This window comes from Catenulispora yoronensis, from assembly GCF_039531695.1.
Lineage (GTDB): Bacteria > Actinomycetota > Actinomycetes > Streptomycetales > Catenulisporaceae > Catenulispora > Catenulispora yoronensis.
The window spans coordinates 1-52,844 of the sequence record NZ_BAAAQN010000077.1; the positions used below are offsets into that span (position 1 = coordinate 1).

The following is a 52,844-nucleotide window of genomic DNA, read 5'->3' on the forward strand; positions in this document are numbered from 1 at the left end:
AACCGCCTCGTCGGGATCCTGCACGGCTGCCTGAAAACCGGCACCCTCTACGACGAAGCCACCGCCTGGACAAACCAGCACGAACCCATCACCACTTGACAGCCCTAACTCCAGGGATGTCTTTGATTTAGATCTTCCCCCCACCTCAAGCCGTCGAAAACTCCGCAATCACATCAGCCAGCACCTCCAACACCACCACCGCATCCGGCAGCGGCGTCCCCTCAACCGGCCAGTACACCCACCGCGCCGTCCGTCCCGACATGCTCACCGACGGTGGCACGAACACATAACTCCCCCGGTCGTGCCACCGCAGTCCCGGATGCTCCTCAAGCGTGTCCGGGCGGCAGTCCAGCGAGCTCGACCACCACTCATCATCATCATCGCCATCCCCATCACCCCCGTCGACGTCCGGCAGGGTGCGCGGTGCGACAAAAAACAGATACCTGCCCTCGACCTCCGCTACCGGGCCCGGGGCCATTCCCGCCACCAGAATCCGCTGAAGCGCGTCGACTCCTACGCGCTCCGGGACATCAAGTACCGAGTGGGTCTTACCGGTAGGCGTCACGTAGTTGGCCTCGGGATGTCGCACCCGCCATCGTGCGAGCTGCTCCAGATCCGTCCCGGCCTCCACCTGCCAGGCTCGTGACAACGGGTGCGCGGCCGGTGTGGGGCACCCGACCCGGTCGCAACTACAGCTCCCCCCACGTGGTGCGGCGGCCGGCACCACCGCGAATCCGGCGGTGACGACGCGCTCGAGCGGGTCTGGAATCCCGTCCGGGCGCGCGGCGGCTCGGGAAGCGCCGTGATCGCGCTTCCGATGTTTGGCAGGTCGCCAGCTCCTCGGCACCCAAGCCCCCTGACGTCGTCGAAGGCCCTACGCGGTAAGGGTCAGGATACCTTGTGGTAACCGCGGCTTTCGCCGGGGGTGCGGGCGACGCGCCGCATCGCGCCGGTACGGTGTGGCGGTGACCACACCAACAGAGGGGACCCCGACCTCAATACCAGCACCGCCAGCAGACGAATCCCTCACCGAAGCAACAGCCAAAGCGGCAGCCGAAGCAACAGCCCAAGCGGCAGCCAAAGCAACCGCGAAAGCGGCAGCTCCCCCCGCTCCTTCAGCTCCTTCAGCTCCCCCCACTCCTCCCCCTCCCCCCACCCACCGCCGCATCCCCCTCCCCGGCACCTTCAACGTCCGCGACGTAGGCGGCTACCCCGCCACCGGCGGCACCGTCCGCGCCCGCATCCTCCTCCGCGGCGACGCCCTCCACCGCCTCGACGACGAGGCCCGGGCCCTCCTCGCGGACCTCACCCTGCGCACCGTGGTCGACCTCCGTGAGGACTTCGAAGCCCGCCTGTCCCCCGACGCCCTCGACGGCACCGGCATAGCCGTCCTCCGCATGCCTGTGTTCCGCGTCACAGGGGACTCCTTCGGCAAGGCCCCCGAGGAACTCCAAAGCGTCTACGACCACATGGTCGACGAATGCGGACCGGCCCTCGCCGCCGCCGTCGCGCAGGTCGCCACCGCGGAGGCCCAGCCGATCCTCGTCCACTGCTCCGCCGGCAAGGACCGCACCGGCGTCGTGGTCGCGATGGTCCTGTCCCTGCTCGGCGTCGCCGACGACATCATCGCCGAGGACTACCACCTCACCAGCGCCTTCCTCGCCGAGGAGTTCACGCACGCCGTCGAGCAGCTCAAGGCAGCCACCGGCCTCGGCCAACGCCTCAACGGCCAGGCCCTGGCCTGCCCTCCCGAGCTGATCCTCGGCGCGCTGCAACGGATGCGGAACTCCCACGGCTCGATCGAGGGCTACCTCCTGGCCCACGGGCTCACCGACGCCCACATCACTGGGCTTCGCACGACCCTGATAGACCCGCTGCCCTAGCCTGGCCCGGCGCCCACAACGCCCACAACGCCCGCGACCTCGGCGACCTCGGCGATCCCGGCGGTCTCGGCAACCTCCCCAGCCCCCCGCGCCGCCCCGGCGCCCGCAACGATCGCGGGGCTCCGAATGCCCGACTACCTACCTGCCAACGGCAGGTCCGAACCCGAGCTCACCGCACTCGCCGAACGGCTCACCACCCGGAAATCACTTCAGAACGGCTCACCACCCGAAAATCACCTCAGTACGACACCGCCGACTGAATCGTCCCGACAACCTCGCCGAACCCAATACGCGCACCATTCGGCCCAGGCGCCACACCGCTGATCGCCACAGTGTCACCGTCGACCAGGAAGCTCCGAGTAGACCCGTCAGCCAGGGCCAGCGGCTCCGTACCGTTCCACGTCAGCTCGATCAGCGAGCCGCGCTGATCCGGCAGCGGCCCGGAGACGGTTCCAGAAGCGTAGAAGTCCCCAGTGCGCAGGCTCGCGCCATTGACGGTCATATGCGCCAACTGCTGAGCCGGAGTCCAATACAGCCCGGCGAACGGCGGACGGGAAACCGTGCTGCCGTTGAGCGTGATCTCCAAGGCAATGTCATAGCCCCAGGTCTCGCCCTGAAGATACGGCAGCGGAACCGGGTCCTGGTACGGCGGCGCGACCCGCGCGTCCTGGAGCGCGGCCAGCGGCACCACCCACGGGGACACCGAGGTGGCGAAGGACTTGCCCAGGAACGGGCCCAGCGGGACGTACTCCCAGGCCTGGATATCGCGGGCGGACCAGTCGTTGACCAGCACCACGCCGAAGACGTGCTCGGCGAACTCCTCGACCCGGACCGGGCGGCCCAGCGGCGACGGAGTACCGACGACGAAGCCGACCTCGGCCTCGATGTCCAGGCGGACGCTGGGGCCGAAGCGCGGCTCCTCGTCCGTGGGCGCCTTGCGCTGGCCCGAAGGCCGCAGGATCGGGGTGCCGGACGGCAGAACGGTGCCGGAGCGGCCGTGGTAGCCGATCGGCAGGTGCTTCCAGTTCGGCATCAGGGCCTCGCCGTCCGGGCGGAAGATCCGGCCCAGGTTGGTGGCGTGGTCCTCGGAGGAGTAGAAGTCCACGTAGTCGGCGACCTGGAAGGGCAGGTAGAGAACGACATCACCGAGCGGCACCAGGAACGGCTCGACCGCCGCGCGGTGCTTGGGGTCGGTGAACAGCTCGGTGAGCCGCTCCCGGACCGCGGCCCAGGCCGGGGCGCCGAGCGCCATGAACGGGTTCAGGGTGCCGATGGCGAAGTACGCGGCCGGCTCCTCGATGGTGCCGTCCAGCAGCCCGTTGAGGGCCAGGGCGCCGAGGCTGACGACGGAGTCGCCGAGCCGCGTGACCACGTGCGCCGGCCGCTCGCCGTGCGTCGCGACGCCGTAGGGCAGGTTCTCGATCGGGAAGTCGGACAGGGGCGGGATCTGAACCCAGGAGGGCTGTGTCATGGCAGTCCTTCTCGTCGCCGCGGTGCGGGCGGTGCGGGCGGTGCGGTGGCAGACGGTACGAAAGCAAGTAACGCAGGAAACGCAAGCAACGCAGGCAAAGCAAAACCAACTGGCACGAAGGCGCCAGAGCCGCCAAAACCGCTACCCCAGCGACCCCGGCAACAACCCCAACCCCACCAGATCCTCGATCGGCTCCTCAAAACTGCACGACCCGAACCCGTGGAACAGATCCCGCGTCCTGGCCGCGTCCTCCACAGTCAGTGCCTTGACCCGCTCGGCCAGCTCCGCGGCATCAGTGACAGCCAGCACGTCCTGCACCTCCTCGATCTCCGCCCCATCACTCGCCCGCGCCGCCGCGAGCAGCACGTTGACGAAGCCATGGTGCGTGAAACCGGTCGCCGGATCCGTGTGCCGAACCGCGTGATGCAGGCCGGCCGTGCACTTCAACCCGACCTCCAGATCCGCGCAGCCGACCAAGAACTCCGCGACCGCCAGCGGCGTCGGGAAAGCCTCGGCCGTCAGACCGCCGGTACGCAGCTTGGCGTGCAGCAGGTCTCGCCCGGTCAACGTGGGCAGCAGCGCGCGCAGGTCGGCCGTCGCGATCTCGACATAGGCCTCGACCCCGTACGGAAGCCGGTCCTCCAACTCGTCCAGCCGATCGCCGGGGTGCCGGATCTCGGCGGTCTCCAGGATCAGCCGGTCGTCGCCGTCGATCTCGTCGAAGGCGGCCAGCAGGCCGTCCAGGCCGGTGTCGGCGATCAGCCCGAGCCGCAGGTCCTCGTCCGCGTCGAGCAGCGGCTTGAGGTCCGGCAGCTTGGAGACCGGGCACAGGAAGCGGCCGAGCAGGCCGCTGTGGACGGACGCGTCGAGCACCAGGTGCGCCGGGACCGCGTCGGTGATGGGGGCGTCGCCGGGCGGGAACAGCGCGGCGTCGTCGATCAGCTCTGCCAGGAGGACGCCGAGGGCGCCGGGGTCGGCGGTTGACATGCTCGCCACGGTAGCCCATGGTCGAAGAGAGCGGACAGCGGCGTCCGATTATCGAACACCCGAGGAGGCGGAGCGATGCCTTTCTACCGCGCCGTGGGCGAGATCCCGCGCAAGCGCCACACCCAGTTCCGGCGTCCGGACGGGGCCCTCTACTCCGAGGAGCTGATGGGCGTCGAGGGCTTCTCTTCCGACTCCGCGCTGCTCTACCACCACGGACTGCCCACGGCGATCGTCGACTCGGCGGAGTGGGAGCCGCCGGGGCCGATCGAGTCGGCGGCGCCGAACCGGCCCCTGAAGCCGCGCCACTTCATGACCCACAAGCTCGACGGATCGGGCCTCGACGCTGTAACCGGACGGCACCTGCTGCTCGGCAACGGCGACGTCCGGCTGTCCTATGTCGCGGCCACCGAGGCCTCGCCGCTCTACCGGAACGCCATAGGCGACGAGTGCGTGTACGTCGAGTCCGGCTCCGGGGTCGTGGAGACGTCCTTCGGCGCGCTGGAGGTCGGGCAGGGCGACTACGTCATACTGCCGACCTCGACGATCCACCGCTGGGTGCCGTCGCCCGACGCCGCCGGGGAGCCGCTGCGCCTGTTCGTGATCGAGGCCACCGGCCATATCGGCCCGCCGAAGCGCTACCTGTCGGCGAAGGGCCAGTTCCTGGAGTCGTCACCGTACTGCGAGCGGGACCTGCGCTCGCCGTCGGAGCCGCTGCGGACCGCGGGCGAGGACGTCGAGGTCCTGGTGCGGCACCGGTCCGGCGGCACCAGGCTGACCTACGCGCACCACCCGTTCGACGTGGTCGGCTGGGACGGCTGCCTGTACCCGTACGCGTTCAACATCGCCGACTTCGAGCCGCTGACCGGCCGCGTGCACCAGCCGCCGCCGGTGCACCAGACGTTCGAGGGCCCGAACTTCGTGATCTGCTCGTTCGTACCGCGCAAGGTGGACTACCACCCGCTGTCGATCCCGGTCCCGTACAACCACCACAACGTCGACTCCGACGAGGTGCTGTTCTACACCGGCGGCAACTACGAGGCGCGCCGCGGCTCGGGCATCGGGCAGGGCTCGATCTCGCTGCATCCCTCGGGGCTGACCCACGGACCGCAGCCCGGCGCCGCGGAGCGGTCGATCGGCGTGGAGTTCTTCGACGAGCTCGCGGTGATGGTGGACACGTTCCGGCCGCTGGAGATCGGCGAGGGCGGGACCGCGTGCGAGGACCCGGCGTACGCGTGGACGTGGTCGGGACGGCACGCAGGCGCGTGACGCCCCATCCGTTCGGGTAGCGTCAGCGTGTGCTGAGAAGGAGTGTGGCGGCGGTGGGCCGCGTGGCCGGGCCGGCCCTGGGCCTCGGCCTGACGCTGGCCGTCGGTGCGGGCGTCGGTGTGGGCGTGGGCGTGGTCGGGCCGGCGGCCCCGGCCCGGGCGGCGGCCGTCGCCGGTCCGTGCCCCGACGCCCAGGCCGCGCTGCTGGCCTTCAACGCCTCGCGCGCCTGGTCGGTCGCGGGCACCAAGGGCCTGGGCGTCACCATCGGCGTCGTCGGCAGCCCGGACCGGGTCGCCGAGGCGGTGTGCGCGGCGCGGGCGCTGGCGCCGGAGGCCACGGTGCGGCCCGGGACGGCGTCCGGCGCGATCGTGGTCGTCGCCGACGCGTCCGTGGACCCGAACACGGTGGGCGGCGGCGCGCTCGCGGTAGCTGCCGCCGGGGACACCTCGGGGCCGATGCCGTCCCGGTCACCGGGGATCGTGAACGTCGCCGCCGCCGACGCCTCGGGCGCGCCGCTGAGCACGTCGTCCTACGGACCGCAGGTCACGATGGCGGCGTACGGCACCGACACGGCGACCGCCGCCGGGTACGTGGCCGCGCTGGCCGCGCTGCTCCGCGCCGACCACGGGAACTGGCCCGCGCGGCAGGTCGTGGCGCAGGAGGCGGGCTCGATCAACCCGGTGTCCGGCTATCCGCACACCGACCAGCTCGGATTCGGGATCATCCAGCCGGTGCAGGCGCTGAGCCTGCCGCCGGTGGATCCGGCGGCGCTGCCCGGGTTCGAGGCGATGTTCCCGGCGAACCAGCCGCCGCGCAGCGCGCCGGCCAGCCCGCGGTCGGCGTCGTCACCGGCTTCGCAGCCCTCGGACTCGGCCGGATCGGCCGGATCGGCGGGATCGGGCACGGCAACCGCGCCCTCCGGGGCGGGCTCGGGTTCGGCGACCGGAGCAGCAACGGCTCCAGCCGACGGATCGGCGACCGACGGATCCACCGCCGGCGCGCCGTCCGACTCCGGACTCGCGACCTCCGGCGGTCCGGCGATCCCGACCGACACGGCACAGCAGTGGCCCACCAATCCCTTGTCCACGGCCGGGACCGCGAACCTGGCCGGCAGCACAGGGGGCAAGGGCGGCGGGAGCAGTGGCGGTGTCAGCCCTGTGCTTTTCATCGGCCTGCTGGTGCTCGTCGGCGGTGGCGGCTATGTGCTCTGGCAGCGGAGGCGGCAGCCGCAGACCGCGCCGACGCCGCCGCCGTCCGAATGGGAAGCACCGAGCGGGCCACGGCATTCGGGATACAGCCCACCGGAGGAATGATCGTCGGCTAAGTTTGATGCCACTGTGAGGGCAGACGACGTGAACTTCAGTAAGCCCGGCGGCGACGAGCGCTTCCGGGGGGCATTCTCCGTCCCGGCCGTGTCGGAGCCGGAAGAACCACTGCAGGACCCGGTGCCGGAAGCGCCGCGCGAGTCGCCCGACGACTCCGCCACCCAGGTGATACCGCGCATCGTCGAGGAACCGCAGCCGGAGACCGCCCACGAGCAGGACCATGAGCAGGACCCCGAGCAGGACCCTGATCAGAACCCCGAACAGGACCCTGAGACCGCCGCCCCGGGCACCCGCACCGACGAGCGCGCCACCGCCCGCACCGACCGCCGGCTCCAGCGCAGGCTGCGTCTGCTGTCCGGGTTCGGCGAGGTCCTCATCACGTTCGGCGCGGTGCTGGCGCTGTACGTCGTCTACACGCTGTGGTGGACCAACGTCGAGGCGCACAAGGCCGCGTCGGCGGAGAGCAGCAAGATCCAGCAGCAGTTCCAGCAGCAGCTGAATCCGGGCGGCGGCGCGAACCCCTCCGGGCCGGCGCAGCCGCCGCCGACGACGTTCGCCCCCAGCGAGGGCTTCGGACTGATGACGATCCCGGCGATCGGGAAGGCCGACATCCCGATCATGGAGGGCACTGACAAGGAGAAGGTTCTCGACAAGGGCGCCGTCGGGCACTACACCACGCCGAAGACCGCGATGCCGTGGGACGCGACCGGGAACTTCGCCGTGGCCGCGCACCGGCGCACCTACGGCGAGCCGTTCCGGTACATCAACGAGCTCCAAGCCGGGGACCACGTGGTGGTCGAGACCTCGCACGGCTGGTTCGTCTACACGCTCGACAAGGAGCTGCCGCAGACCGATCCGGCCAACATCGGGACCATCGCGCCGGTGCCGAAGGGCGGGCCGTACACCAAGCCGGGGCGGTACCTCACGCTCACCACCTGCACCCCGGAGTGGGCCTCGACCTACCGGCTGATCTGGTGGGGGCACCTGGAGCGGGTGGACCCGCTGTCCGGGCCGCCGCCGGCCGAGTTGAAGGACCCCGACCGGAGGGCCTGACCTGCTCGATTCGGGAAAACACCGGGGTGGCCGTTACGATGGATCGAATCTTAGCGAACGCTGCGCGGGAACAGGTCACCTAACAGGCCGGTCGGAAACCGGCCTGATCGTATGTGACACAGAACTCAGTGGGTTCCGGGGAACTGCCATCTCCCGGGATCGCCACTTCAGGCGCGGCTATCGCCCATACCTGGTCGTCCAACACCGGGACCAGGCCGCCTTTGTGACCGTTCTGTGCAACCGCTGCGGCGCACGCCATGCGCTCGTACGCCCCTGAGGACGTGTCCGCACCTCGAGAGGGCTTCCTACAGCCATGTCCGAATTCACCCCTGAGAACGATCTCGCGCGCCTCGACGGCGTGGAGGAGTCGTTCACCGAGACGTCCGAGGCTGCGGGGATCTCCGACACCGCCTCCGTCGACCACGACACCATCACCACCGACCTCGAAGACATCGCCGTCGCCGAGTCCGACGCCGAATCCGACCTCGACGCCGACGGCTTCGACGACGAGGAAGACGACGAGGACGACGAGTTCTCCGACGAGAACGACGAGGCCGAGCCCGCCGACGACGACGCTGCCGACGACGCGTCCACCGACGCCGACCCGGTCGCCTTCACCGAGCTGGGCCTGCCCGAGGCGCTGGTGAAGAAGCTGGCCGAGAACGGCGTGCAGAACACCTTCCCGATCCAGGCCGCGACCATCCCGGACGCCCTGGCCGGCCGGCACGTGCTGGGCAAGGCCCGCACCGGCTCCGGCAAGACGCTGGCCTTCGGCCTGGCGGCGCTGGCCAACTTGAACGGCAAGCGGGCCCGCAAGGGCAAGCCGCTGGCCCTGGTCCTGGTCCCGACCCGGGAGCTGGCCATGCAGGTCACCGAGGCGCTGGAGCCCTACGGCTACGCCGTGGGTGCCGACATCGCCGCGGTCTACGGCGGCGCGCCGATGTACAAGCAGGTCTTCGCGCTGCGCCGCGGCGTCGAGATCCTGGTGGCCACCCCCGGCCGACTCACCGACCTGATCGAGCAGGAGGAGTGCGACCTGTCCGAGGTCGCGATCGCCATCCTGGACGAGGCCGACCAGATGGCCGACATGGGCTTCATGCCGATCGTCTCCGAGCTGCTGTCCCAGACCGACCCGGCCGGCCAGCGGCTGCTGTTCTCGGCCACCCTGGACGGCGCGGTGGACGAGCTGGTCCGCCAGTACATGACCGACCCGGTGCTGCACTCGGTGACCCCGGACGACGACGAGCCGACCCGCATGGACCACCACCTGCTGATCGTCGAGCCCACCGACAAGGCCCTGATCACCGCGGAGATCGCGGCCCGGCACACCCCGGGCGCCGACGACCGCCGCACCATCCTGTTCGCCCGCACCAAGCTGGGCGCCGACCGCATCGCGGAGAAGATCCGCGAGCACGGCGTCTCGGCCCTGGCCCTGCACGGCGGCATGACCCAGCGGGCCCGCACCAAGACCCTGGCCGACTTCAAGGAGGGCCGGGTCCCGGTCCTGGTCGCCACCGACGTCGCCGCCCGCGGCATCCACGTCGACGGCATCGACCTGGTCCTGCACGTCGACCCGGCCGGCGACCCCAAGGACTACCTGCACCGCGCCGGCCGCACCGCCCGGGCCGGCGAGAGCGGCACCGTGGTCACCCTGGTGCTGCCCAAGCAGCGCAAGAGCACGATGCGGCTGCTGGAGCAGGCCGGCGTCGAGGCGGAGCTGACCAAGGTCGCCCCGAGCTCGGAGACGCTGCGCGCGCTGACCGGCGGCCGTCCGGTGGCGGAGTACGTCGCCGAGGCCGACGCGTACCACTCGGCGCGGCGTGCCGCGCGCGACGCGCGGATGGCCGAGGGCGGCCGGGACGGGCACAGCCGCGACAACTTCCGCGGCGGCCGCGACGGCTTCCGCCGGGACCGGGGCTTCGGCGACCGGGACCGCGACCGCGGCTTCGGCGGCGACCGCGGCGGCTTCGACCGCAACCGCGGCGGCTACGGCGGCGAGCGCGGCGGCTACGGCGGCGAGCGCCGCTCGTTCGGCGACCGCGACGGCTTCAACGGCGAGCGCCGCTTCGACCGGAACCCGGCCGGGTCCCACGACCGCGGCTTCGACCGCGACCGGAACCGCGAGTTCGGCGGGGAGCGGTCCGGCGCGAGCCGGGGCTTCGGCGACCGGAACGACCGTAATGACCGCGGCGACCGGGGCGGCTTCAACGGCGCCAACCGGAGCTTCGGCGACCGCAACGACCGGGGCGACCGCAACGACCGTAGCGGCTTCAACGGCGAGCGCCGCTCGTTCGGCGACCGGGGTGACCGGGGCGGTGCCGGCGGCACTGGTGGCGCCGGCGGCGAGCGCGGCACCCAGAACCGCGGTGGCTTCGACCGCAACGCCGGTGGCGAGCGTCGTTCGTTCGGCGACCGCGACCGGGGCGGCTTCAACGGCGGCGACCGCGGTACCCAGAACCGTGGCGGCTTCGACCGCAACGCGGGTGGCGAGCGCCGTCCGTTCGGCGACCGCGACCGGGGTGACCGGGGCGGGGCCGGCGGCTTCGACCGCAACGCCGGCGGCGAGCGCCGCTCGTTCGGCGACCGCGACCGCAATGGTTCGCAGGACCGTGGCTTCGGCGGCGAACGTCGTCCGTTCAACGACCGGGGCGACCGCGGTGACCGCGGCGGCTTCGGCGGTGGCGAGCGTCGGTCCTACGGCGGCGGCGAGCGCGGCACCCAGAACCGCGGCGGCTTCGACCGCAACGCCGGTGGCGAGCGTCGTTCGTTCGGCGACCGCGACCGGGGCGGCTTCAACGGCGAGCGTCGCCCCTACGGCGACCGGGACCGCAACGGCTCCCAGAACCGCGGCTTCGACCGGGGTGGCGCGAGCGGTGGCGCGGGCGGCGAGCGTCGCTCGTTCGGCGACCGGGACCGCAACGCCGGCTCCTCCCGCCCCTACAACGACCGCAACGGCTCCCAGGACCGCCGTGGCTACGGCGACCGGGACACCACGCAGGAGCGCCCCGAGCGCACCGCGTTCGGCCGTCCGCGCGGTGGCTACAGCGGCGGCAACGACAGCCGTCCGCCGCGCGACCGCCGCTGGTAGTCCTGGGCGCTGTAAGGCACTGCTAGACCCGAAGGGGACCGCACAAAGGTGTGCGGTCCCCTTCGTCATGTCCTGTTGGTCAGGTCGCCGACCTCCGGGAAAGCCACAAGGGCCCCGCCCGAAGGCGGGACCCCTGCGACGTGTGACAGCGAACTGCTTCAGCGCACCTCAGTGGTGTCCGTGACCGGCCTCGATCTCCTTGTACTCCTCGACCGTCGTCTCGACGTGGTCGGAGAACATGGCCTTCGAGGCCTTCGCGCGCAGCTTCAGCGACCGGCCGCCCGGGCGCGGCACGCCGTTCTCGTCCGTGGCGGGGCCGAGTTCCAGCGGCTTCTGCACTTCGTGCGCGGTCAGGCGGAACCGCTCGCCGGCCGACAGCGGCTCGTGGACCTCGGAGAACTCGCCGTCCAGCGAGACCTTGATGATGCCGGTCTCGCGGCCGTGCAGGATCTTGTCCTTGTCCCGGCGCTGCAGGCCCAGCGCGATGCGCTTGGTGCTCCAGAAGGCGATGATCGGGCCCAGGAAGACCAGGACGCGGAAGGTCCAGGTCAGCGACTCCACCGAGAGGTGGAAGTGGGTCGCGATCAGGTCGTTGCCGCCGCCGAGCCACAGCACGCCGTAGAACGTGATGCCGGCGACGCCGACCGCGGTGCGGGTCGGGCGGTTGCGCGGGCGGTCCAGCAGGTGGTGCTCCCGCTTGTCGCCGGTGACCCACTGCTCGAAGAACGGCCACAGGGCCATGCCGGTGAACAGGATGCCCGGGACGATCAGCGACGGGATCAGCACGTTGAAGGACAGCGTGTGGCCCCAGATGTTCCACTCCCAGTTCGGCATCATGCGAAGGGAGCCTTCGAGGAAGCCGATGTACCAGTCCGGTTGGGAACCCGCGCTGATCTGGTCCGGTGTGTACGGTCCGTAGGCCCAGATCGGGTTGATCTGCACCAGGCCCGCCAGCAGGAAGACCACGCCGAAGATCACGAACATGAACCCGCCGGCCTTGGCGGTGTACACCGGCAGCAGCGGCAGGCCGACCACGTTCTCGTTGGTCTTGCCCGGCCCGGCCCACTGGGTGTGCTTCTGCACGAACACCAGGATCAGGTGCGCGGTGACCAGGCCGACGATCAGCGCCGGCACCAGCAGCACGTGGATGGTGAACAGCCGCGGGATGAAGTCGTGGCCGGGGAAGTCGCCGCCGAACAGGAAGTACGACAGGTACGTGCCGACGATCGGGATCGCCAGCACCACGCCGGAGGCGATGCGCAGTCCGGTGCCGGAGAGCAGGTCGTCCGGCAGCGAGTAGCCGGCGAAGCCCTCCAGCAGGCCCAGGATCATCAGCGTGAAGCCGATGAGCCAGTTGATCTCGCGCGGCTTGCGGAACGCGCCGGTGAAGAAGATGCGCAGCGAGTGCACCATGATCGCCATGATGAAGATCAGGGCGGCCCAGTGGTGCACCTGGCGCATCAGCAGCCCGGCGCGGACGTCGAACGAGATGTGCAGCGTCGAGGCGAAGGCCTCGGACATCGACACGCCGTTCAGCGGGTAGTACGAGCCGTGGTACTCGACCTCGGCCATGCTCGGCTTGAACCACAGCGTCAGGAACACGCCCGACAGCAGGATCAGGATGAACGAGAACAGCGCGATCTCGCCGAGCAGGAAGCTCCAGTGGTCCGGGAAGACCTTGCGGAGCAGGTTCTTGCTGCCCTTGTAGATGCTGAGCCGCTCGTCCGCCCAGCGCGACACCGGGTCGGTCTTGGTCTCTTCGCGGTCCTTGTCCCCGGTCACCGGGGCGGTCGTGGCGCTCATCCGCGCTCCCAGAAGCTCGGGCCCACCGGCTCGCGGAAGTCGCTGACCGCGACCAGCTCACCGTTCTCGTTGACGCGGATCGGCAGCTGCGGCAGCGAGCGCGCCGCCGGGCCGAAGATCACGCGGCCGTCGTCGGACAGGTCGAAGGTCGACTGGTGGCACGGGCAGAGCATGTGGTGCGTCTGCTGCTCGTACAGCGCGACCGGGCAGCCGACGTGGGTGCAGATCTTGGAGAACGCCATGATGCCGTCCACCGACCAGTCCCACTGCTTCTTCTTCTGCGCCTCGGAGCCCTTCAGCGCCTCCTGCGGAAGCCGCACGACCAGCACCGCGGCCTTGGCCAGCTGGTCGACGAACTCGTCCTTCTGCTCCGGGGAGTAGATCTGCTCCGGGTTCGCCATGGCCAGCGTGCCGACCGTGATGTCCTCGGCCTTCAGCGGCTGCTTGGTGTTGGGGTTCACCAGCTTCTGGCCCTCGGCCCACAGCGTCTTGCGCAGGTTGTCCTTGGGCATCGGCCCGAGGTCGCGCAGCAGCCAGACCGCCGGCAGCGGCAGCACCAGCATCGCGGTCAGCAGCGACCGGCGGATCAGCGGGTACTTGGTGAAGCCGGAGTCCGCGACGCCCTGCTTGAACTCCGAGACCGCGAACGCGGTGCTCTCGGGGTCCGACCGCATCGGGTGCCGCTCCTGGACCAGGTCCACGTCGGTCATCAGGGTCCGGGCCCAGTGGATCGCGCCGGCGCCCAGGGCCAGGAACGCGAAGCCCAGGCACAGGCCGAGCGCCAGGTTGTTGGCGTTGACCGTGCCCAGTCCGGTGATCCGGACGACCGCCGTGTTCGAGATCAGCGTGTAGCAGAACAGCGAGCCGACCAGGCCGGCGATGGCGATCAGGAACAGCAGGGCGACCTGGCGCTCGGCGCGCTTGGCAGCCCTGGGGTCCAGATCGGTGACCCGGGGCCGGTGCTCCGGCAGGCCCGGGTCCTGGAAGGGGTCGACCGCCGCGGCGTCCTTCGTCAAGGTGCCGTGGCCCGCCCCGCCGACACTTTCAGGCAGGTGGTCCGTTGACATGTCCCGATCACTCATTGTTCGTCGCGTCCTTCCCGGTCGTCGCCTCGAAGTGGGCGACGCGGGCGCGGGACGCCTTGGTGGTGTGCGCACCGATCCAGCAGGTGAACACGATCAGCAGGCCGAGCACGATGGTCCAGACGAACAGGCCTTCGGACACCGGGCCGATCGAGCCCAGGTCCAGACCGCCGGGGCTGCCGGCCTGCGAGCGGCTGTCCACCAGGTAGGCGATGATGTCCCGCTTGTCCTGCGGGGTCATCACCTTGTCGCCGAAGATCGGCATGTTCTGCGGGCCGGTGAGCATGGCCTCGTAGATGTGCTTCTCGGAGGTCTCGCGCAGCGACGGGGCGAACTTGCCGTCGGTCAGCGCGCCGCCGGCCCCGGCCACGTTGTGGCACTGCGAGCAGTTGGTGCGGAACAGCACGCCGCCGTTGGCGACGGAGGCCTTGTACTCCGCGCTGTTCGGGTCCGCGGGGGTGTACAGGTCGGGCGTCGGAACGTCCGGACCGGTGCCCAGGGAGCCGATGTAGGCCGCCATCGCGGCGATGTCGTCCGGGCTGTAGACCGGCGGCTTGGCGGCGACCTGCGGGCCGATCTGCATCGCGGGCATCCGGCCGGTGCCGACCTGGAAGTCGACTGCGGCCTGGCCGACTCCGATCAGCGACGGGCCCGAGCCCTGCACGCCCTGTCCCTGCAAGCCGTGGCAGGACGAGCAGGCGGACTGAAAGAGCTTCTGCCCCTTGGCGAGCTCGTCCGGCGTGGCGGTCGAGGACGACGCCTTCGCCTGGGTCGAGCCCAGGGTGGCGTAGGTCGCGCCGATGAGGCCCAGCGCGAGGAAGAGGACGACGAACGCGGCCAGCGGATGGCGTCGTCGTGCCGAGAGCGTGTTCACGACAGAGGATTCCTTACCGATTCCACTGGTCCGGGTCATTTCATGATGTAGATGACGAAGAACAGGCCGATCCACACCACGTCGACGAAGTGCCAGTAGTACGACACGACGATCGCGGAGGTGGCCTGGTCGTGGGTGAAGCGCTTGGCCAGGTAGGTCCGGCCCAGCACCAGCAGGAACGCGAGCAGGCCGCCGGTCACGTGCATGCCGTGGAAACCGGTGGTGAGGTAGAACACGGACGTCCAGGCGTTGGCCGAGATCGTCAGGTTCTCCTTCACCAGGGCCGAGTACTCCCACACCTGGCCGGCGACGAAGACCGCGCCCATGATGAAGGTGAGGATGAACCAGCTCCGCAGCTTCCGCACGTCCCCACGCTCGGCCGCGAACACGCCCATCTGGCAGGTCACCGAGGACAGCACCAGGATCGTGGTGTTCGGCACGGCCAGGGACATGTTCAGGTGCTTGGCCTGCTCCACGAAGTACTGCGACCCGTGCACCGAGCGGATCGTGAAGTACATCGCGAACAGCGCCGCGAAGAACATCAGTTCCGAGCTCAGCCAGACGATCGTCCCGACGCTGACCAGGTTCGGCCGGTTGGGCAGGCGGTGGGCCTGCCCCGCTTGAGTAGTTGCAGTTGCTGTCGCCACGGCCGCCATTATGTCGTCACCCCAAGGCGGGCACACGCCGGGGGTGGGTGTTAAGGAACCAGTGTCCTGTGCGTATGGGGCCGATCGAGTTAACGCCGGGGCGGGCCGATCGGTTCCCGGCCCCGTCCGGCCACGCTCAGTGTCCTTCCACTTCCGCCGCGGGACCGCCGCGGCCGGACATGTCGGACCTGGGTGAGGATCGAGGTGGGGCGGGTTCTACGCTGGACGGGTGAGCCCGCTATCAGCAGACCTCTTCGCCGCGTCCGGCGGCGACCTCCAGCCGCCCCTGACCGGGGGGCGGATCCTCACCGCGTGGAGCGTGGACCCGTGGCTCGCGGCGGTGATCGTGGCGATCGGCGGGCTGTACCTCTATGGGGTGTCCACGCTCACCCGCCGGGGTGACAAGTGGCCGATCGGCCGGACCGTGGCCTTCGTGGCCGGCGGGCTGGGCACGATGGTGATCGCGACGATGTCCTGTCTGGGGACGTACGACGACACCTTGATGAGCGTGCACATGATCCAGCACATGATCCTGTCCATGGTCACGCCGGTGTTCCTGTGCCTGGGCGCGCCGGTGACGCTGGCGCTGCGGACGCTGCCACTGCGCGGACGCAAGCTGCTGATGGCGCTGCTGCACTCCTGGGTCGCGCGGATCCTGTCGTTCCCGCTGGTGGCCGGGATCCTGTTCGTGGCCACGCCGTTCGCCCTGTACTTCACCGGGTGGTACCAGGCGACGCTGGAGAACACGTACCTGCACGAGGTCACGCACCTGCACTTCGTGCTGATCGGCTCGCTGTGGTTCTGGCCGCTGCTGGGCGTGGACCCGGTGCCGAACCGGCTGCCGTACCCGTTCCGGCTGCTGGCGATCTTCGCCACGCTGCCGTTCCACGCGATCCTGGGCCTGACGATCATGCAGGACAACGACCTGATCGCGGCGTCCTACTACACGCCGCTGTTCCAGCTGCGGCAGTGGGGCTCGGACCCGCTGACCGACCAGCACGCGGCCGGCGGGATCCTGTGGGGGTCCGGGGACCTGGTCGGATTCCTGGTCTTCATCGTGCTGGCGGTGCAGTGGGCCAAGCAGTCCCAGCGGGAGGCCGAGCGCGAAGATCGACGGCTTGACCGTCTGGAAGCGGAGCAAGCACGCCGAGTAAGCTCCACCGCATGAACAACCAGCAAGCGTCCGCTGGTACGGCCAGCGAGCAGCCCGCGATCAAGGTCCTCGTCTACAGCGATGACTCGACCACGCGGGAGAAGGTCGTCATGGCGCTGGGGCGCCGGGTCGCCGCCGACCTCCCGCCGATCCGGACCGCCGAGTTCGCGACGGCCGACGCCGTGGTCGGCGCCGTGGACAAGGGCGGCTTCGACATCCTGATCCTGGACGGGGAGGCCACCCCGGCCGGCGGGATGGGCGTGTGCCGCCAGCTGAAGGACGAGGTCTACCAGTGCCCGCCGGTGCTGGTGCTGACCGGGCGGCCGCAGGACGGATGGCTGGCGACGTGGTCGCGGGCCGAGGCGTGGACACCGCACCCGATCGACCCGGTCGCGCTGGCAGACTCGGTCGCGGAGTTGGTCCGGGAGCGCATCGCCAAGCGGGTCGCGGCGTAGGGTTCCGCTCAGTGAGCCTCTATAGAGAGTGTCTCTATAGAGGATGCCTATTGGCGTTCTATAGAGACGTTCCGTAGAGACGGAGGCGAACCGCCGATGACCGAGCAGCGCACCTGGCCCGAGCTCCTGTCGGCGGTCCTCCGCCGCGAGGACCTCTCGGTCGCCGACGCGGCCTGGGCCATGGACCGCGTGATGACCGGCGAGGCCACCCCGACGCAGGTCGCGGGGCTGGCCGTGGCGCTGCGGGCGAAGGGCGAGGCGGTCGACGAGATCGAGGGCTTCGTGACCTCGATGTACACCCACGCCCTGCTCATCGACGTACCGGGGGCAACCGTCGACATCGTCGGCACCGGCGGCGACCGCGCGCAGACCGTCAACATCTCCACGATGTCGGCGATCGTCACGGCCGGCGCCGGCGCCACCGTGGTCAAGCACGGCAACCGCGCGGCCTCCTCCGCCTCCGGCGCCGCCGACGTCCTGGAACGCCTGGGCGTCCGCCTGGACCTGGCCCCGGAGGCCGTGGCCCAGGTCGCCAAGGAAGTCGGCATCACCTTCTGCTTCGCCCCGGTCTTCCACGCCTCCCTCCGCCACGCGGGCGTGGCCCGCAAGGAACTGGCGATCCCCACCTTCTTCAACTTCCTGGGCCCGCTCACCAACCCGGCCCGCCCCAAGGCCTCAGCCGTCGGCGTCTTCGACGAACGCATGGCCCCGGTCCTGGCCGGCGTCTTCGCCCGCCGCGGCGTCGAAGCCCTGGTCTTCCGCGGCGACGACGGCCTCGACGAGATCTCCGTCGCGACCACCACCAGCATCTGGACCGCCTCCTCCGGCGAAGTCCGCCGCGAAACCTTCGACCCCACCGACGTCGGCATCGACCGCTCCCCCGTCAGCGCCCTCCGCGGCGCCGACCCGGAGTTCAACGCGGGCGTGGCCCGCCGCCTGCTGGACGGCGAACGCGGCGCGGTACGGGACGCGGTGCTGCTGTCGTCGGCGGCGGCGCTGGCGGCGCTGACCCCGTCGGACGCACCGGTCGCGGAGCGGCTGGGCGCCGGCTTGGCGAAGGCCGCGGAGGCCATCGACTCGGGTGCGGCGGCCGGGGTGCTGGCGAAGTGGGTGGAGGTTTCGGAACGGTTGGTCGGGGAGCGGTAGGGCTAGAAGTCGAGGTCGGTCCAGGCCGCTTCGATGGGGAAGGGTGTGTCGGTGCGGACGGCTTCGGCGGTCGCGCCGTTCGTCCAGGTCCCCGCGTCGAGGTAGACGCCGTGGTCCTGGACGAGGCGGAACCGCTGAATGGTGGCGATCGCTGAATCGTCGGGCAGCACGTTGCCGGCCCACAGCCTGCGCGCTCCCGGCTCCAGGCAGCGGTACACCAGGACATCGGGCTTCCGGATGGTCGCACAGGGCACGTCCCAGAGGCGGACGTCCAAATCTTGGGAAACGCGCAGGCAGGAGTACATCTCGGCGGCGACCGCCTTGCGCGCGGCGGACTTCAGAACGATCGCGATCGACAGCGAAGCGCTCTGGTGGCCGGGTGTTCCCGACTCGCGGCGGATCAGCCGTCCCCGGTCGAGCTCATGGTCCTGGCAAAAGTCCTCGGGCAGGTGCTCCCACAGCTCCAGCGAGACGCCGCTGAGCAGCCCGGCGGCCTCGACCATGCCGTAGGCGGCCAGGACGGCCTCGTCGACCGGTCCGGGTTCCCGCTCCGTCGGCCCCGGCAGCTCCAACGGCGGTTCACGCGTCATAGCGGGCTAGAAGTCGAGGTCGGTCCAGCTGATCTCGATCCGGAATGGCGACTCCGTGCCGACCGCGTCACGGTCGGGCTCGGCGGTCCACACTGCCGCGAGAGTGTATTCGGGGTGCCTGTCGAGCGAGCGCCACTCCTCGATCGACTCGATCGCCGAGTCGTCCGGCTTGAGGCGGACGATCCAGTAGTGCTTGATGCCGACGCGGGCGTATTGCGTCATCTTCGATTCGAATCCGGAGTCGGGATTGTCCCTGCCGGTGTCGGTCGCCCGGCTGGTCGGGGACACGATCTCCACGGCCAGCAGCAGGTGCTCGGCCCACAGGTCGGCTCCGGGGTCCAGGCATCTGTGGACCAGGACGTCGGGACGGCGGACGGTCGCCGCCGGGACGTCCCACAGCCGCACATCGACGTCCTGGTTGACGGTGAGGCAGGCGTAGGCTCCTGCGCCGACCGCTGATCGGGCCGCCTTCTCAAGGGCGTTCGCCAGGCGACGGGATGCCGTCTGGTGTCCGCGGCTGCCGGACTGGCGGGTGATCAGCCGCCCTCGGTCAAGCTCATGGTCCCGGCAGAAGTCCTCGGGCAGGTGCTCCCACAGCTCCAGCGAGACGCCACTGAGCAGCCCGGCGGCCTCCACCATGCCGTAGGCGGTCAGGACAGCCTCATCGACCGGTCCGGGGGTGGAAGCGGCGCCGACGCCGGGAGCTGTGCCGGGCGTGGCGCGAGCGGCCGGGTCCGGCGGTTCTTGCTCCGGCGGCTTCGAGCGCCCCAGCGGCTCCGAAGGCCCCTGCGGCTCCAAAGGCGGTTCACGCGTCACAGCAAGCGTCATACCCAAAAGGCTAGCCACACCCCCTGACAGAGTGTGGCCAGCCCTTGACTTGCTGTGATCAGCGTACTTCTAGTGCGCGGTCTGGACTCCGGTCGCCGAGCCCTTCAGCCACTGGTCCCAGGTCAGGTTCCAGTCGTCGAAGCCGGGGGCCGAGTTCGTGGTGACGTTGTCCTTGGTGTTCTGGGACTTCAGGACCTCGACCACGTCGCCGACCGTCGTCTGGTTGAAGAACCAGGAGGCGTCGTCCAGGCCCATGCCAATGCAGCCGTGGCTGCCGTTGACGCGGCCGAACTTGCCCGCGTTCCACGGGGCGGCGTGCAGGAAGGTGCCGGAGTCGGTGAGCTTCACCGCGGACTGGACCTTCAGGTCGTAGAAGTCGGAGGCGTCGGTGAAGTTCACCGAGGCCGACGTCATCTGCAGGGTGGCGTCCTTCTCCAGGACCACCATCTTGCCGCTCCAGGTCGGGTGCTTGGGCACTTCGCCGCCGCTGACCGGGATCGTCTTGATGACCTGGCCGTTCTTGCGCACCGTCATCTGGTCCTTCACCAGGTCGACGGTGCTGATCATCGAGTCGCCGATGGTGAAGGAGAAGTCCTTGGTGTACGAGCCCCAGGTGACGTCGCCGGCCTTCACGCCGTTCAGGCCCATGTGGACCTGGACCTTGGTGCCGGAGGGCCAGTAGTCCTTGGGCCGCCAGTCGACCTCCTTGGCGCCGACCCAGCTCCACGCGCCGTCGACGGGCGGCGTGGTGGTGACGGTCATCGCCTTCTCGACCGCGTCGCGGTTCTTCTCGTTCGGCGCGTTGGTGAAGAACACCGCCACCGGCTGGCCGACGCCGACCTTGGTCCCGTCGTCCGGCACGTAGTGGTCCAGACCCAGCTTCTTCTGCGGGGTCAGGGTGGTGAACTTCGAGGTGGTGGTCTTCTCCGCCCCGGAGGCGTCCTGCGCCTTCGCGGTGACCGTGTAGCTGCTGGATATGGCCAGGTTGCCGTTGGAGGTCCAGGAGGACCCGTCGGCCGCCATCGTGCCGGCCACGGCCTTGCCGCCGGAGTCGGTGGCGGTGACGCTCTCCAGCTTCCCGCCCGCCGCGCTGATCTGGATCCCCTTGCTGGGATCGGCGGCCTTGGTGCCGTCCACCGGGTTCGCGCTGAGGACCATCGGCGGCGCCGAGGACGACGACGGGCTCGCGCCCGCGGGCGTCTCCCCGCCGCCCGCGGTGCTGCTGGAGGACGACGCGGTCTGTCCGTTGCCGACCGGGGCGGTCGCCGTCTTGGTGCCGGTCGATCCGCCGCCGCAGGCCGCTGTGAGCAGCGCCACGGCCGCGGCCGCGGCGGTCAGCGCCACGACCCGGCGCCGCCGCCGTCCGCCCGCGGTACCACCCTGGCCGAGCTGGTGTGCCACGAGTCCCTCCCTGAAAGTCTCTAGTCGTGGCCGATACATCCCTACAGACGTCGCAGCGTGGGCCTGGGTTGCGTGCGCGTCGGGGTGATCGTCGGTTCATTACACGCCTGGTACGAAACAGGGAGTCTACGCGGTCGGCTGTTTCGGTTTCGAACTGAAGCGCAAAACCGAGACGAAGCTGAAACGGGGGTCATAGGCAGGGATGACGGCGTGGCCGCGGGCCCAGAAAACGGTTGCCCCGCCGAGCCCCGGCACCCCCCGCGCCGAACACAACGAGAGCCCGGCCCCAGGTCTGCCTGGAACCGGGCTCTCGCCACGTCACACTACAAAACGATCAGACAACGACCCGCACAGCGCACTCAGTGCCCCGCGCCGGCCTCGCCGTACCGGTTGTTCTCCCGGCGGTAGTACTCGAACACCAGCCCGATCACCGCGTACGCGCCGAACGGCACGGCCACCAGGAGCAGCCACCAGCCGAAGATGACGCCCATGAAGGCGATCGCCGCGGAGCCGGCGGTGTACAGCGGCCACCAGGAGTGCGGGGAGAAGAAGCCGAGTTCGCCGGCCATCTCCGAGATCTCCGCGTCGTCGCGGTCCTCGGGGCGGGGGCCGATGCGGATCGCGGTGAAGTACAGGTAGAACCACACCAGGGCGCACAGGCCGAAGGCCATGGACAGTGCGGTGGTGCCCACCGTGTCCTTGGACAGCCACCAGTACACCGGGACGTCGATCATCAGGAAGATGGCGACGAACCCGAACAGCTTGGCTTCGAACTTCACTCGGCACCACCCTCGGAGGAGTCGGTCTGCGCGGTCTGCGTCGGCGCCGCGACGGCCGGCTTCTTACCGTGGCCGTGGCCCAGGTCCAGGGCCGCGATCTCCGGGTGGTGGAGGTCGAAGGCCGGGGACTCGGAGCGGATGCGCGGCAGCGAGTGGAAGTTGTGCCGCGGCGGCGGGCAGGAGGTGGCCCACTCCAGCGAGCGGCCGTAGCCCCACGGGTCGTCGACGGTGACCTTCTTGCCGCGCTTGGCGGTGATGTACACGTTGTACAGGAAGGGCAGCGTCGAGGCGCCCAGGACGAACGAACCGATCGAGGAGATCGTGTTCAGCGTGGTGAACCCGTCGCTGGACAGGTAGTCGGCGTAGCGGCGGGGCATGCCCTCCGCGCCGAGCCAGTGCTGCACCAGGAAGGTGGTGTGGAAGCCGACGAACAGGATCCAGAAGTGGATCTTGCCCAGCCGCTCGTCCAGCATCTTGCCGGTGAACTTCGGCCACCAGAAGTAGAAGCCGGCGTTCATCGCGAACACCACGGTGCCGAACAGCACGTAGTGGAAGTGCGCCACCACGAAGTACGAGTCCTGCACGTGGAAGTCGATCGGCGGGGAGGCCAGCAGCACGCCGGTCAGACCGCCGAACAGGAAGGTCACCAGGAAGCCGACCGACCACAGCATCGGCGTGTCGAAGCTCAGCGAGCCGCGCCACATGGTGCCGATCCAGTCGAAGAACTTGATGCCGGTGGGCACCGCGATCAGGTACGACATGAAGGCGAAGAACGGCAGCATCACCGCGCCGGTGGTGAACATGTGGTGCGCCCACACCGTCACCGACAGGCCGGCGATCGACATGGTCGCCATCACCAGCGTGTTGTAGCCGAAGATCGGCTTGCGGCTGAAGACCGGGATGATCTCGGAGATGATGCCGAAGAACGGCAGCGCGACGATGTACACCTCGGGGTGCCCGAAGAACCAGAACAGGTGCTGCCACAGCAGCGCCCCGCCGTTGTCGGCCTCGAAGATCTGCGCGCCCAGCCGGCGGTCGGCCTCCAGCGCGAACAGCGCGGCGGCCAGCACCGGGAAGGCCATCAGCACCAGCACCGCGGTGAGCAGGATGTTCCAGGTGAAGATCGGCATCCGGAACATCGTCATGCCCGGCGCGCGCATGCAGATGATCGTGGTGATGAAGTTGACGCCGCCGAGGATGGTGCCGAAGCCGGACAGCGCCAGACCCATGATCCACATGTCCGCGCCGATGCCCGGGGAGTGGATCGCGTCGGTCAGCGGCGCGTAGGCGAACCAGCCGAAGTCCGCGGCGCCCTGCGGGGTGAGGAAGCCGCCGACGGCGATCAGCGAGCCGAACAGGAACAGCCAGTAGGCGAACATGTTCAGCCGCGGGAAGGCCACGTCCGGCGCGCCGATCTGCAGCGGCACGATGACGTTCGCGAACCCGATGAACAGCGGCGTGGCGAACATCAGCAGCATGATCGTGCCGTGCATGGTGAACGCCTGGTTGAACTGCTCCGTGGTCAGGAACTGCAGACCGGGACGGGCCAGCTCGGCGCGCATCAGCAGGGCCAGCAGGCCGCCGATCCCGAAGAAGCAGAACGACGTGATGAGGTACATGTACCCGATCACCTTGTGGTCGGTGGACGTCAGCCACTTCACCACGATGTTGCCGGGCACACGGCTCTGGTGCGGCGCGCTGACAGCGCGCGGTTCACTGATGGCCGTCACTTTTCTTTCCCTGTGGAGTCGTTGCCGATACCGGTCAGCGGGCCGGGCCGCAGGTCGACGCCGTTGGGGTTGAAGCCCACGGGCATCTGACCGGTCTGGCCCTTGCCGGTCACCGGGTCGATCTTGTTCGCCAGCTCCTGCAGGTGCGCCTGGTAGTCGGCCGCCGAGACGACCTTCACCTTGAACAGCATCCGGGAGTGGTCCACACCGCACAGCTCGGCGCAGCGGCCGATGAACTCGCCCTCCTTGGTGGGGGTGAGCTCGAACTGGTTCACCCGGCCGGGCACCACGTCCAGCTTGAACAGGAAGTTCGGGACCCAGAAGGAGTGGATGACGTCGGTCGAGGTCAGCGAGAACCGGACCCGCTCGTTCACCGGCAGCCACAGCACGGGGATCTCGGCCGGGGTGCCGGCGTCGTAGACCGCCAGCTGGCCCGGGGTCTCCTGCTTGGTGACCGCGTCGTAGTTGTAGTTCCAGGACCAGGACCACTGCCGGCCCACGACGTTCACCTTCACGTCGGGGTTCTTGTGCAGCTGCAGCAGCTTGGACTCGTCCTTGGCCGTGAAGAAGAACAGCACCGCGATCATGATGAAGGGCACGACCGTGAACAGGACTTCGATCGGCACGTTGTACCGGGTCTGCGCCGGGATCTCGACGCCGGTGCGCTTGCGCCGGTAGAAGACGACGCTCCACAGGATCAGGCCCCACACGAGGGCACCGACGGCCAGCGCGGCGATCCACGAACCCTGCCACAGGTGCAGGATGATCGGCGCTTCCTTGGTGGCCGGCTCGGGAACTCCGAGCCGCTTCGCTTCGTCTACGTTGCAGCCGGTGGCGGTCATGGCGACCAGCCCGGCCACGGCAAGCACGCCGAGCTTCGCGCGCCGCGATCGCCGCGCCGGTGAGGTGCGCTGCGGCGACGGGTCGGAGCCGTGTGGACTCAAGGTTGCCTTCCCGAGGTTCATGCCTGAGCGGCGGGCAGCGGCGACGGGCCTGCCCGGGTCGGCCCGGTGGCCCGCACGTCACGGCCCTGCCAGGGCGGTGTCTTCTCTCTCGCGGCCAAACCCTACTCCAGCCCCAATTGCCCCGCGCGCGGAGGTCCCGGTTAACGCGTGTGGCGGGGTGCGACGGTCACACTTCCGGCCGAACTGTCGCGGCCCCGGAGATCCATCGAGCACTGTTTCGAGCTGTGACGTGCACTCCGCGTGACGAGCCCGGGTCCGTATCGTCAAAGGCGTGACACATTTCGACGCGGCCTCGGCCGAACCCCCGCATCCGGCCGCCCGCGCCGCGCTCGCGGCGGCCTTCGACGAGGGCTGGGCCGACCCGGCACGGCTGTACCGGAGCGGACGCCGGGCCCGGATGCTGCTCGACCAGGCGCGGGCGGCGGTCGCCGAGGTGCTCGGCTGCCGGGCCCGCGAAGTGGTGTTCACTCCTTCGGGAACGGCGGCCGTCCACTACGGAGTGGCCGGCGTGCTCGCCGGGCGGCAGCGGGTGGGGCGACGGCTGGTGGTGTCGGCGGTCGAGCACTCCGCGGTCCTGCACGCGGCGGAAACGCATGTCACGCAGGTCTTCTCCGACGGCGGAAGCACACCGAGAAGTACTGTCTCCGCCGATTCCGACGCCGAGCCGACGATCGCCGAGACGCTGTCGGCCTCCGGCGTGGTCTCCGTGGTCGGGGTCGACGCGGTGGGCCGCGTCGACGTCGAGGCGTTCGCCAGAGAGCTCCGGGCGCCGGGAACGGCGCTGGCGTGCCTCCAGGCGGCCAATCACGAGGTCGGGACGGTGCAGCCGCTGGGCCCGGTGTTCGAGGCCGCGGTGACGGCGGGAGTGCCGTTGCTGGTGGACGCCGCGCAAGTGGTCGGACGGCTGCCGGTCCCCGCGGAATGGTCGGTGCTGTGTGCTTCGTCTCACAAATGGGGCGGCCCGGCCGGCGTCGGGGTCCTGGCGATCCGGAAGGGGACCCGGTTCGCGCCGACCTGGGCTGTCGACGAACACGAAGACGGCCGGGTGCCGGGGGCGGTGAACCTGCCCGGGATCGTGGCGGCGGCCGCCGCGCTGGTCGCCCGGGAGAGTGAACGCGAAGCGGAGGCGGTGCGGCTGCGGGCGCTGACCGCCCGGCTGCGGGCCGCGTTGCCGAACGTCGCCGAGGACATCGACGTCTTCGGGGACCCCGACGACCGCCTGCCGAACCTGGTCGCCTTCTCCTGCCCCGCGGTCAACGCCGAGGCGCTGGTGCTCGATCTCGACGAGGCCGGGTTCGAGGTCTCCTCCGGGTCGGCGTGCACGTCGGACACGGTCACGCCGAGCCATGTCCTGGTGGCGATGGGCGCCGCGGACCGCGGCAACGTCCGGGTGTCACTGCCGTTCGGCGCCGCCGAGGAGGACGTCGACCGATTCCTCGCCGTGCTGCCCGGGGTGCTGGACCGGCTGCGATAGCACCGGTCCAACACTGAGTCGGCTCGGACGAACCCGAGCCGGCACCGAGCCGCGACCACTCAGGCCGCGACGACCGCCAGATGCCCCGCGACCTCGGCCACGGCCTCGTTCCCGTACGCCTCGGCGAACCGCTCCACGAACCGTCCGCGCACCAGGTCGTACTCCTGCGTGCCGACCGTCTCGATGACCAGCGTCGCCAGCATGCAGCCGACCTGCGCGGCCCGCTCCTCGGTCGCGCCCCAGGACAGGGCGGCGAGGAAGCCGGCGCGGAAGGCGTCGCCGACGCCGGTCGGGTCGGCCTTGCGCTCCTCCTTGGGGGCCGGCACCTCCAGCACGTGGACGCTGCCGTCGGCCTCCAGGCGGGTCAGGCGCACGCCCTTGGCGCCCAGGGTGGTGATCCGGGTGTCGACGCGGCGCAGCATCTCGGCGGCGTCCCAGCCGGTCTTCTGCTCGATCAGGGCCGCCTCGTACTCGTTGGTGAACAGGAAGCGGGCCCCGTCCACCAGGCGCTTGATCTCCTCGCCGGCCATCCGGGCCAGCTGCTGCGAGGGGTCGGCGGCGAACGGCAGGCCGCGCTCGCGGCACTCGTCGGTGTGGCGCAGCATGCCCTCGGGGTCGTCGGCGCTGATCAGCACCAGGTCCAGGCCGCCCACCCGCTCGGCGATCGGGCCCAGCTCGATCAGCCGGGCCTCGGCCATCGCGCCGGTGTAGAAGGAGGCGATCTGGTTGTGGTCGGCGTCGGTGGTGCAGACGAAGCGCGCGGTGTGCAGCAGTTCACTGATCCGGACCGACTCGCAGTCCACGTTGTGGCGCTCCAGCCAGGACCGGTACTCGCGGAAGTCCTCGCCGGCGCTGCCGACCAGGATCGGCCGCAGGCCCAGCTGGCCCATGCCGAAGCAGATGTTCGGCGCGACCCCGCCGCGACGGATCTCCAGGGAGTCGACCAGGAACGACAGCGACACGGTGTGCAGTTGCTCGGCCACCAGCTGCTCGGCGAAGCGGCCGGGGAAGCTCATCAGGTGATCGGTGGCGATGGAACCGGCGACGGCGACACGCACGGCGAGACTCGATTCTGTGGGCGGGGCACCAGCGGTGGTGCGCTCACGGGCACGGCAAAATGGGTGGACCCCGGAACAGGGCCCACCCACCGTATTGTGCTCCCGTCCGGAACCGGCTGGAGGCCTGCCGGAGCGGGTGGGTTTTCCTTAGCTGAAGCTGTCGCCACAGGCGCAGGACGAACCCGCGTTCGGGTTGTCGATCGTGAAGCCCTGCTTCTCGATGGTGTCGACGAAGTCCACCGTCGCACCGGCCAGGTACGGCGCCGACATGCGGTCGGTGACGACGCTCACACCGTCGAACTCCGCGACGACGTCGCCGTCGAGCGACCGGTCGTCGAAGTAGAGCTGGTAGCGCAGACCCGAGCAGCCGCCGGGCTGCACGGCGACGCGCAGCGACAGGTCGTCGCGGCCCTCCTGCTCCAGCAGGGACTTCACCTTGCCCGCCGCCTCGGCGGTCAGGACGATGCCCTGCGCGACAGTCGCCTCCTGCGAGGCCTCCGTCTGCACGGTCATATGCGTACTCCTTCTTCTGGACACCGGCGCCCCGTGGAGCGCACCTGCACAACCAGGGGGAACCACGCGCCGCCGGAAGCTATTCCATCGTCCATCGTCGCACAGGTCCGGCAAGACCGTGAGCGGGCTGTGGGCGGCTTCATACAAGTTGACGACGGCAGGCCCGGCGATAGACGGCGAAGGCGGGCTTGCGCGTGTAGTCGTCCCGCAGCAGGCCGAAGCCGTAATAGAGCGAGGAACTGGCCGAGTCGGCGTCGCGCAGGCAGAAGTGGCTGTACCCGGTGATGGCCAGGGGTTCGCTGAGGCCGAGCACCGTGGTGAGCACGGTCTGGACCACCTCGGCCTGGCGCTGCTCGGAACGGCCGCCGCCGGTGGACCAGCCGTTCTCGGCGATGCGGATCGGGACGTCGGCGCCGATCCCGGCGGCCGGCAGCACGCGTTCGCGGAAGTCCGTGAGCACGGCCGTGACCGCGCGGGCCAGGTCGGCGGGCGGGATCGGGCGGAAGACGTCGGGGAAGAAGTCGAAGCCGACGTAGCCGAGCGCGGCGTGGAAGCCCGGCGCCTCGGCGGCCGCGATCGCCGCGAGGTCCTGCCAGAAGCCCAGGTCGGCATCGAAGGTCGGGACCGCGTTGAAGCCGACGGCCAGGTCCAGGCCCAGGTCCCGGGCCTGCTCGGCGGCCGCGACCACGCCGTGCACCAGGGCGCGCCGCGCCCCGGGCGTCCGGCCGTCGAGGCAGGGCAGATCGGCGTTGGGCTCCTCGCAGATCTGGAGCAGGGCGGTCCGGTCGCCGTGGGCGGTGACGGCCGCGCGGACGAACGCCAGCCAGCCTTCGAGGTCGCCGTCCGGGTCGCGGTAACCGAGGACCAGTTCCAGCTTGCGGCCGTTGCCGAGCAGGTTCTCGGGCTCGGCGGGGACCGGCCGCTCGCCGCTTCCGGCAGGCGGGCGGAACGGCAGGTAGCTGCGGACCAGGAAGGCGGGCGGGTCTTCGTGCAGCTCGCTGCTCGGATCGCTGCCCGGATCACCGTGCAAATCGCCGTGCGGATCGCCGTGCAAATCGTCCAGGGCCTGGCGGATCAGCGCGGCGTCGTCGGGCCGGACCGGCTCGACGACGCCCTCGTCGCCGCCGACCGCTCCGCCGGGATAGATGCCGAAGGTGAAAGTCATGGGAGACACCGTAGCAAGAATTTTGGTGTCACTTAAAAATTTCAGCGGCCCTATAATCCTGCTGTGGGCCTTCGCGAGGAGAAGAAGCAGCGGACCCGCGCCGCGCTGGCGGACGCCGCGCTGGCGCTGTTCACCGAGCGCGGATTCGAGCAGGTGACGGTGGCCGAGGTGGCCGCGGCCGCGGGTGTGTCGGTGAACACGGCGTTCAACTACTTCCCGACCAAGGAGGACCTGTTCTTCGACCGCCAGGCCGAGGTCGCGGAGCGGCTCGCGGGCTGGGTGCGGGACCGGACGCCGGGACGGTCGCCGAGCCAGGCGGTCCGGGACGGCGTGATGCGGGCCCTGGCCGAGGGCGATCCGACCATCGGCCTGTCCCCCGAGGCGGAGCGGTTCTGGCGCACCATCGACGCCAGTCCGTCGCTGCGCGCCCGGGCCCGGGAGATCAACGAACAAGCCGAGGCGGCGCTGACCGCGGTGCTGGCCGCCGAGGCGCCGGCCGGCGACCCGCTCCCCCGGCTGCTGGCCGGCGCGCTGGCCGGGACCTTCCGGGCGGTGGTCGGCGAGATCCGGCACAAGCTCACGGCCGGGGAGGACGTGGCGGCGGTGCGCGTGGAGATGACCGCGGCGGCGCAGCGGATGTTCGACGCGCTGACCGCGGTGGGGCTGTGAAAACGCACTGATAAAGAACGAGGCCGAGCCCTCAAAGAAGGCTCGGCCCGATTTCCCGTACTCCCAGCGGCCTACGGCAGCGCCAGCATCTGCTCCAGCGCGACCCGCGCGTAGTGCGCCGTGTCCGAGTCCACCTCGATCACGTTCGGCACCCGGCCCTCGGCCAGCGCCTCCAGCGTCCACACCAGGTGCGGCAGGTCGATGCGGTTCATCGTGGAGCAGTAGCAGACGCTCTTGTCCAGGAACACGATCTGCTTGTCCGGGTGCTGCGCCGCGAGCCGCTTGACCAGGTTCAGCTCCGTGCCGATGGCCCAGGCGCTGCCCGGCTCGGCCTCGTTCAGCAGGGTGATGATGCGCTCGGTGGAGCCCACGTAGTCGGCCTTCTCGACGACCTCGTGGCGGCACTCCGGGTGCACCAGCACGTTCACGCCGGGGACCCGCTCGCGCACCTCGTCCACGCACTCGGGCGTGAACCGGCCGTGCACCGAGCAGTGGCCGCGCCACAGGATCATCTTCGCGGAGCGGAGCTCCTCGTCGGTCAGGCCGCCGTCGGGACGGTGCGGGTTGTAGACCACGCAGTCCTCCAGCGAGTAGCCCAGGTCCCGCACCGCGGTGTTGCGACCGAGGTGCTGGTCGGGCAGGAACAGCACCTGCTCGCCCTTGTCGAAGGCCCACTCCAGCGCGCGCTGGGCGTTCGAGGACGTACAGATCGTGCCGCCGTGCCGACCGGTGAAGGCCTTGATGTCGGCCGAGGAGTTCATGTACGACACCGGCACCACGCGCTCGGCGATGCCGAGGTCCTCCAGCCGCTCCCAGCACCGCTCGACCTGCTCGGCGGTCGCCATGTCGGCCATCGAGCAGCCGGCGGCCAGGTCCGGCAGGATCACCCGCTGCGCGTCGGAGGTGAGGATGTCGGCGGACTCGGCCATGAAGTGCACGCCGCAGAACACGATGTACTCGGCCTCGGGCCGCGCGGCGGCCTGCTGCGCGAGCTTGAAGGAGTCGCCGGTGACGTCCGCGAACCGGATGACCTCGTCGCGCTGGTAGTGGTGGCCGAGCACGAACAGCCGGTCGCCCAGCTTGGCCTTGGCCGCCGCGGCGCGGGCCACCAGGTCCGGGTCGGAGGCCGGGGGGAGGTCGCCGGGGCACTCGACGCCGCGCTCGCTGCGCGGGTCGGCGGAGCGGCCGAGCAGGAGCAGGCTGACAGGCGTGGGCGCAGGCTCCTGGAACGTGGTGGTGGACATCTCCCGTTACCCCTTTTCGTCTAACTGACGTTAAGAGATCATACCCTGGTGTCAGTGTGACGAGAACCCGGGACGGTCTCCCGTGGCGGACGTCACACCGGCCGGGTCGGGAAAACGGTTACCATCCGTGGCGTGCGCATCGTCATCGCCATGGACAAGTTCGCCGGAACGCTGAGCGCCCCCGACGCCGTGGAGGCCGTCGCCGAGGGCTGGCTCCGGACCTCCCCGGAGGACGAGGTGGTGGGGGTCGCGATGTCCGACGGCGGCCCCGGCTTCGTCGACACCATCGCCGGCACCTGGGGCGAGGGCGGCGAACGGCTGGTCACCGTGACCGGGCCGCTCGGCGCGCCGGTCACCGCCCGGTACCTGCTGGTCCGCCGCGAGGGCGACGGGGTCCCGGCGGAGGAGGCCGGGGTCACCGCCTACATCGAGGTGGCCGAGGCGGCCGGGCTGCACCTGGTCCCGGCCGAGGAGCGGGACGCGAAGGCGGCCAGTTCGTACGGGGTCGGCGAGATCGTCGCGGCCGCGCTGGCCGAGGGCGCGACGCGGCTGGTGATCGGGCTCGGCGGGACCTGCACGACCGACGGCGGCGCGGGCATGCTGGCCGCGCTGGGCGCCGAGCCGGCCGAGCTGCTGCGCGGCGGGGGCGCGGCGTTGAAGGGGCTTGAGTCGCTGGACCTCGACGAGCCGCGACGCAGGCTGGCCGGGGTGCGGATCGTCGTCGCGAGCGATGTGGACAACCCGCTGCTGGGGCTGCGCGGCGCGGCGGCGGTGTTCGGCCCGCAGAAGGGCGCGACGCCGGACGACGTGCAGCGCCTGGACGCCGCGCTGACCCGGTTCGCGGAGCTCGCCGGGGCGCTCGGGCAGGAGGCCGGAGCGGTACGGCGGACGTTGGACGCGCCCGGCGCGGGGGCCGGCGGAGGGCTGGGCTACGGCCTGCTGCTGCTCGGCGGCCACCGGGTCCCGGGCATCGGAACAGTCATCGCCGAGACCGGATTGGCCGGCCTGATCGCGGGCGCGGATCTGGTCGTCACCGGCGAGGGGCGGTTCGACCACAGCTCGCTGGGCGGCAAGGTGCCGACCGGGGTCGCCGAGGCGGCGCTGCGGTCGGGACGGCCGTGCATCGTGCTGGCCGGGCGGGTCGAGGTGGGCAAGCGGGAGTTGGCGAACGCGGGATTCGCCGCGGCCTACGAGGTCGCCGAGCAGGCGGGGTCCGCCGAGGAGGCCATGGCGCGCGCCGGGTTCCACTTGGCGGCGTTGGCGGAGCGGGTGGCCAAGAGCTGGTCGCGCGGCTGAGGCCGACCGCGATCGGCTCCAGGCCGCGATGAGCAGGGACGGAACCCGGTAGGGGCATCGCGCGTCCCCAGGGGTGTGAGAGTCGGAGCTGCGGGATCCGGTCGCGCTCAGTATGTTGACCCGGGCCTATCGGACCCGGTTCGTCCTGGCGCCGGCGCGTCGATTCTGCCCGATGACGATGCAGGAGGAGTTGACGATCGGCCCCGGCGGCCGGCCCGCCCCCGCCCTCCGGCGGGAACGAACCGGCCCGGCGGCCAGACAGCCTGGACGCCCTACTTGACCGTGATCCACCCCGCGTAGAACACCCCGAGTCCGAGGCCGCAGAACAGGCCGCAGATGATCCAGAAGCGCACCACGACCGTCACCTCGGCCCAGCCGACGAGTTCGAAGTGGTGGTGCAGCGGGGCCATCTTGAACACGCGCTTGCCGCCGCTCATCTTGAAGTAGGCCACCTGGATCACCACCGAGAGGGTGATGATCACGAACAGGCCGCCGAGCAGGGCCAGCAGCAGCTCGGTCTGGGAGCAGATGGCCAGGCCGGCCAGGGCGCCGCCGAGGGCCAGCGAGCCGGTGTCGCCCATGTAGATCTTCGCCGGGGAGGTGTTCCACCACAGGAAGCCGAAGCAGGCCCCCATGATCGCCGCGGCGACGATGGCCAGGTCGAGGGGGTCGCGGACCGGATAGCAGCCGTGGACCCCGGCCAGCACCGCGCAGGACTCGCCGTGCTGCCAGACGCCGATCAGGACGTAGGAGGCGAACACCATCACGCAGGAGCCGGTGGCCAGGCCGTCGAGGCCGTCGGTGAGGTTCACGCCGTTGGAGGTCCCGGCGATCAGCAGGCCGGCCCAGATCACGAACAGCACCGCGCCGAGGTCGATCGCGGAGATGTTGCGGACGAAGGACAGGTGCGTGTTGCCGGGCGTGAAGCCCTGGGAGTTCGGGAAGTGCAGGGCCAGGACCGCGAAGGCGATGGCGACGATCCACTGCCCGACCATCTTGGCCTTGGCGCGCAGGCCGAGGGAGCGCTGGCGGAACACCTTCAGGAAGTCGTCGGTGAAGCCCACCACGCCCATGCCGGCCATCAGGAACAGCACCAGCAGCCCGGAGGCGGTCGGCGCGTGCATGGTGGCCAGCTTGGTGAAGCCGTAGCCGAGCAGGGTGGCCAGCACGATCACCACGCCGCCCATGGTCGGCGTGCCGCGCTTGGCCTGGTGGGTGGTGGGCCCGTCGTCGCGGATCGGCTGTCCGAAGCCGTAGCGCGCCAGGGTCTTGATCGCCATCGGCGTGCCGATCAGCGAGAAAAAGAGCGCGATACCCGCCGCGTACAGCACCCCGCGCATCTGCAGGCCGCTCTCCGAACCGGCGTGGGGCACCACCGCCCCCACCCCGGCATGGATCGCCGCGTACGTGCTCACCGGCCGCCACCTCCCGCACCGCGCGCCTGCGGCGCGTCGCCGTCCCTGTGATCGCTGTGGACATCCCCCGACGTCGAACGTTCGACCAGCGCGGCGGCGAGCTTCTCCAGCCCGACGAACCGCGAGGCCTTCACCAACACCACATCGCCCGGCCGGGCCCCGGCGCGCACGAACTCCAGCGCCGCCGCGGCGTCCGGCACGGCGACCGACTCCCCGTCGTAGGACCCTTCCATGGACGCCCCGCTGTGGATCGCGCCCGCGCCCGGCCCCACGGCCACGGTCTGGGCAATGTTCAGCCGCACCGCCAGCCGGCCCACGCCGTCGTGCTCGACGGCGGAGGACTCGCCCAGCTCACCCATCTCGCCCAGGACCGCCCAGGAGCGGGCGCCGGGGCGCGAGCGGGCCATCGTCGCCAGCGTCTTCAGTGCCGCGCGCATCGAGTCCGGGTTGGCGTTGTAGGCGTCGTTGACCACGGTCACGCCGTCGGCGGACTCGCGGATCTCCATCCGCCACTTGCTGTCCGGCTCGGCGGCCGACAGCACCGCGGCCACCCGCTCGCCGGCCAGGCCGAGTTCCAGTCCGGTGGCGGCGGCGGCCAGGGCGTTGGACACCTGGTGCTCGCCGACCAGGCGCAGCGCGATCGGGACCCGGTGCGGGCCCTCGCCGTCGCGGTACAGCAGGGTGAACGAGGCCCGGCCGTCGGCGTCGATCCGCACGTCCTCGGCCCGCACGTCGGCGTCGGCGGCCTCGCCGAACAGCACGACGCGGCCCTTGGTGCGCGCGGCCATCGCCCGGACCCGCGGGTCGTCGGCGTTCAGCAGCGCCACGCCGTCCCGGTCCGGGTTGCAGTTCCCGGACTCCGGGAGCGCCTCGACCAGCTCGCCCTTGGCCTCGGCGATCGCCTCGACGCCGCCGAACCGGCCGACGTGCGCGGTGCCGACGTTGAGGACCACGCCCAGGCGCGGCGGCGCGATGGTGGTCAGATATCCGATGTGGCCGCGGCCCGCGGCGCCCATCTCGGCGACCAGGTAGCGGGTGTCCGCGTCGGTGCGCAGCACCGTGATCGGGAAGCCGAGCTCGTTGTTGAAGCTGCCCTTGGGCGCCACGGTCGGGCCGAGCTCGGCGGCCAGCCGGCCGATCAGGTCCTTGGTGGTGGTCTTGCCGGCCGAGCCGGTCAGGCCGATCACCGTGGTGCGCGGCAGCTCGGCGAGGTGCGCGGTGGCCAGGGCGGCCAGGGCGCGCAGCAGGTCGCCGTCCTCGACCGTGACGGTCGGGACGCTGTCCCGGCCGGTCCACGGCGTGCGGTAGGCGGAGTCCGGCGCGGCCAGCACGGCCACCGCGCCGCGGGCCACGGCGGCGTCCACGAAGGCGGTGCCGTCGGCCTGCTCGCCCGGGAACGCGACGAACAGCGCGCCCGGCGCGGCCTCGCGCGAGTCGAACACCACGGGCCCGGGGACGGCGAGCTCTGCGAGCTCCGCCGCGTCCGTGCCGGGCGGACCGCCGAGGGTCCCGCCGACGGTCCGGGCGATCCAGCCGAGTCGATGGGGGCTCACCGCTCGCCGGTGCCCTTCTCGGAGCCGGTTCCGGCGGACGACGCCCCGGCCGACGCCTCCAGCGCGGCCCGCAGGACCACCCGGTCGTCGAACGGCTTCTTCACTCCTGCGATCTCCTGCCCCTGCTCATGTCCCTTGCCGGCGACGATCAGCACGTCGCCGGGGCCGCTGGCGGCCACCGCGTAGGCGATCGCGGCCGCCCGGTCGGCGACCACGCGGTAATTCTGCGCGGCTCCGGCCAGTTCGGCGTCGGCGCCCGCGGTGACGGCGGCGAGAATTTCGGCTGAACTCTCCGAACGCGGGTTGTCGTCGGTGAACACGGCCTCGTCGGCCAGGCGCACCGCGGCCGCGCCCATCATCGGCCGTTTGGCCTTGTCGCGGTCCCCGCCGCAGCCCACCACCACGCGCAGCCGGCCGTGGCCGCGCTCGGCCACCGGGCGCAGCGCGGACAGCGCGGTCTGCACCGCGTCCGGGGTGTGGGCGTAGTCGACGACCGCGAGGAAGTCCTGGCCCGGGATCTGGACCCGCTCCATCCGGCCCGGAACGCCGTGCACGTCGCCGACCCCGGCGACGGCGGTCTCCAGGCCGATCCCGGACACCGTCAGCATCACGATCGCGGCCAGCGCGTTCGCCACGTTGAAGTCGCCCGGCAGCCCGGCCGAGGCCTTGTGCCGGCGGCCGTCCGGGCCGACCACGGTGAAGGTGGAGTCGTCGGCGTCGAGTTCGACGTCCTCGGCGCTCCAGTCGGCCGGGTTGCCCTTGATGGAGAAGGTGTGCACCTCCACCCCGTTGGCCCGGCAGCGCTCGACGACGCGGCGGCCGTGCTCGTCGTCGACGTCGACGATCGCGCGCTTGGTGTACTCCGGGGTGAACAGCTTCGCCTTGGCCTCGAAGTAGTCCTCGAAGTCGGCGTGGAAGTCCAGATGGTCCTGGGTGAGGTTGAGGAACGCCGCGGCCTCGAACCGGATCCCGGCGGTGCGGCCGTAGGCCAGCGCGTGGCTGGAGACCTCCATCGAGACCGCCTCGACGCCCTTCTCCACCGCGGTGGCCAGGATCGCCTGCAGGTCCGGGGCCTCGGGGGTGGTGCGCACCGAGGGCACCACCTCGTCGCCGATCAGGATCTGCACGGTGCCGACGACGCCGGTACAGCGTCCGGCCCGGCGCAGGCCGCCGTCGACCAGATAGCTGGTGGTGGTCTTGCCGTTGGTGCCGGTGACGCCGAACATCGCCAGCTGCTTGGCCGGCTCGCCGTAGACGAAAGCCGACAGCTTGCCGGCGACGCCCCGCACGTCGGAGACCACCAGGACCGGGACCGCCAGGCCGTCGAGCTGCGCACTCCCGGCGGCGTCGGTGACCACCGCGACCGCGCCGGCCGCCACCGCGTCCGGGCCGAACTCGGCGCCGTGCCGCGCCGCGCCGGGCCAGGCGAGGTAGAGGTCTCCGGGCCGGATCCCCTGCGAATCGTGCGAGATACCGGTGACCGCCGCCGCCAGCCCTGCCGGTCCCGCCGGTTCCGCGTCCGCCTTCGTACCGCCGTCGGCGACTGCCGCTCCGAGGAACTCGGCGCAGGCGCGAACGGTGTGCTGGGGAACGGAGTGCGGGCGCGGCGTGGTGGTCATGGGTTCCCGATACATCGTCGGATCGGCGGGGACGGTCAGTTGGGGCACGTGCCGAAGGCTACCGGTTCACGGTGCGCAGTCGTGCGTTCAGTGCACCCGGGGATGTTCGCGCCCCGGGCGGGCCCTAGCTTAAACGCCAGGTGGCCGCGCCGGGGTGCGACGGGATGCGTATCCGCGTCTAGGCGCATGTCAGCTAGTTAGCGGATCCGTAGGTGGTGGGCAGGTTCGACTGCGGCGTCCCGGTGGGCGCCACACCCCTGCTCTGCAGGGCGAAGGACATCACCTTGGTGAACACCGGAGCGGCGACCTGGCTGCCGAAGTGCTCGCCGACCGGCTTCTGCAAGGAGACCGCGACCACGATCTGCGGCTTGTCGGTCGGGGCGAAGCCGATGAACGAGGCGGTGTAGCCGTCGTAGCCGCCGACCTTGTCGTCGTAGCGGTTGGCGGTGCCGGTCTTGCCGGCGACGCGGTAGCCGGGGATCTGCGCGGAGCCGCCGGTGCCGTGCTCGTCGGTGGTGACCGCCTCCAGCATCTCGGCCACCTTCGTCGCGGTGTCGGCGCTTATCACCGGGGTCTGCTGCGGCGCCGCCGCCGGGGTGAACTTGCCGGAGGCGTCGGTCCAGCCCTGGATCAGGGTCGGGGCGATGCGCACGCCGCCGTTGGCGATGGTCTGGTAGACCGAGGCGTCCTGGACCGCGGTGGCCGAGACGCCTTGGCCGTAAAGCACTGTGTTGCGCTCGGTGTCGGTCCACTTCTCCGGCGGGTCGAGCAGGCCGGCCGTCTCGCCGGGGAAGCCGATGCCGGTCTTGGCACCGAAGCCGAACAGGTGCTGGTACTTGCCGATGACGGCGTCCCGGTTCAGGCCCTTCTGGGTGAACAGGTCGGCCACCTCGATGGTGCCCAGGTTGGAGGACTTGGCCAGCACGCCGGTCATGGTCAGGCTCCAGGGACCGTGGTCCACGTCGTCGCGCAGGAACACGCGGCCCACCTTCATCGGCGAGCGGAACGGCGCCAGTTCGGTGCCGGGCTCGGCCACGCCCTCCTGGATGGCCGCGGACATGGTGATGGCCTTGGCCACCGACCCCGGTTCGAAGGGCTCGGTGAAGGCCCGGTTGCCCAGGTTCGGGGCGTCGGCGGTGGTGATGTGCCGCGGGTCGAAGGTGGGGTAGTTGGACAGCGCCAGGATCTGGCCGGTCTTCACGTCCTGCACCACGACCGTCCCGGACAGCGAGCCGGTCTTCTTCACCTGATCGGCCAGCGCCTGGTCGGCGGCCCACTGGATGTCGGGGTCGATGGTGGTCTTCACCGATTCCCCGTCCACGGCCGGCTTCAGGTTCACGCCGGTGGTCGGGATCTCCACCCCGGCCGCGGCCTGGTACGACTCCTGGCCGTCCTTGCCGGCCAGGCGGCCGTTCAGCATCTGCTCGATGCCGGCCTTCCCGGTGCCGTCGCCGTCGGTGAAGCCGATCAGGTTCGCGGCCAGCGTCCCGCCGGGGTAGGTCCGGCGGTCGTCGCGGGAGTTGGTGTAGACCCCGACGATGCTCTGCGGGTTGCTGGTGTTGGACACCGCGAGCTGGCGGATCTTCACGCAGGTGGCCGGCGAGGCCTTGCGGGCCAGCACGACGTAGCGGGTGTCGGGCTTGGTCAGCGCGGTGCGCAGCGCCTCGGCGGTGGGCGCGCCGCCCTGCGCGTACTCCGGCGCCTCCGAGAACAGGCCGGCCAGCTTCGCCGACAGCTCGTCGACGTCCTCGTGGTACTTGGCGACCAGGGTGGGGTCGGCGGTGACGTCGTACGCCTCGACCGAGACGGCCAGCGGCGTGCCGTCGGCAGCGAGTATGGCGCCCCGGGAGGCGTGCAGGACCGCGGTCGCCTCACGCCCGGCGCTGGCGGCCTTGGCGTAGTTCTTCTCGTCGACGGCCTGGAGCTGGAACAGCCGGCCGGCGAACAGCGAGAAGGTGAAAAGCAGGCCGAACATGGTGATCCGCAGGCGCTTGCGCGGGGAGCCCATGCGGAGCGTGGGGGTGCGCGGGCCCGGGGGGCGGCGCGCGGCGGCGGCGCCGGGAACCGGACGGCGCGGCGGGAGCTGGCGGACGGCGGTCGGGCGGGGGCGGTCCGCGGGGGTTCCCGGGGTGGGGGGTTTGGCGGGGGTGGCGGGACGTGCGGGCTTGGCGGGCTGACCGGGCTGACTGGTCCGGCCGGGCTTGGCGGACTTGCTGGGCTCGGCGGACTTGGCGGACTGGCCTGGCTGGCCTGGCTGGCGCGGGGACAGACGCTTCGAGGGCTGACGCGGGCGGCCGGTTCCCTGGTCCTTGGGGCGGTCCGGGTGGTCCGGGTGGCCCGGACGGTCCGGGCGGTCTCGGTCACTCATCGGCTGCTCCCCGTTCGCAGATGGGTGGGCGGAAGCTGATCGGCGAGGTCATCGGGCGGCCCCGGTCGGCGTCGGAGCCACGACCGGCGCTTGGACCGGTGGTTGGGGCGGTACCTGGGCCGGGGTCGTCGGCACCACTTCGGCGCCGGGCAGCGCACCTGCCGGAGTCGGCGGCGTGAGCGTCGGAGTCGGACTCGGGGTCGGCGTCGGCGCGGCCGAGGGCGAGCCCAGGACCGAGCCGTTCGGGGCCAGGAACGCCGGGTTGCCGTTCGGCACCATGCCCAACGACGAGGCCTGCGAGGCCAGCGCGCCCGGACCGTTCAGGCCGGCCAGCGACTGCTGGATCTGCTGGGCCTCCTGCGTGAGCTTGGTCGCGGTCGCCTTCTGCTGCTTTATGGTGAAAGCACCCTTGTTCAGCTCGGTGTTCAGGAACAACAACGCGACCATCCCGAGCAGCCCGAGCACCAGCAGCACCGCCACGAACGGCAACAACGAGGGCTTGCCCTTCCGCCCGGCCAGCACCACCAGCCGAGGCGTCAGCGGCCCGCCGCCCTTCGCCTCCGAACCCGCGCCGAAACCGGAACCTGATCCCGACCCGGGTCCCGATCCCAACCCGGATCCTGATCCCGACCCGGGTCCAGAACCCAACCCGGATCCTGATCCCGACCCGGAACCCGATCCCGAACCCGCGCCGAACCCCGAACCGGGACCCGAACCGCTCCCGCCAGAACCGCCGGCCGCCATCCGCTATCCCTCCCGCACCCGCTCGGCCGCCCGCAGCTTCGCCGAGGCCGCGCGCGGGTTCTGCTCGATCTCCGCCTCGGTCGGCGGCTCGGCGCCGCGGGTCAGCAGGCGGAACCGGGGCTGGTACTGCTCCGGCACCACCGGCAGGCCGGGCGGGGCCTGGGACTCCGAGGCCGCCGCGAACACGCGCTTGACCAGGCGGTCCTCCAGCGAGTGGTACGACAGCACGGCGATCCGGCCGGTCCGGCCGGTCGCGGCGACCGCGGCCGGCAGCGCACGCTCCAACACTGCCAACTCGTCGTTCACCGCGATCCGCAGCGCCTGGAACGTCCGCTTGGCCGGGTGGCCCCCGGTCCGGCGGGTGGCCGCCGGGATGGCGTCCCGCACCAGTTCGGAAAGACGCGCCGTGGTGGTGAACGGTTCCCGCTCGCGCTCGGCCACGATCCGGTCGGCGACCCGGCGGGCGAAGCGCTCCTCGCCGTAGTCCCGCAGGATCCGCGCCAGGTCGGCGGCCGGGTAGGTGTTCACGATGTCGGCGGCGGTGGGCCCGGTCGTGGAGTCCATCCGCATGTCCAGCGGCGCGTCGTAGCTGTAGGCGAACCCGCGCTCGCGCAGGTCCAGCTGGAGCGAGGAGACGCCGAGGTCGAACAGGGTCCCGGACAGCTCCGGCACGCCGAGGTCGGCCAGCACCCGCGGGATCTCGTCGTAGACGGCGTGCACCAGCGTGGCCCGCTCGCCGAAGGGCGCCAGCCGCTTGCCGGCGGCCTCCAGGGCCTGCGGGTCCCGGTCCAGTCCGATCAGCCGCGCCTCGGGGAACCGCCGCAGGAACGCCTCGCTGTGGCCGCCGAGCCCCAGGGTCGCGTCCAGCACGACGGCGCCGGGCCGCTCCAGGGCCGGGCCGAGGATCTCGACGCAGCGTTCGAGCATGACCGGGATGTGCGTCGCGCTAGTCATCTGAAGTGGTTCCGCCTTCGAGTCCTGTTCCGTACCGCCGTGCGGGCCACGCTACCGAGCCCCGCTCGGAAGTCGGGCACGCCGCGCGCCTTCTGGTCCCCGCCCGTTCAAGGCCGGCGGTCGCGCGGCCGGCACCGGGGAAGGTGCGCCAGCCGGTCGGGCCGGTCGAGCGGGAGGAGGCCACAGGGCACGCGGCGTGCGGGCGGTGGCCGCCGATCAACGGGTGCTCAGGGCGCGGCCTCCGTCCCGGTCGCCGAATAGGAGGACTCGGCCTCGGCCAGGTAGCCGGCCCAGGCCGCGGCGTCCCAGATCTCCAGCCGGGTGTCGGCGCCGATCACCACGCACTCCCGGGTCAGCCCGGCGTACTGGCGCAGCGGCGGCGGCACGACGATCCGGCCCTGGGTGTCCGGGACGCAGTCGTAGGCGCTGGCGAAGAACACCCGGTGGTAGTCGCGGGCCGAGCGGTCGGCGCCGGCCTCCGATCCGGGCCGCACCGCGCCGCGCATCTGCTCGGTCAGCTCGGCGAAGCCGGCCGCGGTCCACACCGCCAGGCAGCGCTCCTGCCCCTTGGTGACCACCAGGCCGGCGGCGAGCTCCTCGCGGAAGCGGGCGGGCAGGATCAGCCGGCCCTTGTCGTCCAGGGAAGGCGTGTAGGTCCCGAGGAACACTCACGCCTCCTCTCCCCGGCGTCCAGTCCAGCTCGCGCAGTCCGTAAAAAATCTGCGCATTGCGCGGTAGTCCGTGGACGACCGGTTCCGCTCCACTTCCCCCCACTGTACTCCACCAAACCTCACGGGCAACCCCGGAACCCCGAGTCTCAGCAGGTCACAGTGACCACGACCAGGGTTCGGGGATTGCCCCGAACGGGTTGTCGAACCGGACGGAACGGGGTGGTGTTGTAGGTATGACGATCCCGGCGCCGAGCGTGGTCCAGACCAGAGGGCAACGATTTCGCCGGACCTCTTGCCCTAGGAGCCCCGGATTGAGCGAAGATCTGAGGTGCACCGTGTTTTCCGCTGAGCGCATACGTCGCGAACAGGGGGAGAACAGTGCAGCCGGACGTGAAGGCGCGGCCGGCGGGGGCCGGACGACCGCGGGCATCGACACCCGAGTCCCGCGGCCTCGCGGGGCGGCCGTGCGAACACCGCGCGGCCGAGCGAACAGTGGGAGGATCCTGTGACGGTCGGCAACAGCGAGCTGGGATACACCGGGGACGCCGGCGCCGCGGGCCCGGCGGCCCGCGCCGGGGCCGCGGTCGGCGGGGTGGACCTGGAGCGCCTGGCGGACACCACCGGCCGCATCCGGGCCGCGGTGGAGACGGTCATCGAGGGCAAGCCCGAAGTGGTGAAGCTGGCCGTGACCGTGCTGCTGGCCGAGGGCCACCTGCTGCTGGAGGACGTGCCCGGAGTCGGCAAGACCATGCTGGCCAAGGCGCTGGCCAAGTCCATCGACTGCACCGTGCGCCGCATCCAGTTCACGCCGGACCTGCTGCCCTCGGACATCACCGGGGTGTCGATCTTCGACCAGCAGCGCAAGGAGTTCGAGTTCAAGCCGGGCGCGATCTTCGCCAACTTCGTGGTCGGCGACGAGATCAACCGGGCCTCGCCCAAGACCCAGTCGGCGCTGCTGGAGTCGATGGAGGAGCGGCAGGTGACGGTGGACGGCACCACCTTCCACCTGGAGGCGCCGTTCATGGTGGTGGCCACCCAGAACCCGATCGAGATGGAGGGCACCTACCCGCTGCCCGAGGCGCAGCGCGACCGGTTCATGGCCCGGATCTCGGTGGGCTACCCGGCGCCGGCCGCCGAGCTGCGGATGCTGGACACCCACGGCCTGGTCTCGCCGCTGGACGAGCTGCGCCCGGTGACCGACGCCGCCGAGGTGGCGCGGCTGATCGAGACGGTGCGCCGGATCCACGTCTCCGACGAGGTCCGCCGCTACGCGATCGACCTGGTGAACGCCTCCCGCAGCTCGCCGGAGCTGCGCCTGGGCGCCTCGCCCCGGGCCACCCTGCAGCTGGTCCGCGCGGCCCGCGCGACGGCGGCCATGGACGGCCGCGACTTCGTGCTCCCCGACGACGTCCAGCACCTGGCGGTGGCGGTGCTCGCGCACCGGCTGCTGCCCACCGCGGAGACCCAGATCAGCCGCCGCACCACCGAGCAGGTGGTGGCCGGGCTGGTCAGCGCGGTGCCGGTGCCCAGCCTCGGCGGCGCGGCGCACCCGCGCCGCTAGCCGACGCCCCCGACGGACTTCAGCGACCAAGGGCAGGAGGGCACCGGTGTCCGCCCAACAGAATCAGAACACGGAAAGCTCCGACGGCCGCGGCGGCCGGCTGGCCGGGCTCACCACCCGGGGCCGGTCGTTCCTGGCCGCCGGGCTGGCCGCCATGGCCTGCGGCATGCTGTTCGACTACAAGGTGCTGCTGCGGGTCGGCGCGATGCTCGCGCTGCTGCCGCTGATCTCGATCATGGTGCTGGCCCGCACCCGGTACCGGGTGTCGTGCCGCCGCGCCCTGGAGCCGGCCCGGGTCGGGGTCGGCCAGGAGGCCCGGGTGCACCTGCGGCTGGAAAACGTCTCCCGGCTGCCCTCCGGCACGCTGCTGGTGGAGGACCGGGTGCCCTACGTGCTGGGCTCCCGGCCCCGGTTCGTGCTGAACAAGGTGGAGCCGCACGGCCGGCGCCGGGTGGTCTACCGGGTGCGCTCGGACGTGCGCGGCCGCTACCTGCTCGGGCCGCTGGCGCTGCGCCTGGCCGACCCGTTCGGCCTGGTGGAGCTGTCGCGCTCGTTCTCGGCGCAGCACGCGCTGACCGTCACCCCGCAGGTGCACCTGCTGCCGAACGCCCCGGTGGGGCAGGCCTGGAGCGGCCGCGGCGAGGGGCACGCCACCTCGGTGGCGGCGGCCGGCGAGGACGACATCGGCACCCGCGAGTACCGGCACGGCGACGACCTGCGCCGGGTGCACTGGCGCTCGACCGCGCGCACCGGCGAGCTGATGGTGCGGCGCGAGGAGCAGGTGTGGCAGAGTCGGGCCACGATCCTGCTGGACACCCGGGCCATCGCGCACCGCGGCGACGGCCCGGCCTCGTCCTTCGAATGGGCGGTCTCGGCGGCCGCCTCGATCGCGATCCACATGGCCCGGCACGGCTACGCGGTGCGGCTGCTGACCGAGACCGGCCAGGCGGTGACCGCCGCCGCGCACGACTCCTCGGCGATCGGCCTGGACTTCGAGGGCATGCTGCTGGACGCGCTGGCGGTGGTGGAGATGAGCAACGCCGCTACCCTGTCCGGCGCGAACGCGATGCTGCGCCAGGGCGGCGGCGACAGCCTGGTGATCGCCGTGCTCGGCGACCTGAGCGGCGACGACGCCTCGGAGCTGGCCCGGGTCCGGCACTCCACGACCTCCGGCGTGGCCTTCGCGATGGACACCGCCTCCTGGCTCGGCGGCCGGCCGGCCGGCCCCGCGCAGGCCCGGTTCCAGGGCTCGGCGCAGGTGCTGCGGGTCGGCGGCTGGCGGGTGGTGGAGGTGGAGCCCGGCGACCGGGTGCCGGACCTGTGGGAGCAGGCGGCGCGGCGCGGCGGCGGCAGCTCCGGGATCTCCGCCACGTCGAGCTATGCCGGCCGCGAGGCGGCCGCGACGCCGGGGCCGGCACTGGCCGCGACAGAACTGGGGGCGGCGCGGTGAGCGCCGCGGAGCGTACGGGGATTGCCATGCCGATGAGGCGGACGAGGACGACGGCGGCGGGTACGGCGGCCGGCGCTGCTGGGACCGGGACCCGGGCTGGGACCGGGACCGGGACCGGGATCGCGACTGGGATCGGCGCCGGCTTCGGCATCAGGGACGGCCACCGATGACCGGCCGGGCGCGGATCGGGGTGGCGGCGGCGGTCGCTCTGCTGCTCACCTCCGCCGGCCTGCTGCGCCTGCTGGCGACCGGCACCTGGATCTGGCCGATCGTGCTGGCGGTGATCGTCTCCACCGCCTCCGGCGAGCTGTTCCGCCGGCTGATCCGGCCCCGGCCGCTGGTGGTGGCCGCGCAGGCGGCGACCGTGTTCTGGTACGACATGGTGCTGCTGGCCCACGACGAGGCCTTCGGCGGGCTGCTCCCGACCTGGTCGGTGTTCCACAAGCTCGGGGATCTGTACTCGGCCGGCGCCCACGACATCCGCAACACCTACGTCGGCGGGACGGCCACCACCGGCATCGCGGCCATCCTGGTGCTGTCGCTGAGCGCGATGGCGGTGCTGGTGGACGCCCTGGCCGCGACCTACGCCGCCGCGCCCCTGGCCGGCCTGCCGCTGCTGGCGCTGTACCTGGTGCCGGCCACCCGCAGCGGCGGCGGCTACGACTGGTTCGCCTTCGCGCTGGCCGCGGCCGGCTACACCGCGCTGCTCTCGGCCGAGGGCCGGGACCGGCTCGGCCGCTGGGGCCGGCCGCTGGTGCACGCCGGCAGCCGGCGCACCGGCGCCGACGGCCGTCCGAACCCGGCGGCCCGGGCCAAGGTCGACACCGGCCCGATCGCCGCCACCGGCCACCAGATCACCACCCTGGCCCTGGTGCTGGCGGTGCTGGCCCCGGTGCTGCTGCCGACCGTCTCCGGCGGCCTGTTCGGCATCGGCCCGAACAGCGGCTCGGGCCCCGGCACCGGCCACAAGAGCGGCCACGGCACCTTCAGCCAGAAGCTGGACCTGAAGCAGAACCTGCAGGCGACCTCCGACGACGTGGTCCTGACCTACAAGTCCACCAAGCCGCTGTACCTGCGGTTCCAGACCGCGGACATGTTCAACGCCAAGGAGAAGGGCGAGTCCTTCGTCCCGAACCCCGGCGCGCCGTTCCGGCCGTTCGGCCCGGACAACGCGGTGAGCGACTCGGTGCCCGGCTACGTCTCGTCGGTGCAGCCCAAGACGATCCAGGTGCACGTCACCATCGTCTCGGACGTGGCCACCGAGACCCACAAGGGCGACAACAACGCGCTGCCGCTGCCCTACCCGACCAAGTCGCTGGGGACCACGGTCAACGGGTTCAACGTGAACGCCGACAGCCTGGCGGTGCTCGGGCCGACCACGGTCTACAAGGGCATGCAGTACAACGTCGTGGCCTACGACATGGCCCCGGACGCGCTGCCGGCCCAGGTGCTGCACTCGGCGTCGATGGCGACCGAGGACGACGTGCAGGTGTACAACCTGCAGAACGACCTCTACCAGGTCGGCGTCCCGGACCGGGTCAAGGCGCTGGCCCAGGACATCACCAAGAACATCGCGAACCCGGTCGACAAGGCCACCGCGATCCAGAACTACTTCCAGAACGGGAACGGGTTCAAGTACTCGCTGGACGTGCCGTCGAACATGTCCGGCGCGGACGCCATGAACTACCTGCTGGACCAGAAGCAGGGGTACTGCCAGTTCTACGCCGAGACCATGGTCGCCATGGCGCGCTCGCTGGGCATCCCGGCGCGCGTGGCCCTGGGCTTCACCCCGGGCTCCTCCCCCAACGGCAACGGCACCTACGAAGTCCGCATGCACGACTACCACGCCTGGCCGGAGCTGTACTTCCACGGCGTGGGCTGGCTCCGCTTCGAGCCGACGACCGGTATCAACAGCACCGCGCTGAGCGGCGGCCACGGCCGCATCCCGCAGTACACCACGGTGGTCCCGGACAGCACCGCGCCAAGCACCGCGCCCAGCAGCAGCGCCTCCACGGCGCCGGCGGCCGGCGCCAGCTCCAGCGGGAACTGCCCGATCAACGTCCGCCGGATCGGCGGGTGCTCGGACAGCGGGGCCGACACCTCGACGGCGCCGAAGGAGAAGTTCAGCTGGCTGGGCTGGTTCGGAGCCGTGCCCAGGTTCCTGCAGTACTGGCTGTTCGGCGGGTCCGGGTACGCGATAGCCCTGCGCTTCATCCTGCTGGTGCTGCTGCTGATCGGCTGCGTGCCGATGGTGCTGCGCATGGTCCGGCGGCGGGCCCGGGGCAAGCTGGCCTCCGGCCGCCGCGGGGCGGTCAAGGGCCAGGACCGGCCGGACGCGCCGGACGAGGAGAACCTGGAATGGCAGTCGGCGGACGTCGCGGTCCGGCGCCCGGAGTCGGATCCGGAGCGGATCCGGATCCTGGCCGCCTGGGCCGAGGTCCGGGACAGCGCCACCGACCTGGGATACAGCTGGCCGTCGTCGGAGACGCCTCGGCAGAGCGCGGTGCGGATCACGAAGCAGGCGCACCTGTCCCGGCCGGCGCAGGACGCCATGGACCGGGTCACGGGCCTGGCCGAGCGGGCGAACTACGCTCGGACGCTGCGGCGGCCGTCGGCTTCCGGGGCGGCGCCGAGCCGGAACTTGATGGATGACGTCAAGACGATCCGGGCGGGGTTGGCCGAGCCGGTTTCGCGGAGGACGCGGATCCGGGCGACGGTGCTGCCGCCTTCGGCGCTCGCCGCGCTGCGGGAGCGTCGGGAGGACCTGACCGGACGGGTGTACGAGCGGTTGCAGGGGACGGGGACGTCGCTGCGGTCGCGGGTGCCGGGCGGGAGCACGCGTCCGGAGGGGCGTGAGAGCCGGGACGGGCGTGGCGGTCGCGATGGGCGCGATGGCGCGGAGCGCGCGGAGCGTGCGGAGCGGAGGCGGGGGCGCGGCGACAGGTAGGGCGGTGATTCACCATGGCGAAGGCCGGACGTCCGCAGCGGCGCCCGGCCTTCGCCATTCCCAACGGTGCGGCCTCATCCGATGGAGTGCAAGGGAGGGTCGGCACGGTTGGGCGAAGCTTCGGAGACCAGGAGCTAAAAGCCTGGTGAGAGACCGGGCGGGCTGGACCGACCGGGGCGGACCGGGGGGCCCGGGCAGGGTTACAGGTTTCCCTCGTCCCGGCGCCGCTGCCACCGTTCCTCGAAGCGCCGCATCGTCGGTGCCCGCCCGGCCTTGCCGGCCGCGGCGCGAACCTTCCGACGCGCCACCGGGACGATCTCGCCGGGGGCGGGAATCCGTCGCCAACTGGCGTAAGCAAGCCACGCGCACCCGAGCATCACCACGAACCCGGCGACACTCAGTGCGATCAACGGGATGACCACACCGGCGACCAGCATGGCGAGTCCGAGCACGAAGCCGGCCACAGCCAGGATGGCGCGACGCCGGAACAGTGCGCGCAGGTCCGCTCCCTGCAGCGCGGAGGCGAACTTCGGGTCCTCCGCGTGCAGCGCGCGCTCCATCTGCTCCAGCAGGCGCTGCTCGTGTTCAGACAGCGGCACTTCGCGAATCCTCCCAGCGTCCACAGCCACACCAGGTAGTGACTGTCTTAAGAATAGGCAGACCCCGGGGTCTATGAAAGCTCCCGCGGAACCGATCCGAAGACCCCTTCATCCGAACGATGCCCGCGTATGCGCTGGACTACGCATGCGTTGATCTCCGCTTGGAGGTCCGTCTCTTACAAGAACGTCCTGGGGGTCGGAAAGGTTCGCCTGGAGGTGGTGACCGGACTTACCAAATCATTGCTCAAGGGCCCAGGACGCGCCAGAGCGGGGACCCAACCGGCGTTCCCGGCAGATCGGACAGAGGCGGGACCGGAGCGGGTCAAGGCGGGTCAGCTCGGGCGAGAGCCGGGCAGGTCAGGCCAGGTCAGGGCAGGTCGACGCCGGTTGGAGAACGGCGGGGCAGAGCCGAACATTGCGGATCAGAGCCGGGCACTGGCAAGCAGATCAGGTCGACTGGGCCAAGTTCGGTATAGCCCAGCTCGGCATGTTCCGGTTCGGCTCGGAGGTTGGCTCGGAGCTCGGTTTGGAGCTCGGCTTTGGGCCTGGAGCTCGGCTTTGGGCCTGGAGCTCGGCCTGGAGCTCGGCTTTGGGCCTGGAGCTCGGCCTGGAGCTCGGCTTTGGGCCTGGAGCTCGGCTTGGGGATCGGCTTTGGGCCTGGAGCTCGGCTTGGGGATCGGCTTTGGGCCTGGAGCTCGGCTTGGGGCTCGGCTTTGGGCTCGGCTTGGGGCTCGGCTTGGGCTTTGCTGGGCTGGGCGTGGCTGGGCTCAGCGAGCCTTCCGCCCCACAAGATGCAGCCGCCCCGCGACCGCGCGGAACTCCGGCCGGTCGGCGACTGCTGCTTCCAGGGCCGCGAGGTCGGCCGCGCCTTGCGGTGCCGCGTCGATCAGGGCGCCCGACACCAGGTCGGTGAACACGCGCACGCCGTGGACCATCTCCACCGTCAGGCCCGCGTTGGTCAGCAGGTGGGAGAGCTCGTCCTCGGAGAAGCGGGCTGCCAGGGGGTCCTGCGGGCCGAAGCGGCCGGTCGGGTCGGACAGGGCGCGCTGGGCTTCGGCGAAGTGGCCGCTCAGCGCGCGGGCCACCACGGCGGCGGTGCGGTTGGCGGCCAGCACGCTCACCACGCCGCCGGGGCGCAGTACCTCGGCCACCGCTGCGAGGCCCACCGCCGGGTCGTCGGCCATCTCCAGTACGCCGTGGCACAGCACCAGGTCGACGCTGCCCGGCTCCACCTGCTCCAGCAGGCCGCCCAGGTCGCCCTGCACGGCTCGCAGCGACTCCTTCGGCATGCCGCTCTCGGCCGCCCGGCGCTCCAGCGCGGCCAGGGCGTCGGGGCTGGGGTCGACGACGGTCACGCGGTGGCCCAGCTCGGCGATCGGGACGGCGAAGCCTCCGGTGCCGCCGCCGACGTCCAGCACGTCGCGGGGGCCCTCGGCGTCGAGCACGGTGCGCAGCGCCGCCCACAGGACCGCGGTCCGGGCCTGCGCGCGCCGGGTGGCGGGGCTGGGGACGGTGGCGCTGGCGGCGCTGTCGGCCATGGGGGGTGCACTCCTGCGAGTCGGGGGCTGCGGGTCGGGGTTACGGGTCTGCGGTCGGGCGACGTTCGGGCGACGTTCGAGCGGCGAACCGGCGGGGATCGAGCCCGACGGGCACCAGAACTCCACTGCCAGCGTAGTGGACCGGGTCCCCCGGGGTCGGAGTGTCTCGCGGGGTATGGCGGGACGTGGCGCGGCGCGGGCCGGCGAGCCGCGCTCCGGGCGGCCGGATTGCTCGGTCCGCCGAAACCTCCAGCTCATCCGGCCCGACCCGCACCGCCGCATGTCAGTGCCCCGGTGCACCATGGAACATGTGCGCAGTGCCCCTTCGATCCTCCACGTCGACCTGGACGCGTTCTACGCGTCGGTGGAGCAGCTGCACAAGCCGAGCCTGCGCGGCAAGCCGGTGATCGTCGGCGGCGTCGGGGTGCGCGGTGTGGTGTCGACCGCGTCCTACGAGGCGCGGGTCTTCGGCGTGCATTCGGCCCTGGCCACCGGGATCGCCCGCCGCCGGGCGCCGAACGCCGCCTACCTGATCCCCCGCTTCGGGGCCTACCAGGCCTATTCCGAGGTGGTCATGGGGCTGATGCACGACCTGTCGCCGCTGGTCGAGCCGTTGAGCCTGGACGAGGCGTTTCTGGACATAGCGCACCTTTTCGAGCCCGAGGACGTCGCGACGCCGGAGGCCGGGAGCCGCCGCGCCCGGGAGATCGCCGGGGAGCTCCGGGACCGGATCAAGGCGGCGACCGGGCTGACCGCGTCGGTCGGGGCCGCCTCCTCCAAGCTGGTCGCCAAGATCGCCTCCGATGCCGAGAAACCCGACGGCCTGGTGGTGGTCCGGCCCGGGGCCGAGCAGGAGTGGCTGGATCCGCTGCCGGTGCGGGCGTTGTGGGGCGTCGGGCCGGCCACCGCCGAGCGGCTGCGCAAGATCGGCGCGACGACCGTGGCCGAGCTGCGCACGCTGTCCCGGCAGGAGCTGGTCGCGGTGCTCGGCGCGTCCTACGGGGCTTCGCTCTACGCGATCGCGCGCGGCATGGACGATCGGGACGTCTCCCCGGACCGGGAGCTGAAGTCGGTCAGCGTGGAGGACACGTTCGCCGAGGACCTGCTGGACCCGGCCACGGTCGCGGCCGAGATGGATCGGCTGGTGAACCGGCTGGGCAGTCGGCTGCGCAAGGCCGGGCGGTCGGGGCGGACCATCAGCATCAAGGTCCGGGGGCATGACTTCACCACCGTTTCCCGCTCGGAGACGGCGGTCGGCCCGACCGACGACCCGGTGGTCATCCGCGCGGCGGCGCACCGGATGCTGCCGGGGGCGGTCGCCGCCGCCACGCAGGCGGTTCCGGGGGTGCGGCTGCTCGGGGTGGGGGTCAGCTCGCTGGCCGAGTGGGCGCAGCTGGACTTGTTCGCGGAGGCGGAGGCTGAGGCGGAGGCCGAGATGCTGGACGAGGACGATCTCGATCCACGGCTGTGGTCTGACGATGGTGAGGGGGGTGAGGGGAGTGAGGAAGGTGAGGCCCACAATGCCGGTGATGCTGACGATGCCCACAACGCTGGTGATGCTGACGGCGCTGCCGTCGCCGAAGAACTGCCTCTGGATCCCGCGCACATAGCGACTCCCGTCCACACTGTCGAAGGCGAACGCTCCCCCCGCCAGTTCGGCCCCCTGCCTCCGGGCACCCGGGGTGCTGTCGAGTCCGCCCGGGCCGACCGCCGGTTTCTGCCAGGTCAGGACGTCGAGCACGATGAGCACGGCCCCGGCTGGGTCCAGGGCAGCGGCCTGGGGCGGGTCACGGTGCGCTTCGAATCGCCCTGGTCCGGGCCCGGGCGCATCAAGACACTGCGCGCCGAGGACGAAGCTCTGCGCCTGGTGGACTCGGCGGTCGTGGCCAGGGATGCGCTGGAGCGGGCGGCTGCTCGTGAAGCGCCGTCCTGAAGCCGGAGTTAGCATCGGCCATATGACTGAACAGCCCACCAAGACAGAGGTCGTCGACAACGAGCTCGAAGACCGGTTCGAGATCTGGTACGGCGACCGGCTCGCGGGGTTCGCCGCCTACCGTCGCCGGGCCGGTGCGACGATCTTCGTGCATACGGAGATCGCCGACGAGTTCGGAGGCAAGGGGCTGGGGTCGGTGCTGGCGCGCCGGGCGCTGGATGCGACTGTGGAGCGTGGTGAGACCATCGTTCCGATCTGTCCGTTCATCAGCGCCTACCTGGGGAAGCACCCGGAGTACGAGGCGCATGTGCGGCGGCCTGAGCATGAGAGCGCTGGGCCTGCGGAGCCCGCTGGGCAGGTCGGGTCGGCTGGACAGGTCGGGCTGGTCGGGTCGGCTGGACCGGCTGGACCGGCTGCGCAGAGCGAGCCCGCCGGGCCGGCTGGGCACTGAGGAGTTCGCGCCGCTATGAGCAACCTCGACGCGCACCCCGCCGAGCAGGACTGTCGGGCCGTCCCCGACCCGGGCCCGGTCACCGAGTTGTATGAGGCCCGCGATGTGCCGCTCGGCGGTGTCCGGGGCGTCACTGTGGCTCGCACGCTCCCGCAGCGGGCGCTGCCCACCGTCGGCGCCTGGTGTTTTCTGGACCACTTCGGTCCGCACGGTGTCGCGATGAACGTCAACCCGCATCCGCACATCGGGTTGCAGACTGTCACCTGGCCGTTCGAGGGTGAGATCCGGCATCGCGACAGCGTTGGGTCTGATGTTGTGGTGCGTCCGCGTCAACTCAACCTGATGACCGCTGGGCGCGGGATCGCACACTCCGAGTTCGCCGTCCCGGAGTCCCCGGCGGGGCATGGTCTGCAGTTGTGGACTGCGTTGCCGGGTGATCAGCGTGACACCGCGCCGCATTTCGAGCAGCACCAGGATCTTCCGGTCTACGAGCACCCCGGGCTGCGGGCGATCGTCTTCCTGGGGACTTTGGACACTGTTACTTCGCCGGCGACGACGTACTCGCCGATCGTTGGTGCTGATCTCACGATCAACGCCGGGGCTGGTGTCACGTTCCCGCTGACGCACTACTTCGAGCATGCGCTGGTGCTCATCGATGGTGATCTCAGCGTGGCGGAGACTGAGTTGGCGCCTGGTCCGCTTCTCTACCTCGGTACGGGACGCAGTGACCTGACGCTCTCCAGCCGCGAGGGGGCGCACGTCATCCTGCTCGGTGGTGAGCCGTTCCGCGAAGACATTGTTATGTGGTGGAACTTCGTGGGCCGGTCGCATGAGGAGATTGAGGAGGCGCGCGCGGACTGGGAGGGGCGGGATCAGGCGCGGTTCCCGGATATTGGTGGGCACAGCGTGGAGGAGCGGATTCCGGCGCCGCCGTTGCCGGGGGTTCGGTTGAAGGCGCGGGGGCGGGGGTTGTGAGGATCAAAGTCAAGAGCTGGGTAAGGCAGGCGCCTCCGGCGAGGGCCTCTGATCCCTCGGAGAACTGGCGCTGCTCCATAGGGGGGTCTGGTTAGTCTCTGCGCTGGCGGTTGGTGGGGTG

General features: G+C 71.1%; 43 protein-coding genes. 17 read left to right on the forward strand and 26 right to left on the reverse strand.

What is annotated here, in order from left to right:
* Positions 1-145 precede the first annotated feature (145 nt).
* Positions 146-847 carry a bifunctional DNA primase/polymerase gene (locus ABD481_RS40665; RefSeq protein ID WP_344671241.1) on the reverse strand — a complete coding sequence of 234 codons (702 nt, stop codon included), beginning with the start codon at positions 845-847 and terminating at the stop codon, positions 146-148.
* Positions 848-965: 118 nt separating this feature from the next.
* Here ABD481_RS40665 and ABD481_RS40670 point away from each other — a divergent pair, with 118 nt between their 5' ends.
* The gene (locus tag ABD481_RS40670; RefSeq protein ID WP_344671242.1) at positions 966-1,883 is read left to right on the forward strand and encodes a tyrosine-protein phosphatase; all 918 of its coding nucleotides are present in this window, start codon (positions 966-968) and stop codon (positions 1,881-1,883) included.
* Positions 1,884-2,121: 238 nt separating this feature from the next.
* Here the strand turns inward: ABD481_RS40670 and fahA are convergent, their stop codons facing one another.
* Positions 2,122-3,354 carry a fumarylacetoacetase gene (gene fahA / locus ABD481_RS40675; protein WP_344671243.1) on the reverse strand — a complete coding sequence of 411 codons (1,233 nt, stop codon included), beginning with the start codon at positions 3,352-3,354 and terminating at the stop codon, positions 2,122-2,124.
* A 141-nt stretch (positions 3,355-3,495) separates the two neighbouring features.
* Positions 3,496-4,341 carry a hypothetical protein gene (locus ABD481_RS40680; RefSeq protein WP_344671244.1) on the reverse strand — a complete coding sequence of 282 codons (846 nt, stop codon included), beginning with the start codon at positions 4,339-4,341 and terminating at the stop codon, positions 3,496-3,498.
* Positions 4,342-4,416: 75 nt separating this feature from the next.
* Here ABD481_RS40680 and ABD481_RS40685 point away from each other — a divergent pair, with 75 nt between their 5' ends.
* The 4 genes from ABD481_RS40685 to ABD481_RS40700 all read left to right on the forward strand — a co-directional run bounded on the left by ABD481_RS40685 (position 4,417) and on the right by ABD481_RS40700 (position 11,073).
* Positions 4,417-5,607: a homogentisate 1,2-dioxygenase gene (locus ABD481_RS40685; protein ID WP_344671245.1), complete on the forward strand. Its 1,191-nt coding sequence runs from the start codon at positions 4,417-4,419 to the stop codon at positions 5,605-5,607.
* Between the two features lie 29 nt (positions 5,608-5,636).
* The gene (locus ABD481_RS40690) at positions 5,637-6,920 is read left to right on the forward strand and encodes a hypothetical protein (protein ID WP_344671246.1); all 1,284 of its coding nucleotides are present in this window, start codon (positions 5,637-5,639) and stop codon (positions 6,918-6,920) included.
* A 24-nt stretch (positions 6,921-6,944) separates the two neighbouring features.
* Positions 6,945-7,985: a class E sortase gene (locus ABD481_RS40695; RefSeq protein WP_344671247.1), complete on the forward strand. Its 1,041-nt coding sequence runs from the start codon at positions 6,945-6,947 to the stop codon at positions 7,983-7,985.
* Positions 7,986-8,298: 313 nt separating this feature from the next.
* Positions 8,299-11,073, forward strand: coding sequence for a DEAD/DEAH box helicase (locus ABD481_RS40700; protein ID WP_344671248.1), 2,775 nt, complete (start codon positions 8,299-8,301; stop codon positions 11,071-11,073).
* Between the two features lie 168 nt (positions 11,074-11,241).
* On the opposite strand, the gene qcrB is transcribed toward ABD481_RS40700, so the two are convergent.
* From qcrB to ctaE, 4 genes are read right to left on the reverse strand one after another with little or no spacing between them, the layout of a single operon-like run.
* Positions 11,242-12,876, reverse strand: coding sequence for a cytochrome bc1 complex cytochrome b subunit (qcrB, locus tag ABD481_RS40705; protein WP_344671249.1), 1,635 nt, complete (start codon positions 12,874-12,876; stop codon positions 11,242-11,244).
* Positions 12,873-13,958 (reverse strand): cytochrome bc1 complex Rieske iron-sulfur subunit, encoded by a 1,086-nt coding sequence (gene qcrA, locus ABD481_RS40710; RefSeq protein WP_344671250.1) that lies wholly within the window; start codon positions 13,956-13,958, stop codon positions 12,873-12,875. The genes qcrB and qcrA overlap by 4 nt, the downstream gene beginning before the upstream one ends.
* Positions 13,951-14,832 (reverse strand): cytochrome bc1 complex diheme cytochrome c subunit, encoded by an 882-nt coding sequence (gene qcrC, locus ABD481_RS40715; protein ID WP_344671251.1) that lies wholly within the window; start codon positions 14,830-14,832, stop codon positions 13,951-13,953. Before qcrC ends, qcrA begins: the two co-directional genes overlap by 8 nt.
* Before the next feature lie 35 nt (positions 14,833-14,867).
* Positions 14,868-15,488 carry an aa3-type cytochrome oxidase subunit III gene (ctaE, locus tag ABD481_RS40720; RefSeq protein WP_344671252.1) on the reverse strand — a complete coding sequence of 207 codons (621 nt, stop codon included), beginning with the start codon at positions 15,486-15,488 and terminating at the stop codon, positions 14,868-14,870.
* A 220-nt stretch (positions 15,489-15,708) separates the two neighbouring features.
* On the opposite strand from ctaE, the gene ABD481_RS40725 reads away from it, so the two are divergent.
* From ABD481_RS40725 to trpD, 3 genes are all read left to right on the forward strand, one after another.
* A complete protein-coding gene (locus ABD481_RS40725; protein ID WP_344671253.1) occupies positions 15,709-16,647 on the forward strand; it encodes a cytochrome c oxidase assembly protein in 939 nt (312 codons plus the stop codon).
* Positions 16,644-17,087, forward strand: a complete 444-nt coding sequence (locus ABD481_RS40730; protein WP_344671254.1) for a DNA-binding transcriptional response regulator — start codon at positions 16,644-16,646, stop codon at positions 17,085-17,087. Before ABD481_RS40725 ends, ABD481_RS40730 begins: the two co-directional genes overlap by 4 nt.
* 96 nt (positions 17,088-17,183) lie before the next feature.
* Positions 17,184-18,233, forward strand: a complete 1,050-nt coding sequence (gene trpD, locus ABD481_RS40735; protein ID WP_344671255.1) for an anthranilate phosphoribosyltransferase — start codon at positions 17,184-17,186, stop codon at positions 18,231-18,233.
* A gap of 2 nt (positions 18,234-18,235) precedes the next feature.
* Here trpD and ABD481_RS40740 read toward each other — a convergent pair whose 3' ends face one another.
* The 6 genes from ABD481_RS40740 to ctaC form a co-directional block, all read right to left on the reverse strand.
* Positions 18,236-18,823 carry a hypothetical protein gene (locus tag ABD481_RS40740; RefSeq protein WP_344671256.1) on the reverse strand — a complete coding sequence of 196 codons (588 nt, stop codon included), beginning with the start codon at positions 18,821-18,823 and terminating at the stop codon, positions 18,236-18,238.
* Between the two features lie 6 nt (positions 18,824-18,829).
* On the reverse strand, positions 18,830-19,651 hold the full coding sequence (locus tag ABD481_RS40745) for a Uma2 family endonuclease (RefSeq protein WP_344671257.1): 822 nt from the start codon (positions 19,649-19,651) through the stop codon (positions 18,830-18,832).
* A 69-nt stretch (positions 19,652-19,720) separates the two neighbouring features.
* Positions 19,721-21,052 carry a L,D-transpeptidase gene (locus ABD481_RS40750; protein ID WP_344671258.1) on the reverse strand — a complete coding sequence of 444 codons (1,332 nt, stop codon included), beginning with the start codon at positions 21,050-21,052 and terminating at the stop codon, positions 19,721-19,723.
* 359 nt (positions 21,053-21,411) lie between these two features.
* A complete protein-coding gene (locus ABD481_RS40755) occupies positions 21,412-21,831 on the reverse strand; it encodes a cytochrome c oxidase subunit 4 (protein ID WP_344671259.1) in 420 nt (139 codons plus the stop codon).
* Positions 21,828-23,561: an aa3-type cytochrome oxidase subunit I gene (gene ctaD, locus ABD481_RS40760; RefSeq protein WP_344671260.1), complete on the reverse strand. Its 1,734-nt coding sequence runs from the start codon at positions 23,559-23,561 to the stop codon at positions 21,828-21,830. The genes ABD481_RS40755 and ctaD overlap by 4 nt, the downstream gene beginning before the upstream one ends.
* Positions 23,558-24,505 carry an aa3-type cytochrome oxidase subunit II gene (ctaC, locus tag ABD481_RS40765; protein ID WP_344671261.1) on the reverse strand — a complete coding sequence of 316 codons (948 nt, stop codon included), beginning with the start codon at positions 24,503-24,505 and terminating at the stop codon, positions 23,558-23,560. Before ctaC ends, ctaD begins: the two co-directional genes overlap by 4 nt.
* A 292-nt stretch (positions 24,506-24,797) precedes the next feature.
* Here ctaC and ABD481_RS40770 point away from each other — a divergent pair, with 292 nt between their 5' ends.
* Positions 24,798-26,000, forward strand: a complete 1,203-nt coding sequence (locus tag ABD481_RS40770) for a cysteine desulfurase family protein (protein ID WP_344671262.1) — start codon at positions 24,798-24,800, stop codon at positions 25,998-26,000.
* A 59-nt stretch (positions 26,001-26,059) separates the two neighbouring features.
* On the opposite strand, the gene ABD481_RS40775 is transcribed toward ABD481_RS40770, so the two are convergent.
* The 3 genes from ABD481_RS40775 to ABD481_RS40785 all read right to left on the reverse strand — a co-directional run bounded on the left by ABD481_RS40775 (position 26,060) and on the right by ABD481_RS40785 (position 28,736).
* Positions 26,060-27,058: a carbohydrate kinase family protein gene (locus ABD481_RS40775; RefSeq protein ID WP_344671263.1), complete on the reverse strand. Its 999-nt coding sequence runs from the start codon at positions 27,056-27,058 to the stop codon at positions 26,060-26,062.
* Positions 27,059-27,205: 147 nt separating this feature from the next.
* The gene (gene erpA, locus ABD481_RS40780) at positions 27,206-27,571 is read right to left on the reverse strand and encodes an iron-sulfur cluster insertion protein ErpA (RefSeq protein ID WP_344671264.1); all 366 of its coding nucleotides are present in this window, start codon (positions 27,569-27,571) and stop codon (positions 27,206-27,208) included.
* A 139-nt stretch (positions 27,572-27,710) separates the two neighbouring features.
* Positions 27,711-28,736 (reverse strand): hypothetical protein, encoded by a 1,026-nt coding sequence (locus ABD481_RS40785; RefSeq protein WP_344671265.1) that lies wholly within the window; start codon positions 28,734-28,736, stop codon positions 27,711-27,713.
* 63 nt (positions 28,737-28,799) lie between these two features.
* On the opposite strand from ABD481_RS40785, the gene ABD481_RS40790 reads away from it, so the two are divergent.
* A complete protein-coding gene (locus ABD481_RS40790) occupies positions 28,800-29,405 on the forward strand; it encodes a TetR family transcriptional regulator (RefSeq protein WP_344671266.1) in 606 nt (201 codons plus the stop codon).
* 71 nt (positions 29,406-29,476) lie between these two features.
* Here ABD481_RS40790 and nadA read toward each other — a convergent pair whose 3' ends face one another.
* Entirely contained in the window at positions 29,477-30,649 is a 1,173-nt protein-coding gene (gene nadA / locus ABD481_RS40795) for a quinolinate synthase NadA (protein WP_344671267.1), read from the reverse strand.
* A gap of 132 nt (positions 30,650-30,781) precedes the next feature.
* Here nadA and ABD481_RS40800 point away from each other — a divergent pair, with 132 nt between their 5' ends.
* Positions 30,782-31,945, forward strand: a complete 1,164-nt coding sequence (locus ABD481_RS40800) for a glycerate kinase family protein (RefSeq protein WP_344671268.1) — start codon at positions 30,782-30,784, stop codon at positions 31,943-31,945.
* A 272-nt stretch (positions 31,946-32,217) separates the two neighbouring features.
* Here ABD481_RS40800 and mraY read toward each other — a convergent pair whose 3' ends face one another.
* The 7 genes from mraY to mraZ form a co-directional block, all read right to left on the reverse strand.
* Positions 32,218-33,285 (reverse strand): phospho-N-acetylmuramoyl-pentapeptide-transferase, encoded by a 1,068-nt coding sequence (gene mraY / locus ABD481_RS40805; RefSeq protein WP_344671282.1) that lies wholly within the window; start codon positions 33,283-33,285, stop codon positions 32,218-32,220.
* A gap of 71 nt (positions 33,286-33,356) precedes the next feature.
* Positions 33,357-34,913 (reverse strand): UDP-N-acetylmuramoyl-tripeptide--D-alanyl-D-alanine ligase, encoded by a 1,557-nt coding sequence (locus ABD481_RS40810; RefSeq protein WP_344671269.1) that lies wholly within the window; start codon positions 34,911-34,913, stop codon positions 33,357-33,359.
* A complete protein-coding gene (locus ABD481_RS40815) occupies positions 34,910-36,580 on the reverse strand; it encodes a UDP-N-acetylmuramoyl-L-alanyl-D-glutamate--2,6-diaminopimelate ligase (RefSeq protein ID WP_344671270.1) in 1,671 nt (556 codons plus the stop codon). The genes ABD481_RS40810 and ABD481_RS40815 overlap by 4 nt, the downstream gene beginning before the upstream one ends.
* Before the next feature lie 145 nt (positions 36,581-36,725).
* Entirely contained in the window at positions 36,726-38,900 is a 2,175-nt protein-coding gene (locus tag ABD481_RS40820) for a peptidoglycan D,D-transpeptidase FtsI family protein (protein WP_344671271.1), read from the reverse strand.
* A 48-nt stretch (positions 38,901-38,948) separates the two neighbouring features.
* Positions 38,949-39,512, reverse strand: coding sequence for a cell division protein FtsL (ftsL, locus tag ABD481_RS40825; RefSeq protein ID WP_344671272.1), 564 nt, complete (start codon positions 39,510-39,512; stop codon positions 38,949-38,951).
* Between the two features lie 135 nt (positions 39,513-39,647).
* Positions 39,648-40,598 (reverse strand): 16S rRNA (cytosine(1402)-N(4))-methyltransferase RsmH, encoded by a 951-nt coding sequence (gene rsmH, locus ABD481_RS40830; RefSeq protein WP_344671273.1) that lies wholly within the window; start codon positions 40,596-40,598, stop codon positions 39,648-39,650.
* 227 nt (positions 40,599-40,825) lie between these two features.
* A complete protein-coding gene (gene mraZ, locus ABD481_RS40835; RefSeq protein WP_344671274.1) occupies positions 40,826-41,266 on the reverse strand; it encodes a division/cell wall cluster transcriptional repressor MraZ in 441 nt (146 codons plus the stop codon).
* A gap of 508 nt (positions 41,267-41,774) precedes the next feature.
* On the opposite strand from mraZ, the gene ABD481_RS40840 reads away from it, so the two are divergent.
* The 3 genes from ABD481_RS40840 (at position 41,775) to ABD481_RS40850 (ending at position 47,227) form a co-directional block, all read left to right on the forward strand.
* A complete protein-coding gene (locus tag ABD481_RS40840; RefSeq protein ID WP_425559398.1) occupies positions 41,775-42,830 on the forward strand; it encodes an AAA family ATPase in 1,056 nt (351 codons plus the stop codon).
* A gap of 46 nt (positions 42,831-42,876) precedes the next feature.
* Positions 42,877-44,280, forward strand: a complete 1,404-nt coding sequence (locus ABD481_RS40845) for a DUF58 domain-containing protein (protein WP_344671275.1) — start codon at positions 42,877-42,879, stop codon at positions 44,278-44,280.
* A 166-nt stretch (positions 44,281-44,446) separates the two neighbouring features.
* Positions 44,447-47,227 (forward strand): transglutaminase TgpA family protein, encoded by a 2,781-nt coding sequence (locus ABD481_RS40850; RefSeq protein WP_344671276.1) that lies wholly within the window; start codon positions 44,447-44,449, stop codon positions 47,225-47,227.
* A gap of 200 nt (positions 47,228-47,427) precedes the next feature.
* On the opposite strand, the gene ABD481_RS40855 is transcribed toward ABD481_RS40850, so the two are convergent.
* Together ABD481_RS40855 and ABD481_RS40860 are read right to left on the reverse strand one after the other, a co-directional pair.
* Positions 47,428-47,826, reverse strand: a complete 399-nt coding sequence (locus ABD481_RS40855) for a DUF3040 domain-containing protein (RefSeq protein WP_344671277.1) — start codon at positions 47,824-47,826, stop codon at positions 47,428-47,430.
* Between the two features lie 767 nt (positions 47,827-48,593).
* The gene (locus ABD481_RS40860) at positions 48,594-49,364 is read right to left on the reverse strand and encodes a methyltransferase (protein ID WP_344671278.1); all 771 of its coding nucleotides are present in this window, start codon (positions 49,362-49,364) and stop codon (positions 48,594-48,596) included.
* Positions 49,365-49,674: 310 nt separating this feature from the next.
* Between ABD481_RS40860 and ABD481_RS40865 the strand changes: the two genes are divergently transcribed.
* The 3 genes from ABD481_RS40865 to ABD481_RS40875 are packed head-to-tail and all read left to right on the forward strand — an operon-like array spanning position 49,675 to position 52,723.
* Entirely contained in the window at positions 49,675-51,297 is a 1,623-nt protein-coding gene (locus ABD481_RS40865) for a DNA polymerase IV (RefSeq protein WP_344671279.1), read from the forward strand.
* Between the two features lie 22 nt (positions 51,298-51,319).
* Positions 51,320-51,748, forward strand: a complete 429-nt coding sequence (locus ABD481_RS40870; RefSeq protein WP_344671280.1) for a GNAT family N-acetyltransferase — start codon at positions 51,320-51,322, stop codon at positions 51,746-51,748.
* A gap of 15 nt (positions 51,749-51,763) precedes the next feature.
* Positions 51,764-52,723 carry a pirin family protein gene (locus ABD481_RS40875; RefSeq protein WP_344671281.1) on the forward strand — a complete coding sequence of 320 codons (960 nt, stop codon included), beginning with the start codon at positions 51,764-51,766 and terminating at the stop codon, positions 52,721-52,723.
* Positions 52,724-52,844 lie beyond the last annotated feature (121 nt).

Excerpts from the sequence above, each read along its gene's own strand:
- rsmH (WP_344671273.1), bottom strand. The coding sequence starts at position 40,598 with ATGACTAGCGCGACGCACATCCCGGTCATGCTCGAACGCTGCGTCGAG.
- ABD481_RS40745 (WP_344671257.1), bottom strand. The coding sequence starts at position 19,651 with ATGACGCTTGCTGTGACGCGTGAACCGCCTTTGGAGCCGCAGGGGCCT.
- mraY (WP_344671282.1), bottom strand. The coding sequence starts at position 33,285 with ATGCGCGGGGTGCTGTACGCGGCGGGTATCGCGCTCTTTTTCTCGCTG.
- fahA (WP_344671243.1), bottom strand. The coding sequence starts at position 3,354 with ATGACACAGCCCTCCTGGGTTCAGATCCCGCCCCTGTCCGACTTCCCG.
- ABD481_RS40875 (WP_344671281.1), top strand. The coding sequence starts at position 51,764 with ATGAGCAACCTCGACGCGCACCCCGCCGAGCAGGACTGTCGGGCCGTC.
- ctaE (WP_344671252.1), bottom strand. The coding sequence starts at position 15,488 with ATGGCGGCCGTGGCGACAGCAACTGCAACTACTCAAGCGGGGCAGGCC.
- qcrB (WP_344671249.1), bottom strand. The coding sequence starts at position 12,876 with ATGAGCGCCACGACCGCCCCGGTGACCGGGGACAAGGACCGCGAAGAG.
- ABD481_RS40860 (WP_344671278.1), bottom strand. The coding sequence starts at position 49,364 with ATGGCCGACAGCGCCGCCAGCGCCACCGTCCCCAGCCCCGCCACCCGG.
- ABD481_RS40820 (WP_344671271.1), bottom strand. The coding sequence starts at position 38,900 with ATGAGTGACCGAGACCGCCCGGACCGTCCGGGCCACCCGGACCACCCG.
- ABD481_RS40700 (WP_344671248.1), top strand. The coding sequence starts at position 8,299 with ATGTCCGAATTCACCCCTGAGAACGATCTCGCGCGCCTCGACGGCGTG.
- qcrA (WP_344671250.1), bottom strand. The coding sequence starts at position 13,958 with ATGAGTGATCGGGACATGTCAACGGACCACCTGCCTGAAAGTGTCGGC.
- trpD (WP_344671255.1), top strand. The coding sequence starts at position 17,184 with ATGACCGAGCAGCGCACCTGGCCCGAGCTCCTGTCGGCGGTCCTCCGC.
- ABD481_RS40685 (WP_344671245.1), top strand. The coding sequence starts at position 4,417 with ATGCCTTTCTACCGCGCCGTGGGCGAGATCCCGCGCAAGCGCCACACC.
- ABD481_RS40680 (WP_344671244.1), bottom strand. The coding sequence starts at position 4,341 with ATGTCAACCGCCGACCCCGGCGCCCTCGGCGTCCTCCTGGCAGAGCTG.
- ABD481_RS40730 (WP_344671254.1), top strand. The coding sequence starts at position 16,644 with ATGAACAACCAGCAAGCGTCCGCTGGTACGGCCAGCGAGCAGCCCGCG.
- nadA (WP_344671267.1), bottom strand. The coding sequence starts at position 30,649 with ATGTCCACCACCACGTTCCAGGAGCCTGCGCCCACGCCTGTCAGCCTG.
- ABD481_RS40740 (WP_344671256.1), bottom strand. The coding sequence starts at position 18,823 with ATGACGCGTGAACCGCCGTTGGAGCTGCCGGGGCCGACGGAGCGGGAA.
- ABD481_RS40850 (WP_344671276.1), top strand. The coding sequence starts at position 44,447 with ATGACCGGCCGGGCGCGGATCGGGGTGGCGGCGGCGGTCGCTCTGCTG.
- erpA (WP_344671264.1), bottom strand. The coding sequence starts at position 27,571 with ATGACCGTGCAGACGGAGGCCTCGCAGGAGGCGACTGTCGCGCAGGGC.
- ABD481_RS40785 (WP_344671265.1), bottom strand. The coding sequence starts at position 28,736 with ATGACTTTCACCTTCGGCATCTATCCCGGCGGAGCGGTCGGCGGCGAC.
- ABD481_RS40870 (WP_344671280.1), top strand. The coding sequence starts at position 51,320 with ATGACTGAACAGCCCACCAAGACAGAGGTCGTCGACAACGAGCTCGAA.